Annotated in this window: 34 protein-coding genes (1 of these 34 cut by a window edge); 18 read left to right on the top strand and 16 right to left on the bottom strand. The window is 28.5% G+C overall.

What is annotated here, in order from left to right; all coding sequences use genetic code 4:
* Positions 1–239 precede the first annotated feature (239 nt).
* The 6 genes from ACXYRO_RS01410 to ACXYRO_RS01385 form a co-directional block, all read right to left on the bottom strand.
* A complete protein-coding gene (locus ACXYRO_RS01410) occupies positions 240–9,458 on the bottom strand; it encodes a beta-N-acetylglucosaminidase domain-containing protein (RefSeq protein WP_458614088.1) in 9,219 nt (3,072 codons plus the stop codon).
* 219 nt (positions 9,459–9,677) lie between these two features.
* Positions 9,678–12,623 (bottom strand): AAA family ATPase, encoded by a 2,946-nt coding sequence (locus tag ACXYRO_RS01405; RefSeq protein WP_458614087.1) that lies wholly within the window; start codon positions 12,621–12,623, stop codon positions 9,678–9,680.
* The gene (gene rnc, locus ACXYRO_RS01400; protein WP_435129096.1) at positions 12,610–13,320 is read right to left on the bottom strand and encodes a ribonuclease III; all 711 of its coding nucleotides are present in this window, start codon (positions 13,318–13,320) and stop codon (positions 12,610–12,612) included. Before rnc ends, ACXYRO_RS01405 begins: the two co-directional genes overlap by 14 nt.
* Entirely contained in the window at positions 13,313–14,281 is a 969-nt protein-coding gene (gene plsX / locus ACXYRO_RS01395) for a phosphate acyltransferase PlsX (RefSeq protein WP_458614086.1), read from the bottom strand. Before plsX ends, rnc begins: the two co-directional genes overlap by 8 nt.
* Positions 14,281–15,906 carry a DAK2 domain-containing protein gene (locus ACXYRO_RS01390; protein WP_458614085.1) on the bottom strand — a complete coding sequence of 542 codons (1,626 nt, stop codon included), beginning with the start codon at positions 15,904–15,906 and terminating at the stop codon, positions 14,281–14,283. Before ACXYRO_RS01390 ends, plsX begins: the two co-directional genes overlap by 1 nt.
* Positions 15,906–16,202, bottom strand: a complete 297-nt coding sequence (locus ACXYRO_RS01385) for a hypothetical protein (RefSeq protein WP_458614084.1) — start codon at positions 16,200–16,202, stop codon at positions 15,906–15,908. The genes ACXYRO_RS01390 and ACXYRO_RS01385 overlap by 1 nt, the downstream gene beginning before the upstream one ends.
* 96 nt (positions 16,203–16,298) lie before the next feature.
* Here ACXYRO_RS01385 and recO point away from each other — a divergent pair, with 96 nt between their 5' ends.
* From recO to ACXYRO_RS01340, 9 genes are all read left to right on the top strand, one after another.
* Positions 16,299–16,970 carry a DNA repair protein RecO gene (gene recO, locus ACXYRO_RS01380; RefSeq protein ID WP_458614083.1) on the top strand — a complete coding sequence of 224 codons (672 nt, stop codon included), beginning with the start codon at positions 16,299–16,301 and terminating at the stop codon, positions 16,968–16,970.
* A 102-nt stretch (positions 16,971–17,072) separates the two neighbouring features.
* On the top strand, positions 17,073–18,728 hold the full coding sequence (locus tag ACXYRO_RS01375; RefSeq protein ID WP_458614082.1) for a hypothetical protein: 1,656 nt from the start codon (positions 17,073–17,075) through the stop codon (positions 18,726–18,728).
* 1 nt (position 18,729) lies between these two features.
* A complete protein-coding gene (locus ACXYRO_RS01370; protein ID WP_458614081.1) occupies positions 18,730–21,120 on the top strand; it encodes a S8 family serine peptidase in 2,391 nt (796 codons plus the stop codon).
* A gap of 18 nt (positions 21,121–21,138) precedes the next feature.
* Positions 21,139–22,431 (top strand): hypothetical protein, encoded by a 1,293-nt coding sequence (locus tag ACXYRO_RS01365; RefSeq protein WP_458614080.1) that lies wholly within the window; start codon positions 21,139–21,141, stop codon positions 22,429–22,431.
* Between the two features lie 241 nt (positions 22,432–22,672).
* Positions 22,673–23,086 (top strand): 30S ribosomal protein S12, encoded by a 414-nt coding sequence (gene rpsL / locus ACXYRO_RS01360; protein ID WP_435129073.1) that lies wholly within the window; start codon positions 22,673–22,675, stop codon positions 23,084–23,086.
* 34 nt (positions 23,087–23,120) lie between these two features.
* Entirely contained in the window at positions 23,121–23,591 is a 471-nt protein-coding gene (gene rpsG, locus ACXYRO_RS01355; protein ID WP_435129070.1) for a 30S ribosomal protein S7, read from the top strand.
* An 18-nt stretch (positions 23,592–23,609) separates the two neighbouring features.
* A complete protein-coding gene (gene fusA / locus ACXYRO_RS01350; protein ID WP_458607319.1) occupies positions 23,610–25,700 on the top strand; it encodes an elongation factor G in 2,091 nt (696 codons plus the stop codon).
* Between the two features lie 289 nt (positions 25,701–25,989).
* Positions 25,990–27,804 carry a translation elongation factor 4 gene (gene lepA, locus ACXYRO_RS01345; protein ID WP_458597556.1) on the top strand — a complete coding sequence of 605 codons (1,815 nt, stop codon included), beginning with the start codon at positions 25,990–25,992 and terminating at the stop codon, positions 27,802–27,804.
* A gap of 7 nt (positions 27,805–27,811) precedes the next feature.
* Positions 27,812–29,713, top strand: a complete 1,902-nt coding sequence (locus ACXYRO_RS01340) for a M13 family metallopeptidase (RefSeq protein WP_458614079.1) — start codon at positions 27,812–27,814, stop codon at positions 29,711–29,713.
* A gap of 93 nt (positions 29,714–29,806) precedes the next feature.
* Here the strand turns inward: ACXYRO_RS01340 and rplQ are convergent, their stop codons facing one another.
* The 9 genes from rplQ to secY form a co-directional block, all read right to left on the bottom strand.
* Positions 29,807–30,169, bottom strand: a complete 363-nt coding sequence (gene rplQ / locus ACXYRO_RS01335) for a 50S ribosomal protein L17 (protein WP_435129055.1) — start codon at positions 30,167–30,169, stop codon at positions 29,807–29,809.
* Between the two features lies 1 nt (position 30,170).
* Positions 30,171–31,181, bottom strand: a complete 1,011-nt coding sequence (locus ACXYRO_RS01330) for a DNA-directed RNA polymerase subunit alpha (RefSeq protein WP_458614078.1) — start codon at positions 31,179–31,181, stop codon at positions 30,171–30,173.
* Positions 31,182–31,212: 31 nt separating this feature from the next.
* Positions 31,213–31,602: a 30S ribosomal protein S11 gene (gene rpsK / locus ACXYRO_RS01325; protein WP_435129049.1), complete on the bottom strand. Its 390-nt coding sequence runs from the start codon at positions 31,600–31,602 to the stop codon at positions 31,213–31,215.
* On the bottom strand, positions 31,602–31,970 hold the full coding sequence (gene rpsM / locus ACXYRO_RS01320; RefSeq protein ID WP_435129046.1) for a 30S ribosomal protein S13: 369 nt from the start codon (positions 31,968–31,970) through the stop codon (positions 31,602–31,604). Before rpsM ends, rpsK begins: the two co-directional genes overlap by 1 nt.
* 17 nt (positions 31,971–31,987) lie before the next feature.
* Positions 31,988–32,101, bottom strand: coding sequence for a 50S ribosomal protein L36 (gene rpmJ / locus ACXYRO_RS01315; protein WP_435129043.1), 114 nt, complete (start codon positions 32,099–32,101; stop codon positions 31,988–31,990).
* 11 nt (positions 32,102–32,112) lie between these two features.
* Positions 32,113–32,331 (bottom strand): translation initiation factor IF-1, encoded by a 219-nt coding sequence (gene infA / locus ACXYRO_RS01310; RefSeq protein WP_435129040.1) that lies wholly within the window; start codon positions 32,329–32,331, stop codon positions 32,113–32,115.
* Position 32,332: 1 nt separating this feature from the next.
* On the bottom strand, positions 32,333–33,079 hold the full coding sequence (map, locus tag ACXYRO_RS01305; protein WP_458614077.1) for a type I methionyl aminopeptidase: 747 nt from the start codon (positions 33,077–33,079) through the stop codon (positions 32,333–32,335).
* 62 nt (positions 33,080–33,141) lie between these two features.
* Positions 33,142–33,801: an adenylate kinase family protein gene (locus ACXYRO_RS01300; protein ID WP_458597561.1), complete on the bottom strand. Its 660-nt coding sequence runs from the start codon at positions 33,799–33,801 to the stop codon at positions 33,142–33,144.
* Positions 33,795–35,219: a preprotein translocase subunit SecY gene (secY, locus tag ACXYRO_RS01295; protein WP_458597562.1), complete on the bottom strand. Its 1,425-nt coding sequence runs from the start codon at positions 35,217–35,219 to the stop codon at positions 33,795–33,797. The genes ACXYRO_RS01300 and secY overlap by 7 nt, the downstream gene beginning before the upstream one ends.
* 268 nt (positions 35,220–35,487) lie before the next feature.
* Here secY and ACXYRO_RS01290 point away from each other — a divergent pair, with 268 nt between their 5' ends.
* Positions 35,488–37,428 carry a DNA gyrase/topoisomerase IV subunit B gene (locus tag ACXYRO_RS01290; RefSeq protein WP_458614076.1) on the top strand — a complete coding sequence of 647 codons (1,941 nt, stop codon included), beginning with the start codon at positions 35,488–35,490 and terminating at the stop codon, positions 37,426–37,428.
* 427 nt (positions 37,429–37,855) lie between these two features.
* Here the strand turns inward: ACXYRO_RS01290 and rsmG are convergent, their stop codons facing one another.
* The gene (gene rsmG, locus ACXYRO_RS01285) at positions 37,856–38,548 is read right to left on the bottom strand and encodes a 16S rRNA (guanine(527)-N(7))-methyltransferase RsmG (RefSeq protein ID WP_458614075.1); all 693 of its coding nucleotides are present in this window, start codon (positions 38,546–38,548) and stop codon (positions 37,856–37,858) included.
* A gap of 96 nt (positions 38,549–38,644) precedes the next feature.
* Between rsmG and ACXYRO_RS01280 the strand changes: the two genes are divergently transcribed.
* From ACXYRO_RS01280 to ACXYRO_RS01245, 8 genes are all read left to right on the top strand, one after another.
* Positions 38,645–40,360, top strand: a complete 1,716-nt coding sequence (locus ACXYRO_RS01280; RefSeq protein WP_458597565.1) for a Na/Pi cotransporter family protein — start codon at positions 38,645–38,647, stop codon at positions 40,358–40,360.
* 86 nt (positions 40,361–40,446) lie between these two features.
* Positions 40,447–41,322, top strand: coding sequence for a hypothetical protein (locus ACXYRO_RS01275; protein ID WP_458597566.1), 876 nt, complete (start codon positions 40,447–40,449; stop codon positions 41,320–41,322).
* A gap of 91 nt (positions 41,323–41,413) precedes the next feature.
* Positions 41,414–41,872: a hypothetical protein gene (locus ACXYRO_RS01270; protein WP_458597567.1), complete on the top strand. Its 459-nt coding sequence runs from the start codon at positions 41,414–41,416 to the stop codon at positions 41,870–41,872.
* A gap of 439 nt (positions 41,873–42,311) precedes the next feature.
* A complete protein-coding gene (locus ACXYRO_RS01265) occupies positions 42,312–42,587 on the top strand; it encodes a hypothetical protein (protein WP_458597568.1) in 276 nt (91 codons plus the stop codon).
* On the top strand, positions 42,587–43,300 hold the full coding sequence (locus ACXYRO_RS01260; protein WP_458597569.1) for a hypothetical protein: 714 nt from the start codon (positions 42,587–42,589) through the stop codon (positions 43,298–43,300). Before ACXYRO_RS01265 ends, ACXYRO_RS01260 begins: the two co-directional genes overlap by 1 nt.
* Before the next feature lie 81 nt (positions 43,301–43,381).
* A complete protein-coding gene (locus tag ACXYRO_RS01255) occupies positions 43,382–44,785 on the top strand; it encodes a hypothetical protein (RefSeq protein ID WP_458614074.1) in 1,404 nt (467 codons plus the stop codon).
* A gap of 290 nt (positions 44,786–45,075) precedes the next feature.
* Entirely contained in the window at positions 45,076–45,492 is a 417-nt protein-coding gene (locus tag ACXYRO_RS01250; RefSeq protein WP_458597571.1) for a hypothetical protein, read from the top strand.
* Positions 45,493–45,622: 130 nt separating this feature from the next.
* Positions 45,623–45,887, top strand: the beginning of a protein-coding gene (locus ACXYRO_RS01245; protein ID WP_458614073.1) for a hypothetical protein. It continues 416 nt past the right edge of the window; only the first 265 of its 681 coding nucleotides appear in the window; the start codon lies at positions 45,623–45,625; its stop codon lies off the right edge, out of view.

The following is a 45,887-nucleotide window of genomic DNA, read 5'->3' as shown; positions in this document are numbered from 1 at the left end:
CAAACTCTCGAAAAAATTGACTGTCATGTTTTATATCTAGTTTTCAAAGAACTTTAAAAGCATCTAAATGCTTCGTTATTTATTATATCACAATATTTCATATTTCAAAATATTTTTTTTTGATAATGTAATTTAGATAAAATTTGCAATACTTAATTTATCTTATCATAATATTTATTAATTACTAATAATTTTTGATATTTTAATAAAAAAATCGCTTTTATAAGCGATTTTTATGTTTATTTTTTGTTCTTGCGACGTTTAAGATGGAAGATTAATCCTAAAATTGCTGCTAATGATGCTAACACAGCGATAACAACTCCTGCAATTACTCCACCATTGCTCTTAGGTTGAGGTTTTGTTTGCTCTGGTTTTACATTTTGCTGTCTAGAAACTTCAGTTTCAACTTCTTTTTTAAGTGTTTCAAGGTTAGCAATTTTTTCTAAACTATATGAACCTGATTTTAATGTATTAAGTCTGTTTTGGTAGTCTGCTTTTTTGTTATCTGTATCAGGAAGTTTGTTAATTTCTTCTTGTGCTTGACTAACAGCATTATTCAATGCTTCTGTCATTTTTCCTTGAGCAACACTACTATTATCTAATTCATCATTTAAATCTGATTCTAATACATTGTAATCTTTACTTGATACCTTAGCGAGTTGGGCTTGATATTTACTTCTTTGCACATCTGAAATACTTGGATCAGATAATCAGGTTGCTAATTTTTGTTCTTGTTTTTTAATCTTATCAAGTTGTTGTTCTTGTGCCTTTTGCTCTGAAAGCTTAGTTTCGGCTTGAGGATCTACTTTCAATACATCTGCTTTAACATCAGTGTAAACTAATAATTTTGCATCGTTATCAAGATTATCTAATTCGGATTTGGCTGCAATTTTATCATCACCTTTTAATGCATTTACTCATGATGTAAGTTTATTCAAGGTTGCTTGATATTGGTCTTTAGCTTGTTGTTGGTCTACAGAAGCTTTTAAATCAGCGTTTTCGTTTAATAATTTGTCTTTAAGTGTTTGATAATCAGCAAGTTTTGCATCTGATTTAGCATTTAATGCTGCTAATGCATCTAAGTAACTGCTTTGTTTTGCTTTAGGTAAGTTTCTGATTTGCGCATCGAGAGCAATCTTAAATTCAGCAAAACTCTTAGCATCGGCTGCGGCTTTAGCTGCTTGATCACTATCTGCAACTTGTTTTTGTAATCCTGAAATTTCAGAATATATTTTTGCTTTAAGGCTATCAAATTGTTGTTGGGTAGCATTTGGTCCTAATGCATCCATTTGTGATATATATTCAACTTGCTTAGAAGCATCAATAAATGAAATAATATGCATTAAATCAGCACGATTTGCTTGATAACTTTGATCTTCTAATAACTTTTGCACTGCTGGAATTTCTTTTAATTTATTTTCTAAATTATCTAATGCTACAGTTTGTTTTGCTTTTAGTAATTTACTATCAGTAAGCATTGCTCTAAGATCTGTCTGTTTATCAGCAGGAAGGATGTTGATTAAATCATTGATGTTATTTAAAGCATCGGTATATGATTGAGCTTTTTGCTCTTGAGCTATTTTTGCTTTAACAAGAGAGTTTTGACTAAGTTCGTTATATAAATTATTTACATAATCAACTTGTGGGTTAGTATTTGAATAAATTTTATTTAATTTATCCAAGTTTTCTTTATTAGTTGGACTGTCATTTTTTTGCAAGTATTTGCTAATTGCATCATAAATTAATTTGCTGTCTTGTGCAACTGCTAAATCCACATTATCAAATAACAACTTGTCTTTAAACGCTTTTAAATCTGCTAATTGACTTGGATCTTTAAATTCATTAAGTTGTTTATAGTAATTAAATTGTAAATCAGGTGCTAAGGTTGCAATCATTTTTACAAGTTGATCCTTAAGAATATCAAAACTTGCTTTTGCATCTATATCTTTAAGTTCAGGTTTTAAAGTAAATATTTCTTTCTTAAGAGCATCAAGTTGTTCAGTTGTAGCTGCTGCATTAACCTTATTTATCAAATCTTGTTGATTGCTTTGATCAAGACTCTTAATTAAATCTAATAATCTTGGTTTTTGTGCATCTGCATCGACTGCATCCATATATTGTTGTGCATTTGAACCTAATACTGCTTTTTTAAGGTCTGTTAATTGTTTGAATTTTGGATCAAGTAACTCTTCTTGTGCTTTTGCTGCTAATTTTAATTGGTCATTTAAACCTGAAACCATATCATTAAATTTAGCTCTTGCTTTTCTTACTTGTCTATCTTCGAATCCTGTTTTAATATCAGAGAATTTAGTTAAGATTTCATCTTTTAATCCAGTAAGTTTATCCACATCATTTGCATATAGTTTTGCAAGTTGTTGGTAATTTACAAACACTGGTGAATCTTTTAATGGATTTAAATCAAAGATTGTTACTAAATCATCTGTTAATTTATCTATCTTTTTCTTTGTTTGATTTTGTGCTTGTAGTTTTGTATATGTATCAGTTAGACTTGGACGAATTGTAACCATTTTTTGATAAATTTCGTCCAACTTAGCATTTGCTTGATCATCCATACCATATACATTGATGTCGTTTAATGATGAAATAATATCTGCTTGATTGCTTTGTGGTAATGATTGAGCAAGTTCTAATAAAACATCTTTTCTAGTTTTAAGTTGCTCAATTAACGCATCTAAGTTTGCTTTTTCTTCTGGAACAAATGAATTATAAAGGTTTTCATATGCTTTGACTTTATCAGTAACTGGATTTAATCTTTCTTGATAATCAGCTGCTAGTTTTGGTGGAAGCAATGAAATGTATTTATTCAATTTATCAACTGTTTGGTTATATGCATCTAGTTTGCTTTGTGCATCAAGTTTTTCTTTTAATTTTGGATTATTTGCTAATAATGAATTTTCAATTGCATCAAGGTTTAATGATACCCCTTTTATTCCATAAGAATTTAAACGAGTTAGAAAATCATTTTGCTCTTGGGTTGGTAAAAATTCAGCTAACTTCTTAAGTTCATCAATTTTTGCTTTTGTTGCAGCATCTGGAGTAGTTTCTACTGGTGCTAAATCTAATATTAATTCATTACTTAATGCATTTAATACACCTAATGAATTTGCATCATTAACTTTTTTAATAAATGCTTCTTTAGTAGTAGCATCAGTAATAACTTGCGCTTGTGATGTTAATTTTTCTTTTGTTTTAACAATTTGTGCATCTAAAGCAATTTGTGCATTTTGTGCATCGGTGATTGCTTGCACTAACTTTTGAACATCCAAGACACTTTGCACATCAGATAATTGTTTAGTTAAATCTGCTTTTACACCAGCATCAGTGATATTTGCTAATGCATCTTTTGCTTGTTGTTTAAGATTATTTAATGATTTTTCATCCTGATCAACAATTGCGCTTCTTAAATCAGATAATAATGATCTTAATTCATCATCTGAAATATTTGCTTTATTTGCTTTTGTTTTCAAATCATTTAAAAGACTTTGATCAACACCTGAAATGCTTGATAAATTATTAAGCATACTTTTTACTTCTGCTTTTGCTACATCAGAATTTGTTAATGCTAAAGCATTTGTTGCATCATCAAGTTCTTTTTGTGCATCTGTAATTTGTTTATCAGCAACATCATTTGTAAAAGCACGTTGTTTATATAAATCAGCTAATGCATTGTATTTTGATGTATATGTGCTATATGAATCGATAGTATACACACCATTTTCATTTGATACTTTAGATTTTTGTAACTGTGCAACTGCAGCATTTTGTTTATCAATATTTGCTTGAACTTGTGCTATAGCAGCATCTATTGCAGCTTTAGAAGCATCAATAGTTGCTGAATCTGCATTTGGATTAGAAGCAATATTTCTTTGATCAGAAATTATTTTATTAAGTTGATTATATAATGATGGATAACTTTGATGGTATCCTAATGCTATATCAGTTAATTTGTCTGCTTCTTTAACAAAGTCTTGATATTTAGCACCACGTTCTGTTAATTGTGATTTAACCGAATCCATTAATGCACGAAACTCTTTGTTAATTGCTATTAAGTCAGTAACCTTGGTATCAGGCGAATTAACTTTATCTTTATTTGCTTCAACAAAATCTGCTAACTTAGCATATGCTTGTGGGTTGTAGTGGGTTAATTGTGCTTTGATATCTTCAAATGTATCAAAATCTCTTTTTACTAAATCACGAGCAAATACAGATGGTTTTAATGAATCTTGTGCTGTTTTTACATTTGCTAATAATTGATTATATGTTGGTTCAGTTAGACTATTAGGATCTGCAACGGCATTTTGCAATGCTGTCACTGCATCTTGGTATTGTTCATATGATTGATCAGTATATTGGTTATCAGCATTGCTGATTACATTCGCTGAAGCACTAGCAACTTGATCTGGTGTTAAAGTAACTTTTGCATATTTAATAACATTTTGCATACTAAAGTATACTGTATCAACTAGTTCTTGGGTAGCAAGAAAGTCCTTGCTTACAATTTGCTTTGCTTGTGCTTTAAGTTCATTGTATCTGTCTTGATCTTCTTTGCTTCATTGACTTATGTAATCTGGGTCTTTTGTGATTAAAGCACTTAATTGAGTTTTATCAGTTGCATTAAGTTGTTTATTATGGAATCCGAATAACTCAGTGATTTTAGGAACAGTTTTTCCTCATGTAATCTGAATACCAGTAACATATATATCACGAGGAATGGTAAATGATGTATCACTACGAGATAATTCACCTAGTTTTTTATATTTTAATGTGTTATCTTTTGTATCAAAATATTGTGCAGATACACTAACATCTGGATAACTTGTATCAGTGATAATTCTTAAATCAAGATTATCAAAGTAACCTTTTTCATTTCGATAAAGAATTTGTGAATTAGGGTTTTTTGGTTGATAGAAAGTTGTTGCATCACGATCAATCATCTTTTCTGGACTATGAGCATCATCGATTCCAACCGCAGATACAGCTTCACTTGAATCTTTTGGTGTTAATCCAGTGGTATCGAAACGATCATCATCATTAACTGTATATACCACAGGTGTAACTTTTGCTTTTAAATTAGTAAATGATAAATTAACATTACTTCTACCTGTATTTATTACACGAACAAATCTTGCATTTTTAGCAACAGATACATCAGTATTGTCTGCATTAATTGCTACATCAGTTCAGTGGAAACCATCTAGTGAATATTGAACTTTAATATCTTTTAGTGAATCAGTATTCATAGTTTTTGAATTTTCAGTAGTCCCTGAAGCTTGTTCATCTGCTGCTTGTTTTGCTTTTGAAGTAGATGAAGCAGCAGGTGCAGGTGATTGTGAATTTTGTTCTCCACCAGAACTACTTTCTTCGGACGAAACAACATTTTTATGGCTTGTTTGATCAGCAACACTAAATGTTCTAGAAAGACTAGTCAATTTATAAACAGAATTAAAGTCTATACCTACTGAATCATTTGGTTTTAAATCAACAGTAACAGGAGTGTTATGTGTTCCTTCTTTATTATATAAATCAAATTCTTTTCCATCGAAACCTGTTGATAAAGAACCATTATGATTTAATAAGTATTTAGAAATATTAACACGTCTTTCGATAATATCTACTGATTTAATGTTTCAGTGTGTTAATGTGTTTGTTGGTGTTGGTTGTGGTTGAGACTGACTTGATGGTTCACTATCAGTTGCTTGTTGTGAAACAGCAACTGCTTGCGGTTGCGCAACTACATGTTCAGCAATAACTTTTAATCCTGTTCATTCTTCTTTGTAATTTGCAGTAGTTTGATTACTAGAACCAGAAGTTGTTGTTGAATGATCATTAATTGAAATAGTTACTTCCCCAGTTTGTGCATCCTTAGTGGTAGAATATCTATCAGATGGGATATTAAATACTTCATTATTAACAAGCCCTTGGATTTCAATATCAGATACTTTTGCTTGTGGATCTTGTTTTATCTTTACTTCTGCTACTTTTGCTGGACGGTTGAAATTAATTACAAAATAATCGTTATCTTGGATTGTAGTTTGTTGTGTTGAACCTGTTGTATTATGTTTAAATGATGCAAAGGTGGCATCGTTTGAATCGGTTAAATTTGATAATTTGTTATTAGTAATTGCTGAATCTAAAACAAGATTTAAACCAGTTGTCGGAAATAACTTTAAATCAGCTTCATTACTTAATGATTCAAGTTGGATATTACCGATAGTTCAACGACTTCCTTTATCGTGTGTTCCTTTAACTACTAATCTAAAGTATTGGAATGTAGCATTTCCATACACTGTTTGAATTGCAGAACCATTTAAGTGCCCGAATCCAAATTGTTTTCACTCACCAGTGCTTGGTTCACCATCTAGATACTCAACTGCAAAATCATTCATTCTATCACCTGCATTTTGATAGGTTTGGAATAAATATAGTTGGGTAATATTCATTTTTTCAGGAAGTTTAAATCCAATGCTTTGATTTGCTTGTCAACCACCTGATGGAGTTTGTAAATAAATTCCATTTGCTGTACCATTTGAATTGTCAAATAATAAATTAGTATTGTTCGCAAGTTGAAGCACTAACCCATTTGTTGCAGATGTTGAATTTTTATCATTAACATTTTCAGATGCTTGCACAAGGGTAATTTTTGAATTAGAATCAGTTGATGAAATTGATGGATTTAAATCTTGTGCATAATTAACTGTCTCATCTTTATTAACAATAAAACTTACTAGTGAAAGCATATTATCGCTAGTTGAATCATCTTGATTATTAACTATTCTAATTGCTGTTACATTTGCAATCCCGCTTTCACCTAATTCGGTTGTTCCTCATGTTGCGGTTGGATCACTTACAGAACCTGCAACTGACTGTGGATTATTAGAAGAAACTGTTAAATTAGTTATATCTATATTTTTTTCACCTTTATTTTCTTGTAAGTCTTGTCATTGATTTGGTTTATCAGATGTTTGATATTGTAATTTTAATTTAGATAATAAACGTCATTTTTCATATCACATCTTTACATATACATTATGTAAGGTTATTGGACGACTGAATTGGTATCCAAAATAATCACCCTTTTTCATTCTTTTGTATTTTCCATCGGAACTAATATCAAAAGTAAATGTTGAATCACTATTATCTGCTTCTAAATGACTTGGATCTCAGTCGGCTCTACCATCGCGACCTAGGTTAGTAAAGAATGTTTTTTGCACCGCACCTAATGATGAATTATCCGCAGTTGCTAAAACATTATTATGTAAATTAGTTAAAAAATCAGTTAAATTACTTACAAAGTTATTCAAATCTGAATCACTTATTTGAATTGCTTTTAAAGCACCCTTAATCATAGTTTTATATGTTTGTGAGCGATTGTAGACAAGTTTTGCTTCTTGGGTTAATTTACCAAATACTACAAAGTCAAAATTTTTGTAAGCAGTTGTGGCATCTAAAGCAATAATACCCGCATTAGCTAAATCATATAAAGATTGCAATCAAGGTTTTGTTTGTAAAACAAGTTGACTTTTACCAGCCGCTAAAAATACATAATTAATATCATCTACTAGTTTTGATAATTTTGCTCTTAATCCATTGATATCACTTCTTGAAACTGAATCGATTCCTCTACGAATTGAATCACCGATTCCTCCTAAATAAAAGTTAGGTGCAGAGTTTATATCAGTTGATTCAACTGGAAATCCTTTGAAGTTATAATTGAAATTTCCATTAGATAATCAGGTTCGGTTAAAGTCTCAATATAATTTATAAAAGTGAGTTGAAATATTATATAAAGCATCTGTTAATTGTGGATCATTATAACTTTGGTCTACTGCAAAGTTTAAAGCATTAAGATGGGTTCTTTGTTCAATTCTTAACGAATCTGAATCAGTTAATTTGTTATTTACTCAACGTTTTCATGCATAATCTGCAAAATCAAATAAAGTTACCTTTGAAGGTCCTTCCATTTGGTTTGGATCAATTGCGATTCCATCAATTTTAGCAAACTTATAATTGCTTTTGTTAGGATTATTATCACTTATATCTTGTAAGGTTTTTAATCAGAATTGGTTAATTCCTAACATCAGATAATCTAAACTACTTTCACCTTTATGTCAGTTTTGAATATAAATTATTTTTTTGTTTCCTGCAGTAAAGTTATTAGAACCATCAATATTTGGTCAATCAGTTCCAGAATCTATATATAATTGTACATTTGAATTGAATTGATCATAGTAACTTTTAAGGGATGTACTTCCATTTTTTGGATTTGAACGGTTTCGATAATCAAGATATCCAATCTTTGCATCTAAGTCATCATATCTTTTACTTTGTTCATTTCATCATTTAACTAAATCATCTAAAAATGCTTTTTGTTTATTTCCAATAGTAGTGTAATCTGATTGAGATAAAGTACCAGTAGTTGAAACTGCATCTGCAAATGGTTCATTGCTAAGTGGTGTTGCAATAACTATATCTTTAACACCAACATCTAAAAGTTGTTGTATTTTAGTTTTTAAAAGAGGTAATTTATCATTCATATTTGCAGCTGTGATTTTATCAGAACCTACAAATGGATTAATAAAATATACAAATTTCATTCCATTATCTGAAGTTGCTTTAATCAATGTTTTAATATCTTTTAATTCATCTTGGGTATATAAAGATGATCATAATGTAGTGGTTTTTAAATCAGTTTGTGGTTGGTAGTAATATCTGTTGTATTTTAAGTAACCAGCATAGTTAATTAAATCTAATTTGGATGCAAGGGTGCTAATTGATGAAGTATTTCTTAGTGACAGTCCACGTATTTCACGATCAGCTCAGTCTTTAATGGTGAAATTGCGAAGTTGGCTTCCATCAATTTGTTTAAAGATATGTCACAAAGTAGTGGCACCATAAAATGCTGCATCAGCATCTTTAGCATACAATGTAATAAAATTATTTGATGATCTTAGATAATATGCATCATTTTGACTAAATAAATCTGCAGCATTATCTGAAGAACTATCTTTTAACTCACTTGGACTAATACCAACTGTATTTAATAAGTTATCAACAGTATTATCTGAATCACCTTTAATACCAATTAAGATATTGGTTTTACCAAATAATAAATTTTTGCTACGAGTAATATTAGAAATATGTTTTGATTTTAAAAGATTTTCAAATCTTTTAATTGTAGCTTCTGATACACTATCATCATAAACGATGTTTACTGTATCAGTTAATGAATATGTATTATTTCCTCCATAATTGATTTGTTGCACACCTGGATAGACTTTGTAGTCAGGTAAAGCAACTACTGGATTGCTTGTTGGGGTGCTTGCAGGAGTTTCAGTAGCAGATTTTGCTGATGAATCACTTACACCTGTAGCACTAATAGCAGCAAATAGTCCCAATGAACCAGCTGCTGCTAGTAATGTCTTTATTTTCTTTTTCATTTTCATATTATAAGTTTATTAAATTTTCCAAAAAAAAAAAAAAAAAAACGGATAAAAATAATTTTGTTTCTCCGTTTTTGTGGTAAATTGCTTTTATTTCATATTTTGATAAGAAAATATGAAATAATTAAAAATTTTGCAATAAAATATGTTGTTTTTGTTGTAATTTTCCCTTCTTTTTCTTAAATAAAATCTAAGAAAAAGAAGGATTTTTATATATTATACACTTGGTGTATTTTCTTCTTGGGTTGCTAATTTCTTAGCATCTTCTAATTTAACACTGAAAAAGCTAGTAACTCCGCGTTTTTGCATTGTTGCGCCAAATAAAGCATCTACTCTTGACATTGTTCCTGGGCGATGTGTGATAACTAAAAACTGGGTTTGTTTTTTAAGTTCTTGTAAGTATTCAGCATATCTAACCACATTTGCTTCATCTAAAGCCGCTTCTACTTCATCCAAGATACAAAGTGGTAATGGACGAGCTTTTAAAATTGCAAATAATAATGAAATTGCAATTAATGATTTTTCTCCACCTGAAAATAATTTAAGATTTTTAACAGATTTGCCTGGTGGCTGAGCAAAAATACTAATTCCGCATTCGAGAATGTTTTTCGGATCAATAAATTTAACTTCCGCACTTCCTCCACCAAACATTGATGAAAATACTTTATGCATCTCAATGTTAACATCATCTACTATGTTAGTTAAACGAGCAACAATTTTTTTATTCATTTCTGAAATCGCTTCATCACATAAACGTATTGCTTCGGTTACTTCATCACGGTTTTTGGTATTAAATTCATAACGTGATTCAACTTCTTGTAGTTGTTCAATGGCTTCTAAATTAACATTTCCAAGTTCTTGAATTTCATAACGCTGTTCCTTTACTAATTCTTCGGCAGCAACTGGTGACATATTTAATGGATAATTCTCAATTGCATATTCTAAAGTTAATGCATAATGTGAACTAAGACGTTCTTTATGTTTTTCGAGTAAGTTTTTAGATTTTTCAAATGCAGCAGTTTTTTCACGAAATGATTCATTAAGAGTCTTTTGTAATTTCGAAATTCTTTTGTATTCTTCTTCTCAACTTAGTATTTTTGCATCAAGTGCTTCTTTTATTTGTGTATTTGAACTGATATCAAATTCAAGTAGTTGCAATTGCTGTTGTAGTTGCGCAATAGTTTGTTCAGAAACATCTAATTCGCTGATTTGCTCGTTATTAGCAGATGAAATTTGTGTTTGTAATTTATAATTTTCAATTTTACCGAAAGTATCTTTAACTTGGTATGATAAATTAAGATATTGTGAGTTATAAGAAGCTTGATAAGTTTTTTGTTGTTGTAAACTTTCGTTATCTTCTAAAATAGTTTTTGTTGTTTGTGCGATAACATTTTTAATTCCTGGAATCAAGTCTTTAAGTTCTTTAATTTTTTGATCAAGACCTAAAATATCTTCGCTAGCTTCAACAGTTCCACCAACCATAACTCCACCAACACGCACGATGTCACCATCTGTGGTAACTACCATATATTTTTTTTCAATAATTGTTGATATTTCGTTGGCTGATTTAATATCAGAAACAACTAAAACATTACCTAATAAAAATTCATTTAGCACTTGATATTTGTTATCAATTTCTACCAAATCTTTAGCAACACCCACAAAACCAGGGTGATTTCGAACCACTAATAAATAATCATCACGGATAAACTTACCTTTAATTGAAGCAAGAGGAATAAATGTTGCACGACCTCCGTTATTTTTTTTAAGGAAATTAATTGCTTTAACAGCTGTATCAGAATGATCAACTACTATATGCTGTGCAGCATTTTTCAAAATTGCTTCTAGGGCAGGCAGAAATTCGTTAGGAATCTTTATTAAATCTGCTACTAGTCCTATAAATCCTTTAAGTAATGTTTTATTTTCTAAAACTGTTTTTGTTCCTTTGTATAAGTTAGTAAAATTATTTTTCTTTTCTTCAAGAATTTCAAGTTTTGAAATTAATTTAGTATATTTGTTCTCTAAATCCTTGACTTTTATATTACCATCGTTAATTTTACTTTCTAATGTAGTAATATTTTCAGTTGCATGATTTCGTTTAGTTTCCATTTCAGATAACGATTCACTTAAATAACGATATTTTTCTTGCAAAGTACGTAATTCACTTAAAATCGCTGAAATACGCTCTTTTTCATCGAAATTTCCTTGTCCACTGGCAATCATTTCACGACGAGCCCGGTCTGCAGAAATGGCTTTTTCGATATTATTAATGCGGTCTGATAAACCTTGTTTTTTACCCGAATCACTTGATAACTTACGGTTTATTTCAATAACTTCATCGCGTTTATTTTTAATTTTGATATCTAATTCCTCAAGTTGACTGTTATATTGTTTATCAGTTTCATCAACACCTGAAAGATCTTCTGTTAATGTTTTAACTAATTCACTATGTTTTTTTATTTCGTGTGCTAAATAGCCTATTTCAACACTTTTTAACTCTTCAGCCATCTTTTTGTATTTTAGCGCTTTTTCAGCATGGATGCGCAATGGAGTAAGTTGTTTTTCTAATTCCTTTATTGATACTTCAACCTTTCCTAAGGTTTCTTGGGCTCGTTCGAGTTTTTTTTCTGCTTCTGCTTTACGGAATTTATATTTAGAAACCCCGGCTGCTTCTTCAAAAATTAATCTGCGATCTTCATCAGATGAGTGTGCTATATCCGAAACGGTTCCTTGCGAAATAATCGCTAACGAACTTTTTCCTATTCCTGTTTCCATAGCAATTGCTTTAATATCTTTGTGACGGCATTTTTGGTTATTGATATAGTATTCATTTATCCCTTTACCACGCTCTAAAACACGAGTAATTGAAATAACATCTGAATCAACCGAACTAAGACGATCCTTGTTATCAAAAGTCAATGTTACTTGTGCTTTTTGCATCGGTTGCACAGTTTTTGAACCAGAAAAAATAACATCTTCCATTGAATCACCACGTAATTCTTTTGAACTTTGTTCCCCTAAAACTCAGCGGATTGCATCGTTAATATTACTTTTACCAGAACCATTGGGTCCTACAATACCTGCAACTCCACCATCAAAGTGTAATACAATTGGATCTGCAAAAGATTTAAATCCTAATGCTTCTATTTTAATTAATTTCATCATTTCCCTTCATTTTCATTTTATTTAAGGCTGCTCTTGCTGCATTTGTCGTAGCTTCTTTTTTAGAAGCACCACTTCCTATTCCGTAAATCATATCTTCGTGAACGGCTTTAGCTATAAAAAGCTTATCTTTTTCTTCAAAAATATAATGAATATTGTTTTTACTAATGCTTTGAAAATATTCTTGAAGTTGTGTTTTAGGATCCTTGTTACTTTGAAATATATGATGTCCATCTACACTTATATTGCTTGCTAGTAGGTGTTTTTGCACAAATCATCAAGCCTTTGACATCCCTTGATCTAAATAAATTGCTCCTAGAAAAGCCTCAAAAATATCAGCTTGTACTTTTGGTGAATCTAAAACATCTGTATGCATTTGTCCATTTCCAGTTTTTAAAAATTTTAAAAGTCCAATGTTTTTAGAAACTGCTCCTAAGGTTTCGGTTTGCACCGCTGATGCTCTCCAGCGCGAAAGTTCACCTTGTGATTTATTGGGAAACTTTTTATATGCATAAATTGCTATCATAAACGACAACAGCGAATCCCCTAGATATTCAAGCCTTTCATAATTTTCTAACTTAGTTTTATCATGTGTGTTATATGATTTATGAGTAGTTGCTAGTTGATAAAATTCTATATGGTTTGGTTGTATTCCGATATTAATCAAAAAATCAATGAGATGTTGTTGTTTAAACATTTAATGCTACCTTTAGTTTATTCAATAAATCCTTAGAAATTGCATTATGCATTTGTTTTAGTGCTATATAAATAGATAATTCATCTGCTGCACCATGGATTTTTAATGCAAGGGCATTGATACCTAAAACTCATGCATTAGCAACATTTCGAAAGTCAAGTTTTTGTGCTATTTTTTTAAAACTAGGTTTTAATAATAATGCCCCTAATTTAGCAAAAAAACTTTGTTTAACTCGCTGCTTAATTGCTTGTTTGAAACTTATAACAGCACCTTCATAACTTTTAATGACTAAATTTCCACCGTATCCATCAATTAATCCTACATTTATGTTTCCTGCAAGCAAGTTTCGTGTTTCAGAAAAACCGATATAGTTAAGTTTTTGATCCGATTCTATTAAACTTTGTGCTTCTCTAACAACTTGCAAGCCTTTGTATTCTTCAACCCCGACATTTAGCAGTGAAACAGTTGGATTTTGCTTATTAAACATTGTTGTATGAAATGCTGATGCTAATTTTGCTCACTCATATAAATATTCGGATTTTACTTCAAGGTTAGCTCCTACATCTAATAATAAAAGTTTTTCATCATTCAAACAAGTAATAATCGGCATAAAAGCAGGCCGAGAAACATTATCAATACGTTTTAGTTTAAAAGTCAGTGCTGCAATATAACTTCCTGAATCACCCCCTGAAATCACTCCATCAGCTTTATTTTCATTAATAATATTAATTGCTGCATTCATCGAATTATTTTCTTTTAAACTTGCTCGGATATTTCTTGGATCGCTTGGTTTATTTGGATTATAAATTATTTGGATATTCGGGTGTTTGTTTATAGATTTATCAAAGTTACCAACTAAAATAATTTGTACATCTTGATAATTATTAACAAATTTTGCTGCTGCATTATAAGCAACATTAACACCTAAATCTAATCCATTTGCATCTAAAACTATTTTCATTATTCAACTCCTATTAAGAATTGATAATTAGGTTGATTACCTTCAACTACTTCTATTTGTAAATCATAATTTGCTTCAAGGTAATTACTTAATTCTAAAAGTGTTGCTGTATCAACATCATCTCCGTAATATAATGTTATCATTTGAGATTGTTTTTTTACCATCTTAGAAATTAACTTTTTAAAAGTTATTGTTAAATAGCGTTCTGAAGCAATTATTTTTCCATCATGAATACCTAAATAATCACCTTTTCTTATAACAATATTATTTATCTTTGTTTTACGAACTGATTTAGTTATTTCACCAGTTTGCACATCAGATAAACTATCTAACATTAATTCTTCATTTTCCTTTGCACTAAATTCTGAATTAAAATTTAAAACTGCTGTTAAACCTTGAATTTGGGACTTTGTTGGAATGACAATAATATTTTTATCTGTGACAACTTGCGCTGCTTGTTGTGCTACTAAAATAACATTAGAATTGTTAGGTAAAATAAAAACATTTTTTGCATTTACCTTAGCAACAGCATTAATTAAATCTTGAGCAGATGGATTTTGGATTTGTCCAGATTCAACTACAAAATCAGTTCCTAATTCCTGCATTCTTTTGATTATTCCGCTACCTAAATTACATGATACAAGTCCACATTCAGCCATTTCATCAGATGTTTTTGCATAAATTGATTTGGAATTGTTTGCTTGCAAAGTCATATTTTCAGATTTTATTTTAATAAATTCACCGTATTTTTGTGCTAGAGTTAAAAATTCTCCAGGTTTAACTGTATGACCATGCACCTTTAACAATTTATCATCGTTAACTATTACTAGTGAGTTTGCTATTTCTTCTATTTGTTTTGAAAAAATATTTTTATCAAAAGAATGTGGATTATTTAAATCAACTAAAACCTCAGTGCAGTAACCAAATTCACCTGAATATATTTCACTATCTGAAACCAAAACCGATATATCATCTCCGTTTTCACTTTTTTCAACTGGGTTTCCTTTTAAATATTCAAAAAAACCTTTAAAAATGATATATAAACCTTCTCCGCCACTATCAGTAACCCCAACTTCGCGTAAAGTTTTTAATTTATTTGGTGTTTCATCACAACTCTTTCGCGAAAAATCTAAAACCTTAGTTCAAAAATCAAGCAAGCTCACTTCCGTTGCTTTCAAAAATTCTTGATTTAAATTTTCTGATGTTTCTCTGATAACAGTGAGCATTGTCCCTTCAGTGGGATTAAAAACCGATTTATAAGCACGGTTTGTTGCTTCTTGAAAGGCGATTAATAACTGTTTTAAATCTAAGGATGCTAAACCAGAACAAGCAAGCGAAAATCCTTTAAAAACCTGTGATAAAATCACTCCAGAATTACCACGAGCTTCATACATCATATTTAAGGCAAGTTGCTTAGTAACTTCAGAAATAGGTAAATTAAAATAAGATTCATCTAATTTAGCTATTGCTGCAGAAATTGTCGATGACATATTAGTTCCTGTATCTCCATCTGGGACTGGAAAAACATTTAAAGCATCAATGCGATTCTTAGCATTAACTAATGCATTTGAACCCGAGAGCATCCCTTGTAAAAAGGTTTTACTATCCAGCAAAATTTTTGACATTATTTAATCCCTTCAATGAATATTGTTAACTTGTTAAATTTTAATTTATTTTTTTTCATTTCAAACGCTAACCTTTGATGAAATTCTGCGATGATGACTTTTGCAAAAACATCTGCTATTAAAGAAACTGCGATAAAAAAACTATATCCTTTCGGTGTTTGAATAATATTAACACGATCTATTAGTTCTGTTGTATCTGTAACTATATCATCATCAGAAAGTGGATTTATTTCCATAATTCCAGGTATTGATTCAGCAATCTTTAAAAACATCTCTTTGATTTTTAACAATTCCATTATGCCTACTTTCGATATAATATGCAAATATATCTTAAATATTATTGATTATATTTTATAATATTATTAATATTTTTTAAGAAATTAAGGAGCAGAATGGCACTTTTAGTCGCAAAGGCAATTGTATTAGAAATTATTGAAAAATCAGAAAATGAATTTTATGTGACTTTTTTTAACGATAAAGGTGTTTTAATTCTTTTTGCACAAGGGTTAAATAAACAGTTATCTAAAAATCGTAGCAACTTACAAATTGGTTCATTGGTTGAAATTGAATATTTTTCCGCAAGATTAAAAGGTAGAATAGGTAGATTAAAAAGAGTAAATTTATTGCATATTTTTAGTATTACCAGTTCTGATACAAACATCTTTCTGCTAAAACTTATCAAACTCTTTAAAAACTTGAAAATACCAAATCATATTTTTAATTTTTACACTTTAAATATGGATAAATTTAAAAAAGACAATTTAAAAAAATATTTATGTGTTTTTTATGCACAAAGTAGTGTATATTTTGGTGTAAAACCTAGTTTTAATAAATGTAGAATATGTCATCAAAGGAAGAACCTTGTTGATTTTAGCATCCTTGAAGGCGGTTTTATTTGCTCAAATCATAATCTTAATGATACAAAAAACCAAGAACAATTACTTTTATATTGATACTTATATTATCAACCAGAAAAATATGTCAAATTAGTATCACAAACAGAAAATATATTGTTGCTTAATCAACTCAAACACATAATTTCCGAAGCAGGATACTATTTATAAGAAATAATTTGTTTTATGTAAATAGTTGCGTATATTTTTATTATTTATTTTCTATTTTAGTAAATAACTAGTCGTTTTGAATAAAATTTATATAATTTAATTATGATAAAATATAGCATTAAAAAAATAAAAAAATTGTTTATTTTACTTTTTTTACCAACTTTGTTAACTTTAATTTCTTGCTCGCATAATCAAAATAATGAAGCAAAACTAAGTCAAAACATACATAATGAAAAATCAAATATTTCATACAATATAAAGAAAGATATTTTAAGGAAACTTTTAATAAATTCTACAAAGAAAGCTATGGAATTAGATAATGATAGCAAATTTTACAACCTTGTCGATTTATTATTTTCCAATGAAATTTATAACAATAAATATTCATTTTTACTTATGGATTATATCAATAAAATGAATGAATATCATAAAAATAGTTTTAATCAAAAACAAAATAAATATTATCAATTGAAGCTTTATAAACGTGACCATCTTTATTTTAATTATCTTTCTTTTGTATATTTGTTAATGAAATATGATAATGAAAATAATCAGATGATAGATATAAACAATATGAATTATTTACAAAGTAAAAATATCAAAATTAATATAAAAGGTATCCCAAAACTTGAAATTAACAAAGAAATCTATAATTTTGTTAATAATTCATATCACTTTTTAAATGATGAATCAAATAAAGAATATCAAGATAGCATAAGAAACTTAATAACTAAAAACTTTTTAAGCAATTCATTAAATTCTTATCAACTTTATAGTATTGACTATTTAGAAAAACCAATAACAAACTATATTCACAATGATGATTTATACAATAATGAATATCCACCTTTGTTAGAGATTTCAAGGACATATGGTTTAGATAAATATGACTTTGAAGATACGCCCGATATTGACTGAATCTACTATCAGCGATATCTAAAATATGACAAAAGTAATTTTCCGGCTCTAGATGTTTTTATTAAGAAAAATAATTTGGTTTATCCTGCTAAAAATGATACTGGCACTAATCTTTTTTTAACTGACAGTACAGATTTAACAAACATAAATAATAATTATGCTTTTTCAAGAAACATAATAAATAAAATAAAAAATGTTAATGTATATAAAGTTAACTATAATGAAGTAAAAAACATCATTAAATATAAAACAAATCATACTAAAAAAGAAAGACATATTTTATCATTTGATATTAATGATAATTTAGAAAATAGTGAATTGTTTCTTTCTTTCAAATCTTATCCTATTAACAATGACACTAACATAATAGTCATAAATGTAGATAAAATAGATAAAAAATGATTTTTAAATGATTTTGTTGATTTTTTCTTGCAAAATCACACTAAAAAATCTGAAAATATTAGTTACAACTCAAAATCATCATCTTTTGTTATAGATATTACAGATGAAATAGAAAACAAAACTAATAAAAAAAATATATTTTTTGTTAACTCTTATGATTTATACACACAGAATATGAAGAAAAATGAATATAAATTCTTCATAGAAAATAATTTTTGAAGAAATTACACAATAAATAACAATATAGAGAATTTACTTGCTACATCAGATAGTTTTGATATGAGATTATATGATAAAAAGGATAATTTTAATATTTATTATAAATGATATGCCGATTCAAAAACTTTATGAAAAAAAGAAACAAATAATAACCCAAATAATAAACCATGGACAAGTAATAAAAATATAGAAATTAAAGGATATTCAGCAGAGGATTAATATGAAAAAAAATATAAAGAAATTTCATTGGTTTTTCAGTCTTGTAAGCACAACAATAATAACTGTTTCTGCTAATACATCAGCTCAAAAATATAACGAATCAATTTATATTAATAATAATTCTTATATTAATTTAAATGTAAATGACTATAATAAATTGATTAATATGTATGTACCATATTACAATAAACTCGGTTTACGCTACGAAAGAGGTAATAGCTATTTTACAAATGAATTTGATAAAGTAGGAATTATCGAGTTAGGAAATGTCGATCAAAATTTACTTTTCTCAAAAAATCCTGATTTCAAAATTAAAAAATTTGATATTGATAATTATCAATATTCAAATCATGCATGAAATGTTGTTTCTACTATTGGTACTGATTTTGGAATCAATAAAAATGCAGATATTTATTTTTCAAATAATTTTGATATACCAGATAGGAAATATTTTGATGTGGGAACAAAAGGAGATGAAGTTTGGAAACAAAAGGCATATGATAATATTCTAAAAAGAATGTATGATAGGTATGGTGTTAAAATTTTTAATATAAGCATTGGTCAATTAGATACACCATTAGATGGTTACTTTTTGAATTTTTCAGATAATATAAAAAAATTATTCATAAATGATGTTCAAAGTTTTGAAGATAATTATACAACAGAAGAAGATGATGAACAAAATTTTTATGCTTTATCAAGTGCGATAATTAATTTTTATTTTGATACAAATGAGAAATTTAATCACTCTATTACAAAGAACTGAGATAATTTATTAAATGCTATTAATGAACAAGCACTAATATTTGACTGAAAAGTTATCTTCTCTGCAGGAAATTCAAGTGATGAAACAGTTGATGCATGAGAAAATCTGGATTCATATTTCGATAAAAACAATTTCTTTATCAATGATAAAGATAATCATTTAATAGACATTAATTGAAATAATGTCTTTAAAAAATTTAAAATTGTAGCAAAAAATATTTATAAAAAACATTATAGTAGTTTTAAGTTATATCCTAATTCAAAAGACATAAAAGGTATTTATTTATTATATGACTTTTTGAAAAATAAAGTCGAAAAGAATAACTATATTTATCATAGCAATACCTATGATGATTTTAATAATTGAGAGTTCGGAAACCAGTTAATAAGTTCTCGCAATATTTTTAGTGGACTCTTAAAATGAGAGAGCATAAAGAACAAAGAAAATATAATTAATGTAGGATCTGTATCATATGATAATAAACCATCCGATTTTACATCGTTTGGTAATTCTAAATCTCCATATTTGCCTTTAATTTCTGCATATGGATCAAGTTTAGCCGAAGATGAAACAAAGATTAATAAAGATAATAAAAATCATTATTCAAGCGAGGAAATTAACTCTATAAACAAAAGATTACCTGAATATTTAAAAGAGAAAATTAATTATGCAATGAATTTTAATGGTACAAGTAAATCAGCACCAATGATTACTGGTTTAATTTCATTATTACAGCATAAATTACAAAGAGAATTATCATTGAATGAAACAAAATTACTTCTGATAAGTTCATCAAATTATGCATCAACAAATACAGCAAAATTAGGTAACTTAGATGTTGCACTTAATTATAGATCTAAAATTTTCCCAAGTGAAATTTGAAGAATAAATAGACAAAAAAACAAAACTGGGTTTGGAATACCAAAATTTTTCAAAATGTTTAAGATATACAATGAAAATAAAATAGAAAAACTAGATTTCAATCTCCTCAAAAAACAAATAGATGAGTATCCAAGAAAAGACCCAGAAGCAAAAAGAGATAGCTTGCCTAATTTTCAAAATCTCAATCATACATTTGTCTCTTCATATAAAAGTTTTTTTTCAGATTATATCGAAAAACAATATTCAAATACAATAAAAAAAGAATATGATAATTACAATCCATGAGTTATTTTAAAAACATATATTTTTGAAAATGATAAGAAAAAAACAATAACATGAGATAATAGAAAATTCGATGATATAAACAAGGTTTATGAACTTACAGGTTATCTTAATTCTGTTTTAAAAAATGATAAAAATGAAATAATATATAAAAAACGTTGAATGAAATGATTAAGAACAGACTATTCAAACATCGATAGAATATATTTTGGTAATTATAAATTTCTTTTTAATCCTGAATATACTTTATATATTTACCTTATCGAACTAAAACACTATATGTTAGAATATACTGATGCTTTTTATGATAAAAAACAGAAAAACGATGCTAATTATCAGCAAAATAAGAAGAATAATATATACGAACAAGAATTAAATAAAAATCTTATGATTTTAATTGACGGATACTTTGAACACATAAAAGAGAATTTAGAAATTTTGTCTTATTATGAACATAATTAAAGGTTAATTTTATTAATAATGAAAAAAAATAAATATCTTTCTCTTTTTTTGTTATTTTCAGTTTCTTCTATTACATTAACGTCTTGTGGAATAAAAAATGAATTAAAATTTGATTTATCAAAAGAACTTATAAATAAGTCAATACATTACTTAAACCAAGATGGACAAAACTTAGTTAGAAAAATTAGTGAACATAAGAATTTAAATAATGAATTTAAAAAACATATAAATTCTTTTTTAAATTCATTATCAAACTATGACAACAATAAAGAATACTATAATCAATATCTAAGTTTTCTTAATCAAATTATAGAAATACAAAATGATACATCGTTAATAAAACTTTCCGATACAGATCACTATATCGGTGATAAAAACATCCAAGCATTTTATAATCGAAGTTATAGTTATAATATACAAAATGAATTAAATCATATAATTTCCGTTGAACACAGCGATAATCCAAATAAGAATAAAATTCCTGATATTTACATCAAAGAACTCTCAAATATTTATTCAACTATCTTTGATTATAACAATCCGTTTCTTCTTTCATATGATACAAAAAATCAAAATAATGTAGATTCTGCATTACAAAAATCTTTTTATGATGACAATTATTTGGATACAAAATGAAATTTTGAAAACAATTTTTCTCCGAGAATACTAAATCCTGAAATTTTTGATCTGAAGACAAATAAATCACAGGAAATAATAAATTATTTGGACCCGATTAATACATATTTTCCTTTTCGTAAAATTTTGCGTTTTCAAATAAATGATGATTTAAAACAAAATGATTACTATATAAAAATTCAAAAAGAGAAATTAACTAGTGGTTCTATTTTTATTAGTTTTAAATTTGTTAAACAAAATAAACCAATCAGTTTTAATAAATATATTCAGCAAAGGTATGCTAAAAAACCTTTATTTGAAGTCAATAAACCACAAAGCACCTTATTTATAGATATTTCTAGATATTTACAAAAAAACATAAAAAATAAGATGTTATTTTATATTTTCGCTTACGATGCCGATTCAAAAAATACTGAGGAAAAAATTTATGATTCTTTCTTGAAGAATCAAAACATTTGAAAATATCAACAACCTCAAAAAGAATCCATAAGAATTTTCCATCTAGAAAACACAATAATTTCATCTGAAACCTTTGATTTTACATCTGCATTGGTTTATAATAAAAACGATAAATTAAAACAAGAGTATTATCGATTATTATCATTATTATATAATGGAAAATCTGCGCTTTCTTTGTTTGAAAACTATAAAAAATACAACAAATCAAATCCTTAATTTGATAAATCATTTAAAATTGGGATATATCAACCTTTTATGCATGATGCTTTATATAATAAAATCTGAATTTTAGTAATTTTGTAGTATAAAAATAATAAAATTTATATTTTGTAAATTTTTATCCCTTGTATATAGTAATAAAAAACTGTAAATATGATACACACGGAGCAGTTGTTAGTGTATAATTAAAAAGCAATTTTTATATCATTATTGTTAATATTAATTTAGAAAGGATAAAATGCCAACAACTAATCAGTTAGTTACAAATGGTCGTAGTTCAAAGGTTAAAAAGCAAAATGCGCCTGCTTTAAACCAAAGCTACAACTCATTAATTAAAAAATCAAAAAAAATGGCTTCTCCATTTAAGCGTGGTGTATGTACTCGTGTCGCAACAATGACACCTAAAAAACCTAATTCAGCATTACGTAAATATGCTCGTGTTAAGTTATCAAATACAATGGAAGTTACAGCGTACATTCCAGGAGAAGGACACAACTTACAAGAGCACTCAGTGGTATTAATACGTGGTGGTCGTGTTAAGGACTTACCTGGAGTAAGATACCATATTGTTCGTGGAACACAAGATGCTGCTGGGGTTTCAAAACGTAATCAAGGTCGTAGTTTATACGGAACTAAAAAAGAAAAGAAATAAGCATAATAATTAATTTTAAACATAAGGAGGACAAATGTCAAGAAAGAAAAGTGCACCTATCCGTGAAGTACTTGCAGATCCAGTTTTTAATTCAGTAGTTGTTACAAAATTAATTAACCAAATTATGCTTGACGGAAAGAAATCTATCGCACAAGATATTTTATATTCAGCTTTTGAATTAATCAAAAGTAAAACTAACAAAGAGCCAATGGAAGTATTTTTAGCTGCTGTTGAAAATATTACACCACAACTTGAAATTAGAACAAGAAGAATCGGTGGAACTAACTACCAAGTACCTACCGAAGTTCCTACTCGCAGAAAACAAACATTAGCATTAAGATGACTTGTTCAATATGCTAGATTAAGAAACGAAAAAACTATGGATGTTCGTTTAGCAAACGAAATCATTGATGCATCAAATAAAACTGGTGGAGCAATTAAAAAACGCGAAGACACCCACAAAATGGCTGAAGCCAACAGAGCTTTTGCACATTTTAGATGATAATCAAAGTTATAAAATAATATGGCAAGAGATTATGATTTAAAAGATTACCGTAATATCGGTATTATGGCCCACATTGATGCAGGAAAAACTACAACAACCGAAAGAATTTTATTCCATACAGGTAAAATCCATAAAATCGGAGAAACCCATGATGGTGGTTCTCAAATGGACTGAATGGATCAAGAAAAAGAAAGAGGAATTACCATCACATCTGCTGCTACAACAGCTTTTTGAAAAGGTAAAAGAATCAATATTATTGATACCCCTGGACACGTTGACTTCACCGTTGAAGTTGAACGTTCATTGCGTGTTTTAGATGGTGCAGTCGCTGTCTTAGATGCACAATCTGGTGTTGAACCACAAACTGAAACAGTATGAAGACAAGCAACAAACTACAAAGTTCCTAGAATAGTTTATGTAAACAAAATGGATAAAGCTGGTGCTGATTTTGCTGCTTCAGTTGCTTCTGTTAAACAACGTTTAGGTGGAAACGCTGTTGCTATTCAGTGACCAATTGGTGCTGAATCAGAATTCAAAGGAATTATCGACCTTGTAACTCGTGAAGCATATACATATAATGGCGAACCACAAGAAGAAGAATTTGCAACAGCAATCCCAGATGATCTTAAAGATATCGTTGAAATTAAACGTCAAGAGTTATTAGAAGCAGTTGCTGCTTTTGATGATGAATTAATGATGAGTGTTTTAGAAGGACATGAAGTTGAAATACCTGCTTTCAAAGAAGCAATTCGTAAAGCAACTTTATCTTCCGAATTCTTCCCGGTAGTGTGTGGAACATCATTTAAAAATAAAGGTGTAAAAAAGATGATTGATGCTGTTGTTGATTATCTACCATCACCTGTTGATATTCCAGCAATCAAAGCACATGATAACGAGCATGAAGTTAGTGTTGAAGCAACCGATGATGGTGAATTTGCCGCATTAGCTTTTAAAGTTATGAACGATCCTTTTGTTGGTTCTTTAACTTTCTTCCGTGTATACCGTGGAGTTTTAACAAAAGGGAGTTATGTATATAACTCTACTAAGGGAGAAAAAGAAAGAATCGGACGTGTATTGCAAATGCATGCCAACAGTCGTGTCGAAATTGATGAATGTCGTGCCGGAGATATTGCTGCAGCTGTAGGTTTAAAATATACTACAACTGGGGACACTTTAGTTAATGAAAAAGGTGCAAAAATCATCTTAGAAAAAATGGTGTTCCCCGAACCTGTTATTTCTCAAGCTCTCGAACCTGAATCAAAAGCAGCTACCGAAAAACTTTCAATCGGATTACAAAAATTAGCTGCTGAAGATCCAACCTTTAGAACATATACCGATGATGAAACAGGTCAAACAATTATTGCTGGTATGGGTGAATTGCACCTTGATATTATTGTAGATCGTTTAAAACGTGAATTCGGAGTTCAAGCAAAGGTTGGTGCTCCACAAGTTTCTTACCGTGAAACAATCACAAAAACAGCAGATGTCGAAGGAAAACATATTAAACAATCAGGTGGTAAAGGACAATATGGTCATGTTTGATTAAAATTTGAACCAAATCCTGATGGTGGTTTTGAATTTGTTGATAAAATTGTTGGTGGAAAAATCCCTAAAGAATACATTAAATCAATTCAAAAAGGACTTGAAGAAAAAATGGCTGCAGGAATTTTAGCAGGATATCAAATGATTGACATTAGAGCAACATTATTTGATGGTTCATACCATGATGTCGATTCATCTGAATTAGCATACAAAATAGCAGCTTCTAAGGCCTTAACAAAAGCAAAAGATATGATTGGGACTGTTTTATTAGAACCTATTATGGATGTTGCGGTTGTTGTTCCATCAGATCATATGGGAGATGTTATCGGTGATTTATCACGTCGTAGAGGACTGGTGAATGATCAAGAACAAAGAAGCGATGGTGCAGTTGTTGTTAAAGCAATGGTTCCGCTTGCTGAAATGTTTGGTTATTCAACCGAACTTAGATCAATGACTAGTGGACGTGGTACATATCAAATGCAATTTGATCACTATGAAAAAGCACCAAAAAACATTGCTGATGAAATTATTAAACGTAGAAATATTCAATCTAAAGACGAAGATTAATATTAACAATTTCATAAAATAATAACAAAACACAAGAAAATTTCTTGTGTTTTGTTATCTTAGATATGGATTTTATGTTTACTTACAACTTATTTCCGTATCATTATATCTACTTTATTTTTAGTAGAAGACTTATAAATACATACTAATAACAAATAAATAAAAATTACTTTTTTGCATTATAATTTAAATATAAAAAAGTAACAAAACAAATTTATAATGCAACGCAAATGATACATTATACAAAATTTAATACGCATAAAGAAAGAATTTAATATAATTTAATAATATGAAAATAGACAAATCAAAAATTAAAAATTTTTCAATCATCGCACATATTGATCATGGTAAAAGTACCCTCGCTGATCGCATTCTTGAAATAACTAACACTGTTGCAACAAGAGAATTAAAAGAGCAATTTCTTGATTCAATGGATTTAGAAAAAGAGCGTGGAATTACTATAAAACTTAATGCAGTGCAAATTAAATATAAAGATTATATTTTTCATCTTATTGATACCCCTGGTCATGTTGATTTTACTTATGAAGTTTCACGTTCCTTGGCAGCTTCTGAAGGTGCTTTGTTACTAGTTGATGCAACACAAGGCATTGAGGCACAAACTCTTGCAAATGTATATCTTGCTCTAGAAAACAACCTTGAAATAATTCCGGTAATTAATAAAATTGATTTGTCATCTGCAGATGTGGAAGGTGTTAAAAAAGAAATTGAAGATGTTATCGGGATACCAACCGAGAATGCTGTATTAGTATCAGCAAAAACAGGATTAGGGGTAGATAAGTTACTTGAAGCAATTATAAAATATATCCCGTCTGCAAAAGATGCTGATGATGATAAACCATTAAAAGCTTTAATTTTCGATAGTTATTTTGATCCATACCGTGGTGTTGTAATGTTAGTTCGGATTTTTGAAGGGATTTTAAAAGTAGGTGATAAATTTAAATTTATGTCTCGAAACGATGAGAACAATCGCTATCATGTAATCGAATTAGGGGTCAGAAATCCTTATGAAACTAAAAAAGAGGTGTTACAAGCAGGTGAAGTAGGTTGAGTTTCTGCAGCCATCAGAGATGCTAAGGAAGTTAATGTCGGTGATACCATTACACATTTAGAAGAACCAACTCAAAATGCTTTACCTGGTTATAAAAAAATGAAACCTGTTGTTTTTACTGGATTTTATCCAGTTGATACACGAGATTATTCACTACTTAAAGAGAGTTTAGAAAAAATTTCTTTAAGTGATTCATCAATAAGTTGAGAACAAGAAACATCCAAAGCATTAGGATTTGGATTTCGTGTTGGTTTTTTAGGACTTTTACATATGGAAATCCTACAAGAACGATTAGATCGTGAATATAAAGTTGGTATCATTGCAACTTCTCCAAGTGTAGAATATAAAGTTACCACCACCAAAGGTGAAATAGAAATGATCGCCAATCCTACCTTACTCCCTGATCGAACATTTATTGAAAAAATCGAAGAACCTTATGTGCAAGCACAAATTTTTATCCCTAACGACTATATCGGTAATGTAATGGAATTATGTCAAAACAAGCGTGGGATATATAAGTCGCTTGAAATAATAGATTCTAAGCGTTCTAATGTAATTTATGAACTACCATTGGCTGAAACTATTTTTGATTTCTTTGACCGTCTTAAATCAACTACCAAGGGCTATGCTTCATTTGAATATGAATGATTAGGATATCGTGAAAGTGATTTAGTAAAAGTAGATATTTTACTTAACGGGGATAAAGTTGATGCTTTTTCAATTATATGTCATCGTGATCGAGCTTATGAACAAGCTCGACAATTATGTGTTAAACTAAAGGATGCTATTCCTAGACAAAACTTTGAAGTCCCTGTGCAAGCAACAATCGGTGGAAAAATTATCGCTCGCGAAACTATTAAGGCTTATCGAAAAGATGTTACTGCTAAGTTATATGGTGGAGATGTAACACGAAGACAAAAGTTACTTAAAAAGCAAAAGGAAGGTAAAAAACGTATGAAAAAACTTGGTAGCATCGAAGTTCCACAAGAAGCCTTCTTATCAATTTTAAAAACTAATATAGAAACAAAAAAATAGGAGAAATATGAATAAAAAAGATGATTTTTATGAATATGTTAATGCAGAATGATTAAAAACTGCTAAAATACCAGAAGATCGTTCATCAATCGGATCTTTTGTTGAGTTAGAGTTAAATTTAGAAAAATTACTTAAGAACTTAATTTCCCAATGATCATTAGGTAAACAAGAATTGCCAGAAGATCATCCGATGATGTCTGATTTAGTAAAATTTTATCAACTCATTATTAATTCAAAAAAAAGAAATGAATTAGGTTGACAACCTGTTCGTAATTTTTTAGATAGAATATATCAATTTAACTCTTTTAATGATATTTTCAATGCAAATCGTGATGTGTGATTAAATTACAATTTCTTACCATTAGAATTACAAATTTATGAAGATTTTGCAGATAATGATAAAAGAATTTTGTGACTTGATTCAGTTTCAGTAATCTTGCCATCTAAGGAAACTTATGAGCAACCAAAAGAAAAAGAAAAATTACTTAATGCATGAAAAAATATGGTAAATGATTTACTTTTAGATTACGGTTTTGCTCAGCAAAAAGTAAATATAATGATTGAAAATGCGATTGCTTTTGATGATATTTATAAAGACCACATTCTTTCATCAGTCGAACAAGCAGATTATGTTTCCTTATATAATCTGAAAACCAGAGAAGAACTAAGTTTGTTTTCTAAAAAATATGACTTTTTAAGACTCTTAGACTTAATTATTGGACAAAAAGTATCAGAAGCATCAATTCCAAACCTAAGACTTTTTGCTAAGTTTGATGAAATTTTTAATGAAACAAACTTCGAAAAATTCCGTGATTTAATGTTTATTAAAAATATGCTAGCAACTACAACTTATTTATCAGAAGAAATAAGAATTAAAGCAACCGAGTATGCTAATGCAGTAAATTCAGTGGCAAAAGTAAGAGAATTAAATGATTTTGCATATGATTTAACCAGTAAGTTCTTTGGAATGCCACTCGGAATGTTCTATGCTGATAAATATTTTGGATCAAAAGCTAAAGCAGATGTGGAAAATATGATTGCATCTATGATTGATGTATACAAAGATAGTTTATTACATAACAGTTGACTATCAAAAGAAACAATTCAAAAAGCAATCTTGAAACTTGAAAAATTTGAACCCATGGTAGGTTATCCAGAAAAAATTCATCCATATTATGCTAAATTTAAGGTAAAAACATATCATGATGGTTCTAATATTTTTGAAAACATTAAGGAATTTAACAAACATATCAGTGAATATCAATTATCCTTATATCATAAATCAGAAGATAAAAAACTTTGGGGTATGACACCCGCTACAATTAATGCTTACTATAATCCAATGCGAAATCAAATTGTTTTTCCTGCTGCGATATTAGCATCTCCTTTTTATGATATAAATCAGTCTAAGTCAGCTAATTTCGGTGGAATCGGGGTTGTTATCGCACATGAAATTTCACATGGTTTTGATAACAATGGGGCACAATTTGACGAAAACGGTAAGTTAAACAACTGATGAACCGCAAATGACTTAAATGAATTTAAAAAACGCACACAAGCTGTTATTGATCTTTATGACGGAACAGAGACAGAATATGGTAAAGTGAATGGAAAATTAACAGTTTCTGAAAATATCGCAGATTTAGGTGGATTTGATTGTGCTTTAAAAGCAGCTCAAAAATATCCTGATTTTGATGCACATGCATTCTTTGAAAACTGAGCTACTGTTTGACGAGCAATTTATAAAGAAGGTAGAGCAAAAAGACTACTTGATTCAGATGTACATGCTCCAACCAAAGTACGTGCAAATAAAGTTTTATCTAATAACGAATTATTTTTAAAAACCTATGATATAAAAGATGGTGATCAAATGTATTTATCACCTGAAAAGCGCATTAAAATTTGATAAAAATATCCACTTATGTGGATATTTTTATACAAAAAACAACCCTAGGTGGGCTGTTTGCAATAAATTTTTAAAGCTCTAAAATAAGTAAGGAAATTAAACTAATTCAATTAAGGCCATTCGAGTATTATCACCCAATCGTTTTGGTAATTTAATAATTCTTGTGTATCCACCGTTTCTTTGTGCATATTTAGGTGCTACTGTGTCAAATAAATGTTTAAGAACATTTTTGTTACCTTCAACTTTAATGTCGCGAACATATGAAGCTACTGCACGTCTGTTTGCTAAGGTAGGGGTTTTTGCTTTTTGAATCATACGTTCAGCATGTCTGCGAACTTCTTTTGCACGGGTTAAGGTTGTTGTTAGATGTCCATGAGCTATCAACTCACTAACTAATGAACGCATTACACCAGTTCTTCATTTTGTATCACGTGAATAGATTTGTTTTGGATTTGCCATATTATTCAACTCCTTCTTTTAAAATAATACCTTGCTCAGCGAGTTTTTTGACGATTTCTTCAATAGATTTTTTACCTAAGTTTTTAATGTTTTCAAGGTCTTCAAGTTTCATTGCAGCAAATTCACTAAGTTTGCGTTTATTAGCTTTTTTAAGTGCATTATATGAACGAACACTTAAACCAAGTTGTGAAATATCAATATCATCATCAGGTTTTTCTTCTTCAACTTGTTTTGGTTCTTCAAAGATTTTTACATCTTCCATACTATCAACATTACCGATAACAGCGAATAAACCGATTAAAATTTCTGATGCAGATTTAATCGCTTGTTTTGCTGAAACCGTTCCGTTTGTCTTAATATTTAATTCAAGTTCTTCTTCAATCTTGGGTGATGATGAGTTTAGTTCTCTTTGTGTATATCATACTTTTTCAATTGGAGAAAAATCAGAATCAACTGCGATATATTCAGCCTTTTTAATATCTGTATCTAACGAAACTTTGATTTGCGGATTTAGTAAAAGAACTTTATTCTCCTCAAATGAAATAAATCCACGTCCTGCACGTAAAAACATTTCTAATTTTAATGCATTTGGATTCACTACTTCTGCAATGTGTACTGATGGATCAATAACACGAACACCGGGGTTTGAAATCTGCATTTTTCCTGCTATTAATACACCTGATTCATCTGCTACCAATTTAACCTTAACAATTTCATTATCTGAAACAATATTAGGATCATAAGTGAATTTAACCTTACGCAAATTCATAATCAAACTTGGAACATCTTCTACAACTTCTTTAATTGTAGAAAATTCATGCTCTACCCCTTCGATGCGAACACAAAATGGTGCAAGCGAAGTAGTAGATGAAAGCAATACACGTCTTAATGCAATTCCTAATGTGTTTGCATAACCTCTTTCGAGTCCTTGTAAGGTGAATGTGGTTTCATTATCGTCTGTTTCTCTAAATACTGGTTTTTTTCTATAAGATAATTGTTTCATCTTTTCCATATCGAGACTCCTTTAAATACTATGGTATTAATTATTTTTTTGCACGTTCACGTTTTAAAATACGTTTTGGAGGTCTAGTACCATTATGCGGAACAGGTGTAACATCTTTGATTTCAGTAACTGTAATTCCAGCAACTTCGATTTGTTTTCTAGCAGCATCTTTACCTGCTCCTAGTCCTTTTAATTCAACCTTGACTGTCTTCATTCCGTGTTCTTTTGCAGCTTCCGCGGCTGCTTGTGCTGCTAAACCTGCAGCATATGGAGTTTTTTTCTTGGTCCCTTTATAACCAATTGCTCCTGCTGATGATCAAGCAATTACATCACCTTTTTCATCTGTGAAAGTAACAATAGTGTTTTGATTTGTTGAGTGAATATGTGCTATTCCACTAACAATATTTTTCTTTTTTGATTTACGAGCCATTATTTACCTTTCTTTCCTGCTACAGTTTTTCTTGGACCTTTACGGGTACGAGCATTCTTTTGGGTTGATTGACCACGAACTGGTAATCCTTTACGGTGTCTGATCCCACGGTAGCATTTAATTTCCATTAAACGTTTAATGTTTAAAGTTACTTCTCTGCGTAAATCACCTTCGGTGGTATATACTTTTGCAGCTTCACGAATTCTTGATAATTCTTCTTCACTTAGATTTTTAACACGAGCATCTTCACTTACTTTTGCAGTTTTACAAATTTCTTTTGCTAAGGTTCTTCCAATTCCATAAATGTAAGTTAATGAAACAACTACACGCTTATCATTTGGAATTTCAACATTTAAAATTCTAGCCATTTAACTTTCCTTTCTTATTAACCTTGTCTTTGTTTGTGTTTTGGATGAATACAAATCACACGGTTTACACCTTTACGTTTAATGATCTTACAATCTTTGCAAATACTCTTTACACTTGCTCTAACTTTCATAGTTTCTCCTTTTATTTATGACGATAGACAATGCGTCCTTGTGTCAAATCATAAGGACTCATTTCTACATCAACTGTATCACCAGGTAAAATACGAATATGATTTACACGCATTTTACCTGAAATATGAGCTTTAATTAGGGCACCGTTATCGCTTAATTCAACTGTATATAAGTCTGTTGTATGAGCTTCTTTAACGACTGCTTTAAATTTAATTGCGTCTTTTGCCAAATTATATTCCTTTCGTTAGAACGACACCTTGAAAATCCTTTATTAAAACGGTATGTTCATAATGGGCTGTATTTGTTTTATTAGCGCTAATAACAGTTCAACCATCTGATAAAATTTTAATATGTGGAGTTTGAATTATCATTGGTTCAATACAAAGAACCATACCGTTTTTTAATAATGGACCACTTCCTTTATGTCCTGTATTATTAACATTTGGATCTTGATGGAGATGACTTCCAATACCATGACCACAAAACTCAACAGGTGTATATAATCCGTTTTTTTTGATATACCTACCTATTGCAGCACTGATGTCACCAACTCGAGCGCCTCTTTTAATTGCTTTTAATCCTGCTTCAAAGGCTCCTTTTGCAACATCAATAAGTTTTTGGTCAGATGCAGATACATTACCAATAGCTTTGGTAAATGCACTATCACTATTAAACCCCTGTCAGATGCAACCGATATCAACACTAACTAAGTCACCATCTTTTATAATGTAATTATTAGGGATTCCGTGGATCAATTGTTCATTTACAGAGATGCATGTTGTTGCAGGAAAACCATATAAACCTAAAAAAGCTGGTTTAGCACCCCTTTTAGTAATTTCTTTAAAAGCTAATTGATCAATTTCTTTTAAAGAAACCCCTGGTCTTATGAAATCTCACAAAATTTGTTTTACTTCTGCCAAGATTTTACAACTTTTGGTAATTTTTTTGACTTGTTCTTCGTTTAAAATTTGAATCAATACTACCTCCAGATGTACTTTTGAAAACAAAAAAATGATACTTTTTCAAAAGTATCATAATTTTATCATCTTATTTTAAAATGAGAAGCAATTTCATTAGCAACTTCTTCAGGATCGCCTTCACAAGCAAAAGTTAGTAATTCACCTGTTTTTTTATAATATTCTAATAATGGTTTAGTTTGTTCATCGTATATTTTAAGACGGTTTTTAATTTTTTCAGGCTTGTCATCATCGCGTGAATAAAGCCTTCCACCATCAATATCGCAATAATCGGGAACGAAACTTCTTTTGAATTTTATATGATAACCTGTCCCACAAATTTCGCAAGCAAGTCTACCAGATAAACGTTCCATTATTATTTTTTCAGAAGCAGTTAATAATATAACTTTGAATTTTAAATTAGGAATTTGTTTTAGAAATTCTGCTTGTGCAATAGTACGTGGATAACCGTCTAAAATAAAAAACTTATTTTCTGCTCGTAGTTTCAAAATTGCATTTTTAACTATTTCATTTGTGATTTCATCAGGAACATATCCACCTGAGTTTACATAATATTCTACTTTCTGACCAAGTTGTGTTTTATTATGGATTTCTTGACGAAAAATATTTCCGGTAGATAAATGTATTCATTCGGTTTTCTTAGCAAAAACTCCTGCTACAGTTCCCTTACCTGCTCCAGGTTGTCCCATTAAAATTATATTTGTATCTATTTTTCCTATCATAATAATCCTGTTCCCATCTTCTTATCATCGTCTGATTTATCAGAATTTAAATTTTCAAAATTTTCGAGAGTAAGTCGTTTTGCCTTAGATAATTTGTTGCTCATACGACGTGCTTTAAGTTGTCCGAGTGTTTCAAGTGAAGTTGATACCAAAATCATTAAACCTGTTCCACCAAAAGCAATTGCTTGAGGAAGTATATGAGCCATAATTGCAATAAATTGCATACTTCCTAGAATTACTAAGTAAAGTGATGAAAATACACTTAAACGAAAAACTATAGCAACTAAATAATCTTGCGTTTCTTCACCAGGACGCACCCCAGGAATAAATGTAGAGTTTTTAGTAAAATCTTCTGCTATTTTATCAACTTTTGATTGCTGAATTCCCATTAACACTGAAAAGACTAACACTATTACAATTAACAAAGTAAATCCAATCGGTTGAGTGAATTGTAAATTTGTGTTTATTCAAAATTTGGCAGCACTATGTTGTGGTAAAACATTAGCGATCATTGTAGGAAATGATAAAACTAACATTGCAAAAATTATAGGCATTATCCCGCCCGGATTCGCTTTAATTGGTAATTTACCCATTTCCTTACGACTCTTTGAGCGTCCTGCTCCGACTTGTTGAATCGGCACATGTCTTTCCGAAACATATACAATTGCAATTATTACAATTGTTAAAATATAAACTAATAAATAACTAATAAAGCTTATTATGCCTTTCATTATTCCACTTTCAGCTAAATCACCTATATAATATAAAATTGCTGTATGAAACTGACGAGGTAACCTTGCTGCAATACCAGTAAAAATTAATAAACTAGTCCCGTTACCCACTCCTTTGTTGGTAATTTGTTCTGAAATAAAAAGTGCTAATAACGAAGCAGAAACTAAAATCATCGGAATTATAAAATATACTAATGCATTTTCACTAAAATACTGGGTTCCTGTAATTGAAATAAATACAGATGATGGACTCCCTGATGAAAGAGCTCTTGTTAAAAACACTGCCTGTGGATAAGCAATTGCTAATGTTACAAAACGGGTAATAACATTAATTTTCTTTCTTCCTTGTGGCCCACTTTGTGAAAGTTTGTAAATTGGTGGAACAAACTTTGATTGCAAAATCATCATTATCAAGGATGCATTAATAAAAGGACTAATCCCTAAGGCAAAAATCGAAAACTGACGCAAACCCCCACCACCAATTAAATTAAGAGTGTTTAAAAAAGCATTATTCGAAAGTTGACTTGGATCAGCAATCCGAATAAATGGTGCTGTAATAGTGGTTCCAAAAACAAAAACAGTAAGCATTATAATCGTAAAAATAATTTTTTTACTTAAATTTTTATTCTCTCAAAACTTTCTTCAGCCTTTAGATAGTTTATATCAAAGATTACTAAAAGTCAACAAATTTACTCCTTTATAAAAAACATTTTAATTATACCTTTTTTTATTAAATATGTGTGCTTAAAATAGTAAAGATATTTTACATTTTTGTCTATATATCATACCTTTAAATATTATATTGTTTTAATTAATATAATTTCAAAAAACTAAATTGCTTTTAAATTTCTTATTATTTTAACGAAATTTGAAAGCAATTTTAAAAATTTATAAAACAAACATTATTTTGCTTTTCAATTTTAAATGTAGCGAAAATAATTATATAATTAAAATTATGAATGAGCAATATAATGCAAGTAGTATCCAACAATTAAAAGGTTTACAAGCGGTTCGTAAGCGTCCTGGAATGTATATTGGTGGAACTGATGTAAATGGTTTACACCATCTTGTCTGAGAAATTGTAGATAATGCAATTGATGAAGCTTTGGCTGGTTATGCAAACAAAATAGCAGTATTTTTAAGAACAGATGGTTCGGTAAAAGTTACAGATAATGGTCGAGGAATCCCTGTAGACAAGATAAAAGATGACGATCGCAGTGCCGTGGAAGTTGTTTTTACTGAATTACATGCTGGTGGAAAATTCGATTCAAGTGCTTATAAAACATCAGGTGGTTTACACGGTGTTGGTTCAAGTGTTACCAATGCTTTGTCAACTCAATTAATAGCAACTGTAGCAAGAAATGGTAAATTATATCGCACTGTTTTCGAAGGTGATAATATTAAAGAACGAACCCATGAAGTAGGAAAGAGCAAGGAGACAGGGACATCGGTTGAATTTTGACCCGATTATCACTTCTTTAAACGTGCTAAATTAAATATAGATACAATTTCTGAACGTTTAAAGGAAAGTGCTTTTTTAATCTCTAATTTAGAAATTAGAGTTGTTGATGAAAACATCGGTTTTGATGAAACTTATCAGTATAATAATGGTATTCAAGCATTTATTGATTTTCTAAATGATTCCAAAACACCTTTAACTAAGGCGATTTCGTTTAAAGACACCAAAAAAGACATTGAAGTTGAATTTGGTTTTCAATGAACTGATTCCTATTCGAATTTGTTATTAAGTTTCGTTAATAATGTTAAAACTCGCGATGGTGGTAGTCACGAAATTGGATTACGTAATGCTTTTAACAAAATAGTTAATGAATACGCCTTGAAAGAAGGTTTTTTAAAAGGCAAAAACATCTTTGATTCCGAAGAAATCAAGGAGGGCCTTACTTGTGTTATTTCGCTCAAAATTCCTGAACATCTTTTAGAATTTGTTGGACAAACAAAAGACAAATTAGGAACACCTGAAGCAAAGAATATTAGTGAAGAAATTGTTTCAAAATACTTGCAAAAATGAATTGAAGATAATAAAAATCAATTTAAGAAAGTTTTGGAAAAAATTAAACGTGCATATGAAATCCGACTTGAAGAACGTAAGCGTCGCGATGAAGCAAGACAATCTAAGAAGTCACTAAAAGAAAAAAGTATTATAAGTGACAAATTAACTCCAGCGACATCAAAAAAGGCTTCTGAAAGAGAGTTATTTATTGTCGAAGGCGATTCAGCAGGGGGATCTGCTAAAAGTGGTCGTGATCGTCATTATCAAGCGATTTTACCTCTGCGCGGAAAGGTTATAAATTCTGAAAAGAAAAGTATTATTGATTTACTTAAAAATAATGAAATAGCAACTATTATCAATGCAATTGGTGCTGGTTTTGCCAAGGATTTTGATTTAAATAAATGCAATTACAATAAAATAGTTATTATGACGGATGCTGACACCGATGGGGCACATATTCAAATTTTATTACTTACTTTTTTTTACCGTTTTATGAAACCTTTAATTGAAGCAGGTAAAGTTTATATCGCAATTCCTCCGTTATATAAAATTACTAATAAAAGCAAAAAAAACATTTTATATGCTTGAGATGAAAATGATTTAAGAGATATATTAACAAAACAAAAAGGTGCTATCGAACTACAAAGATATAAAGGGCTCGGTGAGATGAATGCTGATCAATTATGAGAAACTACAATGAATCCACAAACACGTACATTAATTAAAATTAGTATCGAAGATGCTTCACTTGCTGAAAGAAGGGTTTCAATTTTAATGGGTGAAGATTCATCGAAACGCAAGCAGTGAATTGATAGTAACATTGATTTTTCAGAAGAAGATTTGGATTTTATAGAAAAAATGGAAAAAATAACAAAAAAACACTAAAAATTTACTTATTTTGTTATTTATTATGATATATTAATATTTTTTGTTGTATAATAAAATTCCTAAGTGTATTGTCAAATGTGCTTAGGATTCATTATTGATATCAAAATACTTAATACTTAGTAAAATCAAAATATTCATTTAAATATCAAATCTATGTTCTATTATTTTATTCGTAAATTTTCATTTAAATTTTTACTCAATAATTCATAAAATTATTTAGTTTATTTATGTTCTCTCTTTTCATTCAGTTTTCGTTAACAAAATTTCTCATTCATTATTCTTTGTTATCTCGTTATAATTTTTCACATAATTTAATTTCTTTCTTATATTTTGTTTAAACTCTATATAATATAAATTGAAAACTGTAAATTAAAAATTTTAAAAGTAGTCAAATTTTTGACTACTTTTTTATACATATAAATAACTACCTTCTAAGTTTTATAACATCTTTTCAAACATACGGAATAGAATTTGGTGTACTTCTAAGTTTTGTAATATATACAATATGATTTTCTTTGTTTATTTGTGTCATAGAAAACTTTTCAATATCCAACTTGTATTTAACTTGTTTAAAGGCATGTTCAGCGTCTGCTACTTCTTTTAAAACATTTTTACCCTTTATCAATATCATTTTTCCACCAACTCTGATAAGGTGAAAGGCAACTAAAATTAATGTTTGGATATCTGCAACAGCACGGGCTGTTACAATATCGTATATATTTTTTTGTTTTTGTTCCTCAACTCGTTTTTTATAAACTTTAATATTAGTGATATTTAATTCTTTAATAACAAGATTTAAAAAATCACAACGTTTTGTTAGTGGTTCATAGATATCAAGTTGAAAATTAGAATTTAAGTTAGCAATAAAATAAGGAACTGATGGAAAACCTACACCTGCACCGATATCTAATACATTGCATTTATCAAACACTTTCATTATTTTGTCCATAAATGCTAGGGATTCCAGGATCCCTTCACTTCATAAACGATCATCGGAAAAACCCGTTAAGTTCATTACTTTATTTTTTTCTTCTATTAAATTGACATATTTATCAAGTTTTTCAAAGTCTCAACCTTTTTGATAACACAACTTTTGCACATATTCTTTTGAATCCATAATAATATTTTAACTTATTCAAAGTTTCTTTGTATTAAATTTTCAAATTATAAAATTTTATTATAATATCAAAAAAAGATATTTGAAAGGACAGTTATGAAATTTGATACAATTTCGCTTGCAATCGTCTTTGCTTTAGCATCCTTGGCTTTATTTATTTATGCAACTAAAAAGTTATCTACATCATTAAAAAGTATCGGTGATTCAAAATTTCGTAAGGTGATAAAATTTATAACTAAAAATAACTATATTGCTTTGCTGGTAGGGATTCTATTCACAACTTTTATCCAATCTTCGGATGGTGCAATCGCATTAATAATGGGACTTTTAGCAGCACGATTTATAAGTTTAAGAGCAGCTATTGCCTTTTTACTCGGTGCAAATATAGGAACTGCAACAACATCCTTGATCGTTTCATTTCAATCAAGTTTTAAATTTACTGAATACTTTATTTTATTTATGGTTATCGGAGTGTTTGGTTCATTACTCACCAAAAAAGATAGATGACAAAACATTTTTTTGCTAGCAATAGCAATAGGAATGGTATTTTTATCACTAAAAATAATGTCATCTGCAGCAAAAGAAATTGTAAAACAAGATTTCTTTAAGAAAACCTTGTCTGTTGCTGGAGCAAATCCATGATCAGCATTCTTGTTTTCTTTTGTTCTTACTGGGATTTTACAATCTTCTAGTGCAACTGTTACTTTATATCAAATTGTCTTTAAAGAGCAAGATACATTACAAATTTATTCAGCTATCGCCTTAGTTCTTGGTGCTAATTTAGGAACAACCATAACCGGTTTAATAGTTTCTTTCACATCTAAAAATAATAATTCTAAGAAAATTGCTATCTTATGAGGATTTACTAATTTATCAATTGCCTTACTTATCTTACCTTTCTTATATCCTTTGACTTATTATGCAGACTTTATATTATTAATGGCACCCACACAAAAGGCCTTGCAATTATCCTTGGCTCACTTGTTCTTTAACTTTATCCTAGTTGGTATTTTCTTTTGGTTAATTAAATATCTTGAATTATTTGTAAATAAGATTATAAAAGATAAAAATATAAACAAAGAATTTGAAATTATTCTGCCTGCTCAACTGATTAATGAAAACCCATCATTGGCACTAAAGGCTGCTAAAAATGCCTTGTATACCCAAGGTAAAATTTCTCAAAAAGGAATGAAATTGCTTTGAGAATATATAAAAAGTGGAGATCAAAAAATTTTGAAGGAATACCATCACTTGGAAGAAGTTATTGATAATACACGGACATTAATATATAACTATTTAGTTCAGCTTAACAGTCGCAATTTGAATAACGACGATGCTAAGTTACATTTATCATTAATTCTTTCAAGTCGTTCAGTTGACAAAATAATGGGATTAGGAAACGATGTTATCTTAGAGTTAAATAAAACTTATATATCAAAATCAACACAAAAATTCGACTTAGATAGCGAAATAATAACTGAAATAAGTCAATTAGTAGAATCTTTGCAGACTTTGTTAAAAAATTCAATCAGACAATTAGAAAACCAAACTGATGAAAGAAGTAATTTTATTGATAAACTATACACAAATATTAATAGTTTATCGGATGAATTCACTAAAGTAAATGTTGAACGTTTGAAAACACAAAATGGACAAAAGCAACTTGATAAAGATTTTGATTATGGTATTTTATTGAGAACCATTGAAAGAATTGCACATCACTGTCAAAGAATAAATCATTATATTAAAAACACTAGACTTAATATTTATGATATTTCACTTGATGAACAAAAAAACTTTGTTGATGTTTAGGGAATTTGCATATTTTATATGCTTTTGTATTTTTCGTTTTATCAGAATAATTGTGTAAAATTATATCAAGTCAAAAAGGAGATGAAATGAGTAGAACATTGATAAAATTAGGTGATCCTATAACAGGTTTATCAGGTGTTATAGGTATTCCGGTTCAAAGTTATAATATCCCTCCTAATTATCACAAAATAATAGATGCAAGGTTAGAAAGCACGGGATATGATAATGAATTAAAAAAAGAAAAAAATAATCATATTCTTGAAATGACTGGTGAATTATATTTATTTGAAAAATCACTTCCTGACTTTCTTAATTCAAGTATGTCATTAAATGAACTAATGAGTAAGGTAAGTAAAAAAAATTTCAGCAAACTATTAAACAAATATGTAAGAAGATTAGTAGATGATAAAGTTATTTCAAGTAGTGATGCAAATTTAATTACAAACCAAAGTCCAAAAAAATTTAATGAAATGTATGATAAATTTCTTGGTGAATTAAGACTTTCTGTCGATAAATTGAAGCTACAGATACAAGAAAATATTAAGAAAGAAAAAAGAATAAGAAAAATTAATAGGGTATCTCTAGATGATGAAAAAGGATATAAAATAAATATTGAAGATGATATAGAAAATTCAAAAAAAATAACTATTAGGTTCTTTGAGGTTGAGAAAAAAATAGAGCAAATAAAACCTATTTTGAAACTCTTGAATGAGGGGGTTAAAAGTACTAATGATATATTATTAAAATTAAATTCTGCTTATCTTTCTCTTGCTGTTACTTCTACATTATCAGGAATTGTAGCATTTTTTATTCCAGTTGTTGGTGCTGTTTTAGGTGCTGGTTCTGCTTTTTCATTAATTGTTCTAACAGGGGTTATAATTTATTTTAAGACAAGAAAACAGAATTTTTTAGATAAAAATGCAGCATTAAAAAAAAATAATTTCACTTGATGATGGATCTAATGTTGAAGAATCAAAAATATCTTATTTCTATGATGCATACGACTTTGCATCTAATGGATGAAAAATAACAGACAATATTTTTAAATTAGTAATGTATTTTAAAAGTAAAATTTCAAATGCTATTAAGGATATGCTAGAATTTTCATTACCTTCTTTGGAATCATTAGGGATTGATGGCTTATCAATAATACTTGCATTAGGTGATAGAACACAAATACAAAGAGAAAATGATATTATAAATAATTATACAAGTGATTTAAAGAAGACATTAGATTCGCTATATAATGAATTAAATAACATAAAAAAAGTAGAATGAGTTGTAATAAAAGAGACACCTAAAAACGATTCATATAATCATGGCGGAAAAGGTGGAAGAAATTTAGTCTTCAAAAACCTTGAAACTGGTCAAATCCTTACAATTAATGAAATGTTACAACAAACAGACTTGCAACTATATAAATGGGGACTAAAAAAAGTATATAACCCTGCTCGAAAAGTAACATATATAAGAAAATTACCAAATAAAACAAAGTTAGATAATTTAGGTTAATATGTTTTTATTATTTCTTTCTCTCCTAATACTTCCTGCAATATTACCACTTAGTATGGTATTAATTCTTATTATTTATAAATATTGTTTTCAAATTTTCTTTTATATCCTTAATGATACATACAAAAGACATCAAATGTTACACACAAATAAATACCATATTCATTTTGTGCATGGTTGATATTTAATGAATAAGAAAATAAATAAGTTAGTGATACTTCATATTATTTTGTTTTTATTTACATTTTTACTTCACTCAGGAGCAATCATTGCAACTTTTATGTTAGTTCCTTATTTGCAAGAAGATTTGATAAATTTATTTTACTCACTTATTCCACCAGCACTTTTAATAACTATTGCATCTGTTTTGATTTTTTACATTATATTCGTTCGAAATATGTATATATCTATAAAATCAAAGTCATATTTCAATACAATAATGAAATCAACAAAAATAACTTATGACAATATGTTAAATGATGAATTTAAAAATAATGGATTACTACCCCTTAATTACATTGTTATATATGATATTATAGCAATGTGAAATATAATTAATATTAAAAAGCTTAAAAAGATTTTTAAAGAAGATACATATTACATTCTAGCTTTTTATATTTATGATATGGATAAATCAGAAAAAAGTGAGTACATAGATAACTATCAAGGTTTTTTCTACAACTATGTAAATTATTTTAATAAGGATGATGTCTAATGTTTGTATGAGCAATTATTAATATTTTTCTTGCTTTAGCTACCATCTATATTTCATTATATTCTTATTTTGTTCTTAGATTCTTTACTATAAACTTTAAATTTATAATCAAGAAAACTAACATTTTAATAAAGATTAAGCATACAAAAACACATTACACATTCAAATATGGTGCATTAGCTTTTTTGAAATGACAAAGAATCACACATCTTTTCTTTGTTTTTTTAAGTTTTTTCTTAATTATTTTGATTACTATAAATGCGCTTCTTGTAATTAAATTTAACAGTAGTAAGCTATCAGTAAGTGCAGAAGCACTTTTATATATTAATATAACCTATATACCTCACTTTTTACTTTGTTTTATTTGTAGCATTCTATTTATTAAACTTAGAATCAATCGCACAAATATTATTTATAAACTTATTGATAAATTTGAATTCACCTTTGATGATTATTTTCTTCCTAAAAAAACACCAAAGTTAAACAAAAGAAACGAAACTTTTTTTGATTTTTATCATTTAAAAGGTAGAATGGTTGTTTTAAACATATATCCATTAAGAATATTTATAAAATCAAAATTAGATGTTATAAATATTCATTATTTTATGATTTGAGGTTATCATTTTGATGAAGTCAATAAAGGAAACTATATTTGAGAAGGGTTATATGCACAATTTTGAAATTATAAGAAGACATCTATTATTTGACAATAATTCTTTCAGAAACTTTTAAATATATACATAGATTGATAGGTTGTCTTAAATATTTTCATAAAATTTATATAAGGAGTTAAAATGAAGAAAATATTATTAAATTTAGGTGATCCGATTGCTAGTTTAAGCAGTATTACAAATATGCCAGTATACGAATATAAAATAAATCATAATCCTGAAAATATGAATCAATCAAATACAGGAATTAATACATTTATTGATTATGAATATTTAATGAAAACAATTGATGAAAAGTTGTTTACAAACAAATTAAATGGTGACAATTTCTTTCGTTTCTTAAATTCTGAAAAAAAGAACAAAAGTTTAAAAAATTTAATTTCTTTTCAAGATTTTAAGAAAATGTTTGACTATTATATTGTAAATCTGAAAAAGAGTGGAAAAATTGCTCCATACCAAAAAAAAGAAATCATAGATTATAATATTCATCAAATATATTCAAAATTTATAGAAGAATTCGAAATTTCTGTTAATTCTATTGTTAATGATATTACAAAGAAAATAAAAAAAGTTAAAGTAAAATCTAACATAAAAAGAGTTCTAATAAATAATGATTTGAGATATACTATAAATATAGACCAAAATGAAGTTAATTCAAAAAAACTAAACATTAAATTTCATGAATTAGAAGCCGAAGCAGAAAATATTAAGGAAGTTTATTCTATAATAGAAAATAACATTAATTCAATACAATCTAAAATAAAAAATGCAACAATAGCATCAATAGCAACGACAGCTGCTTCTGTGTTATCATCAGTATTATCTTTTTTCTTTCCGTTTATTTTTGCTTTTGTTAGTGTAGGCACTTCTGTGGTATCTCTAGGAATAACATTTTATATAGACTCACTTAAAAATCAAAAAGAAGCTTTATTATCAAAAAAAGAATTTATAAATAAATTGCTTAACATAAAATCTAACACAACCTCACTTGATGACTGATACACAGCTTTTAATTATATATGGGGTGTCACTAACGGTATAACTGGTAATGTATTTAGAATTGCAATGAATTATAAAAAATTAAAATCTGTTGGTAGTTTTGCATCAAAACTTGTTAAAGCAATACCATCCATTACTTTTACAGGAATTGATCTTGCTTCATTAGGTGTTAGTATAGATGAATTAAACAAACTTAATAAAGAAACAGAAGAAATTCAAAAGTTTTTGTTAAATCTTACAAGTAAATTAAATGAAATCAACAAATACTTAGATGATATTAGAAAAATTGAATGAGTTGTAATGAAAGAAACTGTTCAAACAGATTCTTATGAAAATGGTGGAACAGGGGGTAGAAATCTATTATTTAAGAATTTAAAAACAGGTGAATTTAAAACTATTGATCAGATGCTTAGTGTTTCAGAATGACAACTGTATGAATGAGGACTTCAAAAAGTATATAATCCTGCTAAAAACATATGGTATATAAGAAAATTACCAAATAAGACTAAACTAGATAATCTAGGATAAATATGTGATTTTTAGCAATTTTACTTATTTCTGTTTTTATGTATTTCCTTATAAATCCAATTATTTTTTCTGTTGTATATTACTTTAGATTAAATATTTTTTATTATATTTTAATAGATACATATAAAAGAGACATTGAATCCAATAAAAATTATCATATTCACTTTATAAACGGGTGAAATATTATAAAAATTCAAACAAAGCAATACAACTTTATTTCTTTTATTGTATTATTTGTAATAATCTTCTTATTCATATCTGAAATTTCTTTTTTATTATCAATGAATTATATGACTTTTTTATCAGGTTATGATAATCAAATAGTTTATTATATTCTTCCTGCTGTTATAATGAGTCTTATAGCATATACACCATATTTTCTAACTGTATATAAACATATTAAATTTTCATTGAAAGCAATAAAACATTTTGATTCAAAATTGAAGAATATAACAATAAACTATGAAAAATGGTTACCAATTGAGTTTAAAAACAACGGATTATTACCGATAAATTATATGCATATTTATTCTTTTTTGATGATATATAACAAAATAGATATTAAAAAAATAAGAAAAGTTTTTAAGGAAAATACATATTATATTCTTGCTTTCTTTATCTACAATATGCATCTGTCAAAACAAACAGAACATCAAAGTTATTATATAGGTATGTATTATAACTATATTAATTATTTCAATAAATAAGGTATAAAATATGATTTTTGTATTTTTTGCAATTAACTCTGTTGTAGATATACTGTTAGTAATTTTTAATATTTATATCATTTTTTATTTTATCTTTTTAAAAAGATTATCTACTTTTTCAATTTATAAAATGCATAAATTAATTAAAATTAATCAAACCATAACTAATGTCATCTTTAAAAAAGGTGCTAATTCTTTTATTAAGTTAATGAAAAAGTTTTATTTTATTTTATTATTAAATATTACCTTTTGTCTACTTGCTATTATTTTAAATTTTATTTTTTATAATATTATTTATGATAAAAACAGAATAATTTCTAATGCAGTTAATTTTAGTGAAAATTATTCAAATTATAAATTCTCTATTAATTATCTTACATATGCTTACATTCCAG

This window comes from Mycoplasma sp. 4013 (genome assembly GCF_054353875.1).
Note: the sequence above shows the minus strand (reverse complement) of the source record. Positions and strands in the feature narration are given on the sequence as shown.